This window comes from Paracoccus wurundjeri, from assembly GCF_030678915.1.
GTDB lineage: Bacteria > Pseudomonadota > Alphaproteobacteria > Rhodobacterales > Rhodobacteraceae > Paracoccus > Paracoccus onubensis_A.
Window position 1 is genome coordinate 1 of sequence record NZ_JAUUTZ010000013.1, and the last position, 54,551, is coordinate 54,551.

The 54,551-nt window shown below is 63.6% G+C and carries 60 protein-coding genes; 14 read left to right on the forward strand and 46 right to left on the reverse strand.

All coding sequences use genetic code 11. The features are described 5' to 3' along the window. The 19 genes from Q0601_RS13695 to Q0601_RS13785 all read right to left on the reverse strand — a co-directional run. Positions 1 to 705 (reverse strand): Hint domain-containing protein (locus Q0601_RS13695; RefSeq protein ID WP_305290411.1); only part of this gene is annotated, 705 nt, incomplete at its 3' end. 264 nt (positions 706 to 969) lie between these two features. Beyond that, on the reverse strand, positions 970 to 1,692 hold the full coding sequence (locus tag Q0601_RS13700; RefSeq protein WP_305290412.1) for a DUF2793 domain-containing protein: 723 nt from the start codon (positions 1,690 to 1,692) through the stop codon (positions 970 to 972). Next, positions 1,679 to 5,563, reverse strand: a complete 3,885-nt coding sequence (locus tag Q0601_RS13705; protein WP_305290413.1) for a baseplate multidomain protein megatron — start codon at positions 5,561 to 5,563, stop codon at positions 1,679 to 1,681. Before Q0601_RS13705 ends, Q0601_RS13700 begins: the two co-directional genes overlap by 14 nt. A 100-nt stretch (positions 5,564 to 5,663) precedes the next feature. Beyond that, a complete protein-coding gene (locus Q0601_RS13710; protein WP_305290414.1) occupies positions 5,664 to 6,083 on the reverse strand; it encodes an NlpC/P60 family protein in 420 nt (139 codons plus the stop codon). Next, positions 6,076 to 6,909: a DUF2163 domain-containing protein gene (locus Q0601_RS13715; protein ID WP_370656138.1), complete on the reverse strand. Its 834-nt coding sequence runs from the start codon at positions 6,907 to 6,909 to the stop codon at positions 6,076 to 6,078. Before Q0601_RS13715 ends, Q0601_RS13710 begins: the two co-directional genes overlap by 8 nt. Then, positions 6,906 to 7,538, reverse strand: coding sequence for a DUF2460 domain-containing protein (locus tag Q0601_RS13720; RefSeq protein WP_305290415.1), 633 nt, complete (start codon positions 7,536 to 7,538; stop codon positions 6,906 to 6,908). Before Q0601_RS13720 ends, Q0601_RS13715 begins: the two co-directional genes overlap by 4 nt. 13 nt (positions 7,539 to 7,551) lie before the next feature. Then, the gene (locus Q0601_RS13725) at positions 7,552 to 8,184 is read right to left on the reverse strand and encodes a phage tail tape measure protein (protein WP_305290416.1); all 633 of its coding nucleotides are present in this window, start codon (positions 8,182 to 8,184) and stop codon (positions 7,552 to 7,554) included. A 45-nt stretch (positions 8,185 to 8,229) separates the two neighbouring features. After that, positions 8,230 to 8,439 (reverse strand): phage tail assembly chaperone, encoded by a 210-nt coding sequence (locus tag Q0601_RS13730; protein ID WP_305290417.1) that lies wholly within the window; start codon positions 8,437 to 8,439, stop codon positions 8,230 to 8,232. Then, on the reverse strand, positions 8,436 to 8,762 hold the full coding sequence (locus Q0601_RS13735) for a gene transfer agent family protein (RefSeq protein WP_305290418.1): 327 nt from the start codon (positions 8,760 to 8,762) through the stop codon (positions 8,436 to 8,438). Before Q0601_RS13735 ends, Q0601_RS13730 begins: the two co-directional genes overlap by 4 nt. After that, on the reverse strand, positions 8,762 to 9,175 hold the full coding sequence (locus tag Q0601_RS13740) for a phage major tail protein, TP901-1 family (protein WP_305290419.1): 414 nt from the start codon (positions 9,173 to 9,175) through the stop codon (positions 8,762 to 8,764). Before Q0601_RS13740 ends, Q0601_RS13735 begins: the two co-directional genes overlap by 1 nt. 12 nt (positions 9,176 to 9,187) lie before the next feature. Further along, positions 9,188 to 9,607 carry a DUF3168 domain-containing protein gene (locus Q0601_RS13745; protein WP_305290420.1) on the reverse strand — a complete coding sequence of 140 codons (420 nt, stop codon included), beginning with the start codon at positions 9,605 to 9,607 and terminating at the stop codon, positions 9,188 to 9,190. Then, entirely contained in the window at positions 9,604 to 9,942 is a 339-nt protein-coding gene (locus Q0601_RS13750; protein ID WP_305290421.1) for a head-tail adaptor protein, read from the reverse strand. The genes Q0601_RS13745 and Q0601_RS13750 overlap by 4 nt, the downstream gene beginning before the upstream one ends. Further along, positions 9,939 to 10,550 (reverse strand): head-tail connector protein, encoded by a 612-nt coding sequence (locus tag Q0601_RS13755; protein WP_305290422.1) that lies wholly within the window; start codon positions 10,548 to 10,550, stop codon positions 9,939 to 9,941. The genes Q0601_RS13750 and Q0601_RS13755 overlap by 4 nt, the downstream gene beginning before the upstream one ends. Before the next feature lie 188 nt (positions 10,551 to 10,738). After that, on the reverse strand, positions 10,739 to 11,902 hold the full coding sequence (locus Q0601_RS13760) for a phage major capsid protein (RefSeq protein WP_305290423.1): 1,164 nt from the start codon (positions 11,900 to 11,902) through the stop codon (positions 10,739 to 10,741). A gap of 120 nt (positions 11,903 to 12,022) precedes the next feature. Next, positions 12,023 to 12,580 carry an HK97 family phage prohead protease gene (locus Q0601_RS13765; RefSeq protein WP_305290425.1) on the reverse strand — a complete coding sequence of 186 codons (558 nt, stop codon included), beginning with the start codon at positions 12,578 to 12,580 and terminating at the stop codon, positions 12,023 to 12,025. 3 nt (positions 12,581 to 12,583) lie between these two features. Further along, a complete protein-coding gene (locus tag Q0601_RS13770) occupies positions 12,584 to 12,817 on the reverse strand; it encodes a GTA head formation protein, RCAP_rcc01685 family (RefSeq protein ID WP_305290426.1) in 234 nt (77 codons plus the stop codon). A 4-nt stretch (positions 12,818 to 12,821) separates the two neighbouring features. Beyond that, the gene (locus tag Q0601_RS13775; RefSeq protein ID WP_305290427.1) at positions 12,822 to 13,997 is read right to left on the reverse strand and encodes a phage portal protein; all 1,176 of its coding nucleotides are present in this window, start codon (positions 13,995 to 13,997) and stop codon (positions 12,822 to 12,824) included. Positions 13,998 to 14,300: 303 nt separating this feature from the next. Continuing rightward, positions 14,301 to 15,635, reverse strand: a complete 1,335-nt coding sequence (locus tag Q0601_RS13780; RefSeq protein ID WP_305290428.1) for a DNA-packaging protein — start codon at positions 15,633 to 15,635, stop codon at positions 14,301 to 14,303. After that, on the reverse strand, positions 15,586 to 15,990 hold the full coding sequence (locus Q0601_RS13785; protein ID WP_305290429.1) for a permease: 405 nt from the start codon (positions 15,988 to 15,990) through the stop codon (positions 15,586 to 15,588). Before Q0601_RS13785 ends, Q0601_RS13780 begins: the two co-directional genes overlap by 50 nt. A gap of 369 nt (positions 15,991 to 16,359) precedes the next feature. Between Q0601_RS13785 and Q0601_RS13790 the strand changes: the two genes are divergently transcribed. Next, on the forward strand, positions 16,360 to 16,836 hold the full coding sequence (locus tag Q0601_RS13790) for a hypothetical protein (RefSeq protein WP_305290430.1): 477 nt from the start codon (positions 16,360 to 16,362) through the stop codon (positions 16,834 to 16,836). Between the two features lie 44 nt (positions 16,837 to 16,880). On the opposite strand, the gene doeB is transcribed toward Q0601_RS13790, so the two are convergent. The 10 genes from doeB to ehuR form a co-directional block, all read right to left on the reverse strand. Next, complete coding sequence (doeB, locus tag Q0601_RS13795; RefSeq protein WP_305290431.1) at positions 16,881 to 17,882, reverse strand: N(2)-acetyl-L-2,4-diaminobutanoate deacetylase DoeB; 1,002 nt, start codon at positions 17,880 to 17,882, stop codon at positions 16,881 to 16,883. Further along, positions 17,879 to 19,075: an ectoine hydrolase DoeA gene (gene doeA, locus Q0601_RS13800; RefSeq protein WP_119752148.1), complete on the reverse strand. Its 1,197-nt coding sequence runs from the start codon at positions 19,073 to 19,075 to the stop codon at positions 17,879 to 17,881. Before doeA ends, doeB begins: the two co-directional genes overlap by 4 nt. 130 nt (positions 19,076 to 19,205) lie before the next feature. Further along, complete coding sequence (locus tag Q0601_RS13805; RefSeq protein ID WP_305290432.1) at positions 19,206 to 20,168, reverse strand: cyclodeaminase; 963 nt, start codon at positions 20,166 to 20,168, stop codon at positions 19,206 to 19,208. Further along, on the reverse strand, positions 20,165 to 21,121 hold the full coding sequence (eutB, locus tag Q0601_RS13810) for a hydroxyectoine utilization dehydratase EutB (protein WP_305290433.1): 957 nt from the start codon (positions 21,119 to 21,121) through the stop codon (positions 20,165 to 20,167). The genes Q0601_RS13805 and eutB overlap by 4 nt, the downstream gene beginning before the upstream one ends. Continuing rightward, positions 21,115 to 21,819, reverse strand: a complete 705-nt coding sequence (locus tag Q0601_RS13815) for a maleate cis-trans isomerase family protein (protein WP_305290434.1) — start codon at positions 21,817 to 21,819, stop codon at positions 21,115 to 21,117. Before Q0601_RS13815 ends, eutB begins: the two co-directional genes overlap by 7 nt. Positions 21,820 to 21,837: 18 nt before the next feature. Continuing rightward, positions 21,838 to 22,281 (reverse strand): universal stress protein, encoded by a 444-nt coding sequence (locus Q0601_RS13820; protein ID WP_305290436.1) that lies wholly within the window; start codon positions 22,279 to 22,281, stop codon positions 21,838 to 21,840. A gap of 12 nt (positions 22,282 to 22,293) precedes the next feature. After that, positions 22,294 to 23,580, reverse strand: coding sequence for a TRAP transporter large permease (locus Q0601_RS13825; RefSeq protein WP_305290437.1), 1,287 nt, complete (start codon positions 23,578 to 23,580; stop codon positions 22,294 to 22,296). Between the two features lie 3 nt (positions 23,581 to 23,583). Continuing rightward, complete coding sequence (locus Q0601_RS13830) at positions 23,584 to 24,231, reverse strand: TRAP transporter small permease (protein WP_305290438.1); 648 nt, start codon at positions 24,229 to 24,231, stop codon at positions 23,584 to 23,586. A gap of 83 nt (positions 24,232 to 24,314) precedes the next feature. After that, complete coding sequence (gene dctP, locus Q0601_RS13835) at positions 24,315 to 25,532, reverse strand: TRAP transporter substrate-binding protein DctP (RefSeq protein ID WP_370656139.1); 1,218 nt, start codon at positions 25,530 to 25,532, stop codon at positions 24,315 to 24,317. Positions 25,533 to 25,691: 159 nt separating this feature from the next. Beyond that, the gene (ehuR, locus tag Q0601_RS13840) at positions 25,692 to 27,080 is read right to left on the reverse strand and encodes a MocR-like ectoine utilization transcription factor EhuR (protein WP_305290439.1); all 1,389 of its coding nucleotides are present in this window, start codon (positions 27,078 to 27,080) and stop codon (positions 25,692 to 25,694) included. Between the two features lie 72 nt (positions 27,081 to 27,152). Here ehuR and Q0601_RS13845 point away from each other — a divergent pair, with 72 nt between their 5' ends. Then, positions 27,153 to 27,632, forward strand: a complete 480-nt coding sequence (locus Q0601_RS13845; protein WP_305290440.1) for an Lrp/AsnC family transcriptional regulator — start codon at positions 27,153 to 27,155, stop codon at positions 27,630 to 27,632. A 292-nt stretch (positions 27,633 to 27,924) separates the two neighbouring features. Here Q0601_RS13845 and Q0601_RS13850 read toward each other — a convergent pair whose 3' ends face one another. Both Q0601_RS13850 and Q0601_RS13855 read right to left on the reverse strand, forming a co-directional pair. Continuing rightward, the gene (locus Q0601_RS13850) at positions 27,925 to 28,458 is read right to left on the reverse strand and encodes an adenine phosphoribosyltransferase (protein WP_305290441.1); all 534 of its coding nucleotides are present in this window, start codon (positions 28,456 to 28,458) and stop codon (positions 27,925 to 27,927) included. A gap of 10 nt (positions 28,459 to 28,468) precedes the next feature. Then, positions 28,469 to 29,071, reverse strand: coding sequence for a flavin reductase family protein (locus Q0601_RS13855; RefSeq protein ID WP_305290442.1), 603 nt, complete (start codon positions 29,069 to 29,071; stop codon positions 28,469 to 28,471). A gap of 105 nt (positions 29,072 to 29,176) precedes the next feature. On the opposite strand from Q0601_RS13855, the gene Q0601_RS13860 reads away from it, so the two are divergent. Both Q0601_RS13860 and Q0601_RS13865 read left to right on the forward strand, forming a co-directional pair. After that, on the forward strand, positions 29,177 to 29,677 hold the full coding sequence (locus Q0601_RS13860; RefSeq protein WP_305290443.1) for a GNAT family N-acetyltransferase: 501 nt from the start codon (positions 29,177 to 29,179) through the stop codon (positions 29,675 to 29,677). A 103-nt stretch (positions 29,678 to 29,780) separates the two neighbouring features. Then, positions 29,781 to 30,602: an EcsC family protein gene (locus Q0601_RS13865; protein ID WP_305290444.1), complete on the forward strand. Its 822-nt coding sequence runs from the start codon at positions 29,781 to 29,783 to the stop codon at positions 30,600 to 30,602. A 165-nt stretch (positions 30,603 to 30,767) separates the two neighbouring features. Here Q0601_RS13865 and Q0601_RS13870 read toward each other — a convergent pair whose 3' ends face one another. Further along, positions 30,768 to 32,306, reverse strand: coding sequence for an ATP-dependent DNA helicase (locus Q0601_RS13870; RefSeq protein ID WP_305290445.1), 1,539 nt, complete (start codon positions 32,304 to 32,306; stop codon positions 30,768 to 30,770). A 363-nt stretch (positions 32,307 to 32,669) separates the two neighbouring features. Here Q0601_RS13870 and Q0601_RS13875 point away from each other — a divergent pair, with 363 nt between their 5' ends. Beyond that, the gene (locus tag Q0601_RS13875) at positions 32,670 to 33,548 is read left to right on the forward strand and encodes a PIG-L deacetylase family protein (RefSeq protein WP_305290446.1); all 879 of its coding nucleotides are present in this window, start codon (positions 32,670 to 32,672) and stop codon (positions 33,546 to 33,548) included. A 4-nt stretch (positions 33,549 to 33,552) separates the two neighbouring features. Beyond that, positions 33,553 to 34,332 (forward strand): glucosamine-6-phosphate deaminase, encoded by a 780-nt coding sequence (gene nagB / locus Q0601_RS13880; protein WP_305290447.1) that lies wholly within the window; start codon positions 33,553 to 33,555, stop codon positions 34,330 to 34,332. 202 nt (positions 34,333 to 34,534) lie between these two features. Here the strand turns inward: nagB and Q0601_RS13885 are convergent, their stop codons facing one another. From Q0601_RS13885 to Q0601_RS13895, 3 genes are all read right to left on the reverse strand, one after another. After that, positions 34,535 to 35,344 (reverse strand): uracil-DNA glycosylase, encoded by an 810-nt coding sequence (locus tag Q0601_RS13885; RefSeq protein ID WP_305290448.1) that lies wholly within the window; start codon positions 35,342 to 35,344, stop codon positions 34,535 to 34,537. 89 nt (positions 35,345 to 35,433) lie between these two features. Then, positions 35,434 to 36,138, reverse strand: a complete 705-nt coding sequence (locus Q0601_RS13890; protein ID WP_305290449.1) for a response regulator — start codon at positions 36,136 to 36,138, stop codon at positions 35,434 to 35,436. Continuing rightward, positions 36,101 to 36,667, reverse strand: coding sequence for a MarR family winged helix-turn-helix transcriptional regulator (locus Q0601_RS13895; protein ID WP_305290450.1), 567 nt, complete (start codon positions 36,665 to 36,667; stop codon positions 36,101 to 36,103). Before Q0601_RS13895 ends, Q0601_RS13890 begins: the two co-directional genes overlap by 38 nt. Before the next feature lie 156 nt (positions 36,668 to 36,823). Here Q0601_RS13895 and Q0601_RS13900 point away from each other — a divergent pair, with 156 nt between their 5' ends. Beyond that, positions 36,824 to 37,693 (forward strand): branched-chain amino acid aminotransferase, encoded by an 870-nt coding sequence (locus tag Q0601_RS13900; protein ID WP_305290451.1) that lies wholly within the window; start codon positions 36,824 to 36,826, stop codon positions 37,691 to 37,693. Positions 37,694 to 37,953: 260 nt separating this feature from the next. Here the strand turns inward: Q0601_RS13900 and Q0601_RS13905 are convergent, their stop codons facing one another. The 8 genes from Q0601_RS13905 to Q0601_RS13940 all read right to left on the reverse strand — a co-directional run bounded on the left by Q0601_RS13905 (position 37,954) and on the right by Q0601_RS13940 (position 42,934). Beyond that, positions 37,954 to 38,142, reverse strand: coding sequence for a hypothetical protein (locus Q0601_RS13905; RefSeq protein WP_305290452.1), 189 nt, complete (start codon positions 38,140 to 38,142; stop codon positions 37,954 to 37,956). 57 nt (positions 38,143 to 38,199) lie between these two features. Then, complete coding sequence (locus Q0601_RS13910; protein WP_305290453.1) at positions 38,200 to 38,664, reverse strand: PTS sugar transporter subunit IIA; 465 nt, start codon at positions 38,662 to 38,664, stop codon at positions 38,200 to 38,202. Positions 38,665 to 38,745: 81 nt separating this feature from the next. Then, positions 38,746 to 39,321: a ribosome hibernation-promoting factor, HPF/YfiA family gene (hpf, locus tag Q0601_RS13915; RefSeq protein WP_305290454.1), complete on the reverse strand. Its 576-nt coding sequence runs from the start codon at positions 39,319 to 39,321 to the stop codon at positions 38,746 to 38,748. Positions 39,322 to 39,511: 190 nt separating this feature from the next. Continuing rightward, on the reverse strand, positions 39,512 to 40,243 hold the full coding sequence (gene lptB / locus Q0601_RS13920) for an LPS export ABC transporter ATP-binding protein (protein WP_305290455.1): 732 nt from the start codon (positions 40,241 to 40,243) through the stop codon (positions 39,512 to 39,514). Positions 40,244 to 40,251: 8 nt separating this feature from the next. Continuing rightward, the gene (lptA, locus tag Q0601_RS13925) at positions 40,252 to 40,743 is read right to left on the reverse strand and encodes a lipopolysaccharide transport periplasmic protein LptA (RefSeq protein WP_305290456.1); all 492 of its coding nucleotides are present in this window, start codon (positions 40,741 to 40,743) and stop codon (positions 40,252 to 40,254) included. 21 nt (positions 40,744 to 40,764) lie between these two features. After that, complete coding sequence (locus tag Q0601_RS13930) at positions 40,765 to 41,340, reverse strand: hypothetical protein (RefSeq protein ID WP_305290457.1); 576 nt, start codon at positions 41,338 to 41,340, stop codon at positions 40,765 to 40,767. Positions 41,341 to 41,344: 4 nt separating this feature from the next. Further along, entirely contained in the window at positions 41,345 to 42,289 is a 945-nt protein-coding gene (locus tag Q0601_RS13935) for a KpsF/GutQ family sugar-phosphate isomerase (protein ID WP_305290458.1), read from the reverse strand. Positions 42,290 to 42,319: 30 nt separating this feature from the next. Next, a complete protein-coding gene (locus Q0601_RS13940; protein WP_305290459.1) occupies positions 42,320 to 42,934 on the reverse strand; it encodes a ribonuclease D in 615 nt (204 codons plus the stop codon). A 320-nt stretch (positions 42,935 to 43,254) separates the two neighbouring features. On the opposite strand from Q0601_RS13940, the gene Q0601_RS13945 reads away from it, so the two are divergent. The 7 genes from Q0601_RS13945 to Q0601_RS13975 all read left to right on the forward strand — a co-directional run bounded on the left by Q0601_RS13945 (position 43,255) and on the right by Q0601_RS13975 (position 49,559). After that, entirely contained in the window at positions 43,255 to 44,211 is a 957-nt protein-coding gene (locus tag Q0601_RS13945) for an AAA family ATPase (protein WP_305290460.1), read from the forward strand. Between the two features lie 353 nt (positions 44,212 to 44,564). After that, complete coding sequence (locus tag Q0601_RS13950; RefSeq protein WP_305290461.1) at positions 44,565 to 45,395, forward strand: DUF58 domain-containing protein; 831 nt, start codon at positions 44,565 to 44,567, stop codon at positions 45,393 to 45,395. Beyond that, the gene (locus Q0601_RS13955; protein WP_305290462.1) at positions 45,392 to 45,745 is read left to right on the forward strand and encodes a hypothetical protein; all 354 of its coding nucleotides are present in this window, start codon (positions 45,392 to 45,394) and stop codon (positions 45,743 to 45,745) included. The genes Q0601_RS13950 and Q0601_RS13955 overlap by 4 nt, the downstream gene beginning before the upstream one ends. Further along, positions 45,742 to 46,692 carry a VWA domain-containing protein gene (locus Q0601_RS13960; protein WP_305290464.1) on the forward strand — a complete coding sequence of 317 codons (951 nt, stop codon included), beginning with the start codon at positions 45,742 to 45,744 and terminating at the stop codon, positions 46,690 to 46,692. The genes Q0601_RS13955 and Q0601_RS13960 overlap by 4 nt, the downstream gene beginning before the upstream one ends. Beyond that, positions 46,680 to 47,582, forward strand: coding sequence for a VWA domain-containing protein (locus tag Q0601_RS13965; protein WP_305290465.1), 903 nt, complete (start codon positions 46,680 to 46,682; stop codon positions 47,580 to 47,582). Before Q0601_RS13960 ends, Q0601_RS13965 begins: the two co-directional genes overlap by 13 nt. A gap of 184 nt (positions 47,583 to 47,766) precedes the next feature. Further along, complete coding sequence (locus Q0601_RS13970; protein WP_305290466.1) at positions 47,767 to 48,384, forward strand: hypothetical protein; 618 nt, start codon at positions 47,767 to 47,769, stop codon at positions 48,382 to 48,384. Continuing rightward, positions 48,378 to 49,559, forward strand: a complete 1,182-nt coding sequence (locus Q0601_RS13975; protein WP_305290467.1) for a hypothetical protein — start codon at positions 48,378 to 48,380, stop codon at positions 49,557 to 49,559. Before Q0601_RS13970 ends, Q0601_RS13975 begins: the two co-directional genes overlap by 7 nt. Positions 49,560 to 49,569: 10 nt before the next feature. On the opposite strand, the gene opgC is transcribed toward Q0601_RS13975, so the two are convergent. The 3 genes from opgC to Q0601_RS13990 are packed head-to-tail and all read right to left on the reverse strand — an operon-like array spanning position 49,570 to position 54,463. After that, a complete protein-coding gene (gene opgC / locus Q0601_RS13980; protein WP_305290468.1) occupies positions 49,570 to 50,817 on the reverse strand; it encodes an OpgC domain-containing protein in 1,248 nt (415 codons plus the stop codon). Then, positions 50,814 to 52,907 (reverse strand): glucans biosynthesis glucosyltransferase MdoH, encoded by a 2,094-nt coding sequence (gene mdoH / locus Q0601_RS13985; protein WP_305290469.1) that lies wholly within the window; start codon positions 52,905 to 52,907, stop codon positions 50,814 to 50,816. The genes opgC and mdoH overlap by 4 nt, the downstream gene beginning before the upstream one ends. Then, positions 52,904 to 54,463, reverse strand: coding sequence for an OpgD/OpgG family glucan biosynthesis protein (locus tag Q0601_RS13990; RefSeq protein ID WP_305290470.1), 1,560 nt, complete (start codon positions 54,461 to 54,463; stop codon positions 52,904 to 52,906). The genes mdoH and Q0601_RS13990 overlap by 4 nt, the downstream gene beginning before the upstream one ends. Positions 54,464 to 54,551: the final 88 nt, after the last annotated feature.

Sequence of the window (54,551 nt, forward strand, 5' to 3'; positions counted from 1 at the left end):
CGGTTTCAGCTTCGGGTTCCGGGCCAGATCGATAGCGTCGCGGGTGGTGTGGCCGATCCAGCGGATGGGCTGATAGCCGTCATCCATGGTGGCGATCAGGTCGCCGGGCTGGAGTTCCTCGATGGGTTTGTTGCCTTCGTTTGTTTCGATCAGGGTGCCAAGGGTGAAGCAGGTGATTTTACCGCCCAATATATCTGGGGCATAGTAGTTACCCAATAATTGATCATATTGTTCTCGCCATGGATATTCGGAATTGGCCCAATCGGTAACTTTCAACTCCTTATCCAACAGATCGGAATCGGTGTATGGCGAAAGCCTCGTATGGACCGCAGTTACAAATGTTTCGGAGCCAATCGTGAATTCGATAATTTTCGCGTCATCCAAATCCCCTCCCGGAAGATCGACCGATCTCGCCGCGGTAACATAGACCTGTTCACCGGCAGCATGCCAAGGAATGTCCTGGCCAAGCAACTGATCCGTATCGGGCACGGCGATACTGCCAGAAGGTTGCGGGACCAGAGGCGATAGCGAGACATCGGCTTCGCCCGGATCGATCGACGAATTACCGATAACATCCCCATCGCTGATATAAATTGTTATCCCGTTCGATGAAGGAAGATAAACAGACGATGCCGAACTGAGATTATTCGATCCATAATAAGTTACATCTGATTTTTTAAAAGCGAGAAACTGATAATAAGCCACGTCATACCTATTGAAAACTAAACTATCCGCCGAAAACCGTAAATCGCAATAACTACTTCCAAGAAATTTTTCCTTTTCTTGAAAATGTCATTTCTCGACACAAAAACACATTCCCGAATCATGGTTAACAGTCCGAATCGTGGTTAACGGAGACCTCCGGGCAGATCTCCAGCGGTCCATAAATTTTCCCCTCCAGACCGTTCCGAATCCGGAACAGTTCAGCTTTTATTTTCTCCCGCCCACCAACCGGCCCCCATCACCGCATCACCCTCCCACTCCCGGAAGCCGCAATTCAAGCCAATGCACGGCCAGCCGCACGCGGCCGCCATCGAAGGCGCCGTTCTCGGCCGTCATGATCAGATGCTCGGCCTCATAATAGGCTGTCGGAACCCCCAGAAGTCCCCGCGCCCAGGAACCCCTGCCGGTGCCAAGCCCCTTGCCGAAACGATCCTCGGCCTCGCCGGAACCCAAACGCCAGCCGGTCAGCGATCCGCCCAGTTCTTCGACCACCCGCGCCACTGCTCCGATGACCATCACACCCGCCGGAATGACCACCGGGGTCGTGACGCGCGTTCCCTGCTCCACCGTGAATTCGCCCTCGGCCATTCCGGCGACAAGCCCCGAACCCTGCCCGCCAAGCGTCAATGCTCCGGAAACCCAATCCGAACCGTCATGAACCGCCTCCACGCCGCGATCCAGAACAAAGCCCCGCATCCCCGCCAGCGCGGGCAGAAAAACCCAGCCACCATTCGCCGCGACCGCGATCCTGCCTTCGTGCCCGGTCCATGCGCCCTCGGCGCGGGCGGGAACCCCCCAGCATTGCCCCTCCGTCGCGCTGATGGGCGGCACGGACAGATCAAGGCTTTGAAGAACCAGATTGACCATGCCATCAAGCCGCAAAAGCGCTTCGTTCACCGTCACATGTTTCTGCGCCTGCGCGGGTTGCAACAGCGGCAATCCCAGCCGCGCCGTGTCATTCGTTTCCATCGACATTCCTCCTGACAAATGGGCCGGCGCCGAAACGCGCCGACATCTGGGCAACCTCGACCGTAAAGGCCCCGCCAGCCTTCGCGGCCAGCCATATCCGTTCCGGCACCTCATATTCGGGCGCCGTCACCTCACTTTGATGCAAAAGCTCAGGCCCCCGCCGCAATCGCAGAAGATAAACCTCCTCCGACTCGCCCAGCGGCACGTCCCGTCCGCTCCAGTCATCGCCATCGATCCGGGTCCGCCGTATCCAGCCGATGCGCCGCCCCTCGATCCGCAGATGACAGGGCGCATAGGGCCGCAACCCGATCCCCTGCGCGGTCACCGTCAGGCTGACATGGCTCGTATCGTCGGGCGCCCGTCGCGCCGGACCGATCCGCCAATGCCTTTCCTGCCCCCGCGCCGAGGGCGGCATCGCCACCTGCCGCGCCGCGCCATCCATCAGAACCACCAGCGAGCCTTCCGGCCACTCGCGCGGCATGACCGCATCCGTCCCTGCCTGCCCCCGCAGACGCTCACTGATTGCCCATATATCGCCGCCCAGCGGCTGCGCGCGGGCGAATTGCATCAACTCCCAGCCTTGCGGCGAGCCATCCCCGATCGCCATCAGATTGGCCCCCGACAGCAGCGCCCGCGCCCCGACCGAGCGCAACTGCCCGCCCTTGATCTGCAACCGCAAGGGCGCAGCCCGGTCGATCACCCCCGGACGGGCACGGGCAAGAGGCGCCAGCGTGCGCCCGACCACCGCAGCTTTCCGCAGGATCAGGTTCAGATCGAACCCGCCCTCCTGCTCAACCGACATATAGGCGGCGACCGGTCCCGGCCATGGACGGGCCGCAATCGCCAGATAGGGCGCATAAGGCACCTCATCGCCACGCATCAGCGGCAGGTCCATCATGACCGGCAAGACCGGGACCGGCGCGATATAGGGGCGGATCGCGGGCTCGTCCGCGGGTATCTCTGCGGGCAGATAAACTCCCGCCTCGACCCGCACCGCATCGATCAGAATTGCCCCGGCACGCTCGACCCGGTCGATACGCCAGCATTGGCCCGCCCTGCCTTTTTGCCCAAGGCGCAAAACATCCCCCGGGCCAAGACCGGAACGCGAAGGCGGCAGGGCGAACCGCGCCGTCTCCTTCGATACCTGCGCCTCGGCAAGCCATCGTCCGGCGATTGCCTGCGCCTCGCCCCGCGTCAGAAGTATCGGCATCTCGCTGTCGGAGACATGGCCCTGCCCGGCATCCTGCAGCACCGCCTCGGCAGTTACCGCCGCATAATCCCCGCCGGCCTCGATATGCGTCAGCCTCAGTCGACCAGTCATTTCGGCACCAGCGGCGCGGGTGACCTCGAATCCCCCGATGCCGTCGGCCACCGCCATATCCTCGGGGGCAATCTCCGCCGTCACCCCATCGCCCCGCATGATGAAACGCAACGCGCCGTCACGCTCTACCGCGTCAAAGCCGTAACTCAGCATCAGCGGCTGCAATGCCGCCCGCCCGGTCTCGTTGCCATTCAGCCGATAGCCGCGCACCACGCCCGACAAACCGCGCGTATCGAAAGCCCTCGCCCCGGCCCGGCGGCAGATATCGCCCACCACCGAGGCCAGCGGAACCGCCCCCGCGCGTCCATTCAGCCAGTGCCCCCGCTCCCATGCGGGGCCGTCGCTCCACAGATCGCGGCGGGCGGGAAATGCCGGATATGGCCGCGCATCCCAGCACCAGACATGCGCACGGCTGACATCGACCATCCGCCCTCCGCCCTTCATCGGCGGATTGTTCGCCGGATCTCGCCAGTAATCCATCACCGCCCGGATCGCCGCCGCTTGCAGGCCATCGTCGCGCCGCCCATCCGAATAACGGGGCAATTCGCTTTCCGAACTCGCCGCATCCAGGAACTTGTTCGGCTGGTTCGTCGCCTTGTCCAAAGCCGCGCAACCGAATTCCGCGAACCAGACCGGCTTCGATTCCGGCACCCATGCGGTCGGCTCAACCGCACGCATCCCGCCCGGACGATCGTAATGCCGGTTATACCACCAACTTCGAATATCCTTGTAACGCCAGACCCACGGCTCATCATAGGCCCCGTCCGTGATCGGGCTGCGGATCTGCGCCTCCCGATCCCGATCCGAGGCGTAATACCAGTCGAACCCCTCACCTCCCATGACATTGGCCCGCAGGTATTCCGGATTGTCGATCCGCCCCCAATGCGCGTCCAGATGCGCGTCGCCATCCCGCCAGTCGGACAGCGGCATGTAATTGTCGATCGCCACGAAATCGATATTCTCATCCGCCCATAGCGGGTCGAGATGAAAGAACAGCTCCCCGCCTCCCGGATGATGCCCGAAATATTCGGACCAGTCGGCCCCGTAACTGATCCTGACCTGCGGCCCCAGCACCGCCCGCACATCCGCCGCCAACCGGCGCAGTTCCGCAACGGCGGGATAGCTGTTCCCCGCGCCCCGTATCCGCGTCATCCCGACCATTTCCGAACCGATCAGAAACGCATCCACCCCGCCCGCCTCTGCGCAAAGATGAGCATTATGCAGGATGAACCGGCGATAGGACCACTCCTCCGGCCCGTGATACAGGATCCGGCCACCGTCACGCCGGAAATCCTCCGGCGCAGCACGCCCAAAGAACGCCGCGACCTCCTCGCGCGCCGCTTCCGTCCCGTCGGGCGAGCCATCCCGCCCCTCCGCGACAGATGTCGTGATCCGCCCGCGCCACGGCATGACAGGCTGCTCGCTGCGGCCATAGGGATCAGGCAACCCATTACCCGCTTGCTGCTCCATCAGGATAAAGGGGCAGAACATCGCCTTCCGGCCTGAATCCGAAATCGCCCGCAATGCCTCGATCACCGACTGATCCGCTGGCGTGCCGCCATAAACCGGCCGTCCCTCGCGCTTCGAGACCTCCATCGCCTCCACACGGCCGATCCCGCCCGCCTGCCACGGCATTTCACTGCCTTCGCCATCCTCGCGGTTCTCAACCTTCGGCCTCAGCGAGCAGCGGTTGATCCGCAGATCGTCCCCGAACCACGACACCACCAGCGAGACCGAACCCGCCCGGGGCAATTCCCGTCCCAGCACATCCAGCGAGGCCAGGAAATCCGTGCCCCCCATCGGCGTATTGACATTGACCGAGCGCCGCTCCCCCAGCCCCAGATCCAGCGAGACCGGACTCGTCGCCAGCGCATATTCCCCGCTGCCCGGAATCATCGCCACCGCCTCGACATCGGCGGCCAGTCCGGTGCCGTCCTGCGCCGGCCTCGTCACCTCGAAACTCAGCTGCGGCATCCGGTTGCCCCATCGCGACAGCTCCAGATCCTCAAGCACGACATAGGCCACGCCACGATAGGCAGGGGCGTTCTCACCCTCATGCGCGGCAATCGCCGGATCGGGGATCTGCTCTCCGTCGCCGGGATAAACCCGCATATTCAGCTCGGATCCCGCGATTTCCTCGCCATCCGCCCAAACGCGGCCAACCCCCAGAATCCGCCCTTCGCAAAGCGCCAAAGCGACGGAAAGCCGATAGCTGACTTCCGTCACCCGCGGTTTCGGCGCACCCTTGCCGCCACCCTCGCTCTGCCGGATTTCCTCAAGCTTCGACGCCCAGATGACATGCCCCGGCATCCGCATCTGCCCCCAAAGACAGGGCAATGCCACGCCCTCGCCCGCGGATTGCAGCCGCAGCCGATCCAGCCGCCCGGTTTCAACCGCAGCCGATCCGGCCCCCAGCAGACGCTGATCCAGAACCCGCCCAGCCACTGCTCCGGCCGCCCGCCCGATAACCGCCCCGGACAAGCCAAGCACACTGCCGCCGGCGCTGCCGCCAATGGCCGAACCCAAAGCGGACAATACGATTGTGGCCATCGCGGCCTCCTTCCCTGAATCACATTTCGACCGGCAGGTATCACCCGGCCAATTCCTGCCCCGAACGGCTGCCCCTCGCAGTCCCTAACCCCGCGACGCTTCAGGGAAAGCGGAACCGTGCCACGACCTTCTCGCGCCATGGGGCGCCCAGCGGACTCTCGATCACGCCATGTCCCTGATAGGCATGGATGATTCTTCCCGCGCCACTCAGGATCCCCAGATGCTTTGCAATCGCGCCCCTGCGCATCCGGAACAGCAGCACCTGCCCCGGACGCCACGCCTCCTCCCGGGATACCGGCAGCAAATGCCGCATCGCCGCCATCCACAGGATTTCCTCCCGGCCGATCTCGCCCCAATCGGGCATATAGGCGGGCGGGATTTCCGGCTCCACACCGTAAAGCGCGCGCCAGATGCCCCGGATCAGCCCAAGACAATCCGTCCCGCCCGCTTTCAGGCTTCCCTGATGAAGATAGGGCGTCCCCAGCCATTCCCGCGCAAGCGCCACCACCCGATCACTCATTCCGGCCCCCTGTCTGCGGCGCGATCAGCCAATCCTCCGGCGGCAGATGCGGGAAGCCACGGAAATTCAGGAAATTATCGAATTTCTCCCGGCATGTCCGGGCGCTTTTGTCACAGCCCGCCACAAGCCGGACCCGGTCGCCCGCGCGCGGCCTGACCGCTAACCCGTTCCACAACTCGATCTGCCTCCTGCCGTCCGGCATCGGACGATCGCGCCGGATCGCCCCACGCAGCCCGGCAGCCGCACCGCTCAGCATCTCCAGCGCCCCATATTCGAACCAGCCGTCACCGGCGCCGGAACCCGCGGCAAAGCGGAACAACCGGCTACCCTCCACCTCCCCGATCACAAGCGCGACCGACAGATTTGCATCCGTTAGCCTTACCCCGCATTCCCCGTCACCCAGTTGAGCGGCGCATCGACGGTGAAACACCCGCCCGGACGATGCAGCCAAAGCTTCCGACAGACCCCGTAACTCCGCGCGAAAGACGCCCGCCACGCGCGTCACCTCGCCCAATGTCCCCCGAAACAGCAACTGCCTGCGGGACACATCCGTCCAATCCACCTCCCAAAGCCGGATCCCGGCATCGTCCCAGCGCCCGGCCATCAGATCCGTTTCGGAAATCGCCGCGTCGCTCAATGCCCCTTCGGCCTCGGAATTATCCACCGACAGCCCGGTTGCCTGCACCAACACCCGCGCCGTCATCCCGTGATCGGGACGAAAGCGGATGCCCTCGAACCGCAATTCGCCATCATGATCGGTAAAGCCAAGCACCAGCCCGTCAGCCCGCCGCACAGCCCATGCCCGCGCCTTCGTCGCCGCGATCACAGCCGTATCTCCACCACCGGAATCTCGGGGATTTCGCCCGCCTGAAACGATGCCATCGAAACCGCAAGCCGATCGGTATCGAACCGCACCGGCACATCGAACTCATATCCCGCCGTTACGCTGGCCCCGATACCGGGGGGCGCCGCGAATATGATCTCTCCACGCGCATGATCCAGCTCGAAACCATCCTCGGGAAACAATTCGTCCCCGGCAATACCGGCCCGCACCGATCCCGCGACCGGCTTCATCACCGGCCGCTCATACTGTCCCGGGCCGGACTGATACCGCTTGATCAACTGAAATCGCCGCGTGACCCCATCGCCCACACCGATCTGCTGATCCTCGAAACCGGGCGACCGCGACGGCACGCAACTCTTGTAATCCGCCCAATCCTTCCAGCGGAACCCATGCAGCCGTCCGGCCCGGGCTTCGAAAAATTCCACCACCGCCGCCATATCGTCCAGCGAACGCAGCCCCATCCCGGCATCATAACGCCGCCGCGCATGCGCCCAGGGCGTGTTCCGCTCTTCATGACCGCTTGCCAGGGCGACAATCTCGGTCTTCCGCTCCGGCCCCCCGACTGATCCAAAGGACAAATGCGCCGGAAATCTTACTTCATGAAATGCCATACCTGCCTCCCGATCACAAATTCCGCTCCCCGCGCGTCAACGCCCGGCGCATTTGCGCGGCGATCTGGCCCTGACTGCGCCGGAATCCCTCCGCATCCGGAGTGTTGACATGAAACACGACATTCACCTGCCGCCCCCCACCACTCGCGGCAACGCCCAGCCGCCCGTCGGCACCCCGCGCCAACGGCATGATCGCCTCCGGCCCCGCCTCGCCCGCCAGCCCGGTGCCATCCCGCATCGGAAAGCGCACCGGCCCCGACAATACGCCACCCTTTGCAAAGGGCTGCACCCGCTCCTGCGTGAAACCACCCGACAACGCCGCTCCAACGCCTTGCCCCAACACATCGCCCAGCGCATCGGTCGCGGGCCGCGTCGCCGCCCTGAACAGCGTGTCGGCAATGCTCCGCCCGATCCCGCGCAATACATCCGACAGTTTCGCCCCGTCCTTCACCAGATCGTCCAGCGCATCCCTTAGCCCGGCTCCGATCCCCCGGCTCAGCGCCCCGACCTCGCCCGAGGTCAGCGCCATCGCGCGCCGCAATTCCGCCATCTCCCGCCGGAACGCCTCCGCTTCACGCTCCGCCCGGTATCCACCGCCGTCAGCGGCCAAATCCACATCCGCCATCCGCAACTCCTTGCCCATCATCCGCCCCCTTCTTCTTTGCTGAAAATACCTCAGGGGTGAGGAGCGTCAGCTGCGAGGGGGCAGCGCCCCCTTGCCCTCGCCATACCGCTCCGCCAGTTCTTCCAGCCGCGCCCGCGTCATCTCACCACCCCGCGTCTCGACACCCAGCATCAACGCCAGTTCAAAAGGCGTCAGCATCCAGAACTGATCCGGCCGCAATCCCAGCCCCCGCATCCCGGCCCGCATCATCCCCGCCCAGTCCAGCCTCCTGCTCATTCCGCCCCCCGGAACGCCCGCAGCAGCAGTTCTGCCGCTACACGCGCCGCGCCCGCAGGTCCGCCGCCGATCTCGACCGTCAGCAAATCAGTCACGCCGCCCTGCCAGCCCCCGCCCCGCAATCCAGCCACCAGAACCGCCAGCACATCGCGTTGCGAAAACGCCCCGGTCTCGAACCGCCCGATCAGCGCCATCAGCCCTCCGTCCCCCGGCGCCTCCGCCAGTCCGGCCTCAAGCTCAGCCAGCGCGCCAAGCGTCAGCTTCGCCGTGACCGGCTGGCCGTCCAGCACGATCCCGACCTCTCCCGCCATCGGATTGGCCATCACAGCGCCACGAAGCTCAGCGCGCCCGCCGAGATCAGCGACAACTCGTAATTCGCCTCGCCGTTATAGCTGCCCGCATATTCCAGGCCTGCGATCTGAAACGGCCCCTCGACCACACCGAAATCCGGGATCACCACCTGACAGCGCGGGATCTCGCCATCGAAAAACGCCTGCCTCGCGCGGGCATCGCTCGGGGCATCCCGAAACACGCCCGAGCCGGAAACCGAGGCACTCCTTACCCCGGCCCCGCCCAGCAATTCGCGCCAGCCCCCCTCGCTCTCAAGCGAGGTCACATCCACCGTTTCGGCATTGAAACTCAGCCGCGTGGCCCGCAGGCCCGCCACCGTCTCGAAACCGCCATCTCCCGTGATATCCATTCGGATCAACAGATCACGTCCGTTCTGCACCGCCATCGGTAATACTCCTCAACCCAGATCGATCCGGGCGCGAAAGGTCAGATCGACCCGCCGCGCCCCGCCATTTTCCACCCGCCGCGCCCGAGTGCGCAGCAGCCATATCCCCACCAGATGCCCCCGTTCAGGCACCAGCGCAGCGCCTTCCAGCGCCTCGCTCACCGCGGCGGCGGCCTCCTTGACCGCGGCAAAGCCGCCGCCGGCCTCGACGCCCTCAAGCACCGCGATTTCGAACTCATGCACTGCGCCCCCCGCGCTGGCATCGCTCGCATCGCGCATGATTTCCGGCCCAAGCGCCACATGCACACCGGATGGCGGCTGCGCCGGCATGGCGTCGAAAATCGCATCGCCCACCTTCGCGGCCAGTGCCGCATCCACCCGCAAATGCTGATATATGGCAGCCTGCAGCGCCTGCCCTGCGGCGTAACTCATGCCCCGTTCTCCTCTGTTGCGAAACAATCCAGCCAGCGCCCCGCCCGATCCCGCTCTGCCACCGCCGCGATGCGGAACAGCCGCGCGCCCAGCCGGAACCGCTGCCCGGCCACCGGCCGCCGCGGATCGCCCACAGCCGCGCCGCGCACGGCAATCCGCCAGCGCACCACACTTTCCGGCCCGACCTGCGCACCCCGCTCGCGCCCGGTCCCCGCATCCATCGCGCCCCATAGCCAGCCCAGCCGCCGCCACGTCACCCGATACCCGCCCGCGCCATCATCGACCCGCAAGGCAGCTTCCAGCGCCAGCCGGACCATCGCGCCCGGCCCGCTCATCGCCGCGCCCCGCGCCCCGCCAAGGTCCTGACCGTGCGCCACCGCTCGATCAGCGCGCTCACACCAAAGGGCAGCCCGGCCGCGCGATCCGTCATCCCGCGATCCTCGTAAAACTGCGCCGCCAGCATCAGCACCGCCTGCGCCAGATCGGCGGGCACCTCCTGCCAGGTTGCGCCGAACCCTGCCGTGAACCGGATCACCACCGATCCCAGCCGGGGAACATGCGGCAGCATCACCCCCGCAGGACGGATCACCGGACGGTCATTATCGGGCAGCAACCGCCAGGCTGCCCGCGGAATCTCGACCGCCTGCTCCTGCGGGCCCTCGATCCAGATCCCCTCTACCGAAATCACCGGGGCAAGGGGCAAAGCCTGTCCCATCCGGTCACGCCAGTCATCCAGCCGCATGACAAAGCGCCTCCGAAGCAATACCTTGCCCGTTCGCGCCTCGACCGAGGCGATCGCCGCCCGAAGAAACCCGGCCAGCGCCGTGGCCTCGGCACCGTCATCCACCTCCCCAAAGCCAGAGGCCAGCCGCAGATGCGCACGCAAATTCTCAACCGGCAGCATATCCACCGCTGCCACCACCGCCTCTTCTCTCAGCAGCATTCCCGAACCTCCCGTCTGATACTTGCCCGCTACCTCATGACAAAGGCGGGGCCACACCGGACCCCGCCTTTCTTTTCCGCCAAAAAAAGGCCGCGCCCGCGCACCGGCAATCAATCGCGCGGACAGGTGCTTCAGCCGGGATCCCCGATACCCCGGCGCGGCCCCTCCTTCGCCCGAACCTCAGCGGATCAGGCGAATTTCAACAGTTTGATCGCGCGGAAATCGGTCACGCCGCCGCCCACGCGCTTGGTCGCGTAGAACAGGACATGCGGCTTCGCACTGAACGGATCACGCAGCACGCGCAGATCGGGACGCTCGACAATCGTGTAAGCGGCCCGGATATCGCCAAACGCTATAGGAGTCGCGTCAAGCCCCACATCGGGCATATCCTCGCTGATCAGCACCGGATAACCCAGCAATTGTGCGCTTTGCCCCTGCGCAAGCGCATCGCCCCACAAAAACCGCCCATCGGCATCCTTCATCTTGCGGATCCGCGCAGCGGTTTTCGAATTCATCACGAAACGCGCATTAGCCCGGTATTGCGCATCCAGAGCGTAAATCAGATCAAGCAGACTGTCAGCCGGCGCGGTAGAGCTGAAATCCCCCGTCCCGCCGGCATTGACGGTACCGATCTCGCCATCACCCGCAACCGCGTTCGGCTTCAGCGGATATGACAGGATGCCGCGCGGCTTGGCCACGCCATCGCCATGAATGAACGCCGCCGCTTCGGAACGCGCGAATTTGTCGGCAATGCGCTCGGCCAGCCACCCCTCGACATCGAATGCCGCATCATCCAGCAATCGCTGGCTCGCCTTGGGCATGGCCGACAATTCATGCACCGGAATGGTGATCCGCTCGATCCCGCCCGCCTCGGTCTCGGCGCTTGCCTCTTCGGTCGCCCAGCCCGCGCCGGGCTCGCCCTTGTCCACCAGCACCTCATAGGCCAGCGCTTCCACCGTGACCACATTGGCCAGCTTGCGCAACGAGGCACCCTGATGCAGCACCCCCTGCACCGTCTCGGCAACCCGGGGCGCGGCAAGAAAACCACCGTCGCCCGCCACGGTCAGGCCCTTCTCCTCGACCGCCATTCCGCGCAGCCCGTCATCGTCACCATTGCGCAGATAGGCGTTGAACGCCTTCTGATGCGGCAACTCCCGCTCGGCAGCGCCGGACAAGGGCGCACGGGTGCGGAAATTGTTCTTGCGTTCAAGCATGCTCATCTGTTCTTCCTGTCTTTTTAGTCTGTTGCTGATATCGTTGCGAAATTCGCCAAGTTCCTTCACGAATCCCATGACGGCGCCCTTCACCTCATCGGACATGCTGCCGCCCTCCGTGGCCTGTGCCTCGGTCATCCTCTTCTCCTTTTCCGATTATGGCCGCTGCGGCCTTTCCTGTGCCGCAGCCCCTGCCGCTTCCTCACCCTTGCCGCAACGTTCACCGCGATTGCGGCCGCTGCTGTCGTGGCTTTTTCCTTAAATGGCCACCACAGCAGGCGACGTCCGAACCCCGCGCAACATCTTCGCCGCATCGCCGAACAGCTCGGCCAGCGCCCGCATCTCCCCATTATCCTTCCGCCCGACACGCGCCTCGGGCAACATGGGAAATGTCACCAGCGAAACCTCCCAAAGCTCGACCTCGGCCAGCATCCGCCGCCCTTTCCGGTCGCGCTCCGCACGGATGGCGCGATAGCCGATCGACAATCCCTCGATCGCCCCCGCCCTGATCAGCGCAGCCGCCTCCCGCGCCCGGGCAATGTCGGGCAACAGCCGTCCCCGCACCCATAGCCCGGTCCCATCCTCGCGCAGCTCCTCCCAGACGCCGATGGGCGCCGCCGGATCATGCTGCCACAGCATCCGAACCTTGCCGCCCCTTTCGGCCAGTCGCGTCAGCCCGGCGGCAAACGCCTCCGGCAATACCGTATCGCCGCCCTGATCCATCACCCCGAACCGGCTGGCATAGCCCTCGATCACCTGCCCGTCACCCGACAGGCTCGCATCCTGCGCGAATTTCACCTCTAGCCCCGGAACCATCCGTCACACTCCTTTCGGCGCATATTCCAATATGCCCTGCACCGCCTGCGTCAGGATCACGGCAACCACGCCGTAAACCGTCATCCACAGGCGCTTCTCCAACCCCAGGATCATCGCCTCGATCCGCTCCAGCCGCTTTTCCATCGTGCCGAATTGCAGCGCCATGATCCGCTCCTGCGCTTCCAGCCGCGCGTCATGCCAGACGCCCGGATGCTCGCCGAACCGCGTATGTTCCATTGCCTCACTCCTCATGATCCGCGGCCAGCCCCAGAAGCGCCCGCTTCTCGGCATCGCTCAGGAACGCAGCCTCGCCGATCCGCTTCCACTGCCGGTCCCGCTCATCCGCCAGCGCCGCAACCCCGTCCGGATCGGGCCGCAACACCAGCGCCCCGCCCATATGCTGCGCCAGCCACCAGGCCACCCCGTCCGCGACCTTCGCCGCCAGGGGCAATACCGTCAGCCGATAGAATGCCCGATGCGCCTCGGCATAATTCGCATAGGTCGCATCCCCCGGAATCCCCAGCAACATCGGCGGCACCCCGAAGGCCAGCGCGATCTCGCGCGCCGCCGCCAGCTTGGTCTGATGGAACTCCATGTCCGAGGGGCTGAACCCCATCTGCTTCCAGTCCAGCCCGCCTTCCAGCAACATCGGCCGCCCGGCATTGCGCGCGCCCTGATGGTTCATTTCGATCTCGCCGACCAGCCGGTCATATTGCTCGGGCGCCAGCACCCCCTGCCCATCGACACCCTTGTAGACGATCGCCCCCGAAGGCCGCGCCGCATTGTCCAGCAACGCCTTGGACCAGGCGCTTGCGGCGTTATGCACATCCAGCGCCACCGCCGCCGCCTGCATCGGGCTCAGACCGTAATGATCGTCCAGCGGATGGAAACTCTTGATATGACAGACCGGATCGACCGCCCCGTTCATATCGAACCGATGCTTCCGCCCGCCCAGCGCATATTCATAGGCCACCGGCCAGCCATCCTCCCCCGGCACCACGCTGACCCGGTCGGATCGAAGCACATGCAATTCCTCCGGCAACCCGTCGCCGCGCAGCCCGACCGCCTCCAGATATCCGTTCCCCGACAGCAGAAGCTGCCCATACAGCGCCTCGAACAGCTCGGCCCGCCCCTGCCCCGGATTGGGCCTGCGCAGCAGATCCAGCACCGGATGCAGTTCCTGCCGCGCGCCATCCGCCATGCAGATCAAAGGCACCGCCGCCGCCGCCTCGGATATCAGCCTGACGCATCGGAACCCGACCGGATTCCCGGCAAAGCCGCCCCTCGTCAGGCTGCCGATATCCCGAGCCGACCAGACCGCCCTTCCCGAACCCGCCACCAAGGCCGCGATCCGGCCCGCCGCGCTGGCCTTGCGCTCGGGCGCGGCCTGCTCCTTTCGTCGTGAAAACAATCCCATTCCCACCTCCATCACCTTACCAACAAAAAAGCCGCCCCACCGGGACGGCCCTTCTTCTTTGCCCAAATACCTCGGGGAGTCGCCGGAACGGCGACGGGGCAGAGCCCCGGACTAAACCCAAACCAACCCGCTACATCCCCCGCGCGATACGCGGGCCAGCGGCCCGCAGCGCAACGCCCGTCCGTCTCACCAGATGGGCGTTTTGGTGCCGTTCTCCTGCCAGTTCAGCCTCATAAGGGGTTGCACCATAAACTGCAGACCGCCACCGTTGACGCCCACCCGACGGTCGGGCATTGCGCCGCCTCACAAAACCCGCATCTGCGGTCGCCGCCACTGCGCCGCCGGTCCGATCATCAGCTCATGCAGCGCCCAGACCAGTGCATCGACGCGGTCCGGGCTTCCCTGCCCATCATAGCCGCGCAGCGTCATCCGGCACATCTGATCCTCAAGCGCCCCCAGCCCGCGCAGATGCTTCACCCGCCCCTGCTCGTACAGCGCCGCCACCGGCTCCGCCCTCATTCCCTTCCCTCGCGAGGCTCGCAAGGCCCGGAACGGAACCAAAGGATCAACCTGCCGCACCACATTCTCGATCAGATCGCCGCCCTGATTGACCTCGGCCACCAACCGCTCGGCCCCATGCCGCCGCAAGGCCGCCACCGCCGCCTTCGCCCAATCCAGCGGACTACCCCGTACCGTCGCATCCTCCAGGACACAGGCCCGCCAGCCCGAAGGATCCCCCTCTGCCCGCACACCAGCCACCACGATCCCGCATTCGTCACCGCCGCTGGTCACCGCCGGATCAACCGCCACAACGATCCGGTCCAGATCACCGAAAGCATCCACCCGGCACGCCTCCAGCATCGCCGTCGTCCACAGCGCCCCCTCGGCATCTTCCAGCAACACGCCCTCCAGCTCCTGCCGCCCCATTCTCGTGCCGCCGTAACGCGCCTGCACCTCGGCCAGGAAACTTTCCGCCAGATAGGCGCGGTTCGCCTCGGTCGGCGCATGTGTCACCACAGTCGAGGCCTGCCGGACGATCCGCTTCAGCACGGCCACATTGCGCGGAGTCGTCGTAATCACCTGCTGCGGATGCGCCCCCAGCCGCAAGGCGAATTGCAGCATGTCCCAGCATTCCTCGGCACGCTTCCACTTCGCCAACTCATCCACCCATGCCGCATCGAACTGAGGTCCCCGCAGCGCCTCCGGCTCATGCCCGGAATAACAGGTCGCCACGGCCCCATTTGGCCAGACAAGCCGCCGCCGCCCGGCCTCCCAGACCGGACGGCGGTCGGGCGGGCAGCAGGCCAGTATCCCGCTATCGCCCATCACCATGACCTCGCGCACCTGATCGAAGGTTTCCCCGATCAGCGCCACCCTGCGACAGCGACCCGGCGCGTCCGGCGTAGCACCCTCGACCTGCGCGCGCACCCATTCCGCTCCGGCACGGGTTTTGCCCGCACCGCGCCCGCCCATGACGACCCAGCTTTTCCAGTCGCCATCCGGGGCAAGCTGATGCGGCATTGCCCAGAACTCGAACAACCATGGCAGCGCCAGCAAAGCATGTTCGCTCAGCCCGGCAAGGAATTCCTCAACCTCCTCCGGCGCGGCGCAGGCAAGCCAGACGGCGCCCGATCTCATCCCGCGCGGCGTCAAGATCGAACCCGGGTCCTCCGTCCCGGGGATTATTCTTGCGGTATTTTTCAAGCTTCTGCCTCTCTTCCATCAGCAAATGGATCGCTTGCCGAACCGTTTTCGCGGTCTCCGTGACCCGCTTCAGCTCTGCCCCGTCCAGCGAATCCCAGTCGCTGGCGGAAATCGCCTCGCGCTTGACGCGCAAATCCTTCACATAGTCCCAGAACAGCCATGTCGCCGTCTCGATCGCCTCTTCAGGATCGGTGTCCGGCCGGCCACACTCCTGCTTGTCACCCTCTTTCACGGAAAACACCTCCGGATCGCGCTTGCACCCGGATTTGTCCTGTCTCTTGTCATTCATGAAAATCGCCTCGCGCCCTGTTTCTGTCCGCACGAGCCGAAAAATGAAAAAGCGGCCAAGGGGATCACCCCGGCCGCATACCCACTTTTCCCAGCATGTGGTTTTTCTACCCTAAGGCGTTCTGTAAGTCAATTACTTAACCTATGAGTGAATATATTTTCCGCAATAATTACATATAAACAATGACTTATCCGTTGCGTCATCAAATGCGCACGCCGCATTGCCCTGTGGAAAACTCGCCATGTCAGCCTCCTCCGGGCCGGGCAGATCAGAGAATCGCCGTAACACTTGGCCATCCATCCACGTATCTGCATGCACATTCAACATAACGGCCCGCCGCTCAGGCAATATTCAAAGCGAGACGACAGAATGATCGAACAGAAAACGGAATCTCATATTTATACCATGCTCGCTGCCGGGGCTCTGGCGACGCTCGCCTTTGATAGCTATGGGCAAGCAATCAGCCCGCTTATTGGCGGCTCGCGACTGGCTCCGGTGCCTCTGGCGACCCAGACGATACAGGTCCTGACCGGTTTCCGCTCGCCAGAGCTGGCTTATCTGCTGCATGTGATCACTGGCCTCCTGTTCTATCCCCTTGGCTGGTACCTGATCGCGCGTCCGATTCAGCAAAGGGTCATGCCCGATTTACCGTGGCTGGTAACCGCACTCGTCTATGGTGTAGTCCTGTGGATCTTCGCGCTTTACATCATGGCGCATCTGATCGCCGGAAATCCGCCCTTTCTTGGCTTCACCGGCATCACCTGGGTCGCGTTGACCGGCCATGTCATCTTCGCGATCATCGCCGCATGGATCATGGAAACCCGCGGCGCGATCTTCGGCGGCTGACCAGTTCCCGCAGGGCCGGACCCACGACCCTGCGGGCAAGCCCTCTATCCGTTCAGGGTCACATCCGCGATCACGGCCAGACAATCCCCGCTTTGCACAAGCCCAGGGAAATGGCGGGCGGCAAGGATCCCGCCGCGATTGGCAACCACTTCCTCGGGGGCGGCCCCGGTCCGGTCGGGGGGCCAGATCCGCGCGATGGGCTGACCTGCCGCGACCTCGTCACCCAGATCGGCCAGCAATTGCAACAGCCCGTCGCGACTGGCGAAATGGAAACATCCGCCATCCGGCATGTCCAGCATCTGCGAATTTTCGGGCGACTCTATCTCACCCGCCAGAATGCCGGTATGCTTCAGCAGATTCAGCGCCCCCCGGATCGCAATCCCGGCCGAGTATGCTGTAGCCGTCCCGCCGCCGCCCAGTTCGGTCGTGACGAACAGCTTGCCCTGTGATTCCACCGCAGTATCGAACATGCCCACGCTGTCGATCTCCAGCATCATCATGCTATAAGGCGCGCCGAAAGCCTTGACCGCCTCGACACATGCTTCCTGCTGCCGCTTGTCATCCAGATAATGCGCCGCCGCATAGGGCAGGAAATCCAGCGTCTTCCCGCCGGAATGGTAATCCAGCACCACATCCGCCATCGGCACCAGCACATCGTTGAAATAATTGGCGATCTTCTGGCTGACCGTGCCGTCGGCCCGCCCCGGAAAGGCGCGGTTAAGGTTAACCTGATCAATGGGACTGACCCGCGCCCCCGCCCGGAAGGCCGGGTAGTTCATATAGGGCACGATGATGATTCGTCCCGTCACATCCTGGGGCTCGATCTCCCATGCAAGCTGTTGCAGCGCAATCGGTCCCTCATATTCGTCGCCATGATTGCCGCCGGTCAAAAGCGCGGTCGGTCCTTGCCCGTTCGCGATCACGGTAACCGGGATCATCACGCTGCCCCATGCGCTGTCATTGCGCGAATAGGGCAGGCGCAGGAACCCATGCTGCTTGCCCTGCCCGTCCAGCGGAATCGTCGGCTGAATCGGATTCGCGCTCATGATTTCACCAGCATCCGGCGCGGGATATTACACAAGAGTTCCGGCTCGCGTTCGGTGATGACAATGGATTCCGTGGTCTCGTAACCCCAATCCTCCATCCACAGCCCGGTCATGAAATGAAAGGTCATGCCCGGTTTCAGCTCGGTCCGGTCGCCCCGGCGCAGCGACATGGTGCGCTCGCCCCAGTCGGGCGGATAGGACAGCCCGATGGGATAGCCGGTACGGTTGTCCTTCTCGATCCCGTAACGGTCCAGAACGGTAAAGAAGGCAGCCGCGATATCCTCGCATGTATTGCCCGCGCGGGCAGCGGAAAGCCCCGCCTCCATGCCTTCCAAAACCGCTTTCTCGGCTTCAAGGATCTCTTGCGGCGGCTTGCCCAGAAAGATCGTCCGCGACAGCGGCGCATGGTAACGCTGATAACAGCCGGCGATCTCGAAAAAGGTGCCTTCGTTATTCTTCATCGGCTGATCGTCCCAGGTCAGATGCGGCGCGGCGGCATCCGGCCCGGACGGCAACAACGGCACAATGGCCGGGTAATCGCCGCCATGACTGGACCATTCGTCATAGCGCAGACCGGCGTCATAGATCTCGGCCACCAGATCGCATTTGCGCATCCCCACTTCGACCTTGTCGGCGATACGGCGATGCATGCGTTCGACGATACGCGCAGCCTTGCGCATATATTGCAGCTCTTTCGGCGTCTTGACCGCCCGCTGCCAGTTCACAAGGCCGGTGGCGTCAAGGATCTGCGCCTCGGGCAGGCCGTAAACCAGCCGCTCATGCGCCTTGGCGGAATACCAGTAATTGTCCATCTCGACGCCAATGAAACCGCGATGCCAGTTGCGGTCGGCAAGCTGCGCCCACAGGTAATCCATCGGATGTCGCTCGACCGACTGCACATAGTAATCGGGATAGCCGATGATATTCTCTTCGCTCATCCAGACGGTGCGCAACGCGCCATTGGCGTCCTGCCCGCGCCCGAACCAGATCGGCGGGCCATCCGGGCCGACGATCACGCATTGATGCACATAAAAGGACCAGCCGTCATAGCCGGTCAGCCAGGCCATATTGGACGGATCGCTGACGATCAGCAGATCAAGCCCCAGTTTCGCCATGGAGCAGCGTGTCTTTTTCAGGCGCTCTTCATATTCCTCGGTCGAGAATCGCTCGGGTGTTCGTTGCAATTCGGGCATTCGTGGTCCTTATCGATGAAATGGTTTAATCAAGAAAAGTCAAACTGGCAGAGCCGGGCGACGCTTTGTTGGCTGCTGCTTCCCCAAGGAAACAGCGCGGCACAACCCCCAACGCGCCCTACGCACGGCCTTACTCGGAAAATGCCGCCAGCACATGCATGGCGATGGCCGTATCCTGCACGCCGGTTCCGGTCAGATCGGCAATGGTGATCTGATCGGGGCCGGTCCGGCCCGGATGGCGACCGGTAACGATCCCGCCAAGTTCGGGAATGCCACTGCGGTCGGGAAAAAAGCCTGCGCCGATCGCCGCCCGCAATTCGCCCATCAGCTCGGTCTGGCTGACCCGGTCGGCGACATACAGATCCGCTCGGTCCAGACAAAGCGGATCTAGCTCGTTCTTGCCCGCCTGATCGCTGCCCATCGCGGTGACATGCTGACCGGGGCGCAGCCATTCGGCCTTCAGGATCGGGCGGCTGGCAGGGGTTGTGGTCACGATCACATCGGCGAACCCCGCCGCCTCTTCCGCATCGGCCACGGCGCGGCAATGCAGGCCCTCGCCATCCATCTCGCGGGCCAGAGCCTCGGCCTTGACGGGATCCCGCGCCCAGATCACCGCCTTCTCGATGGGCCGCACCATCGCCAAAGCCTGCAATTGCAGCCTTGCCTGAAGCCCCGCCCCGAAAATCGCGGCATGGCGCGAATCCTCGCGCGACAGATGCCGGGCCGCGACACCGCCCGCCGCAGCGGTGCGCAGATCGGTCAGATAACCATTATCCAACAGCACTGCCCGCACCCGGCCCGTCTCGGCCGACAGCACCACCATCAGCCCCGAGGTCGAAGGCAAACCCTTGGACGGATTGTCGAAAAACCCCGGAGACAGTTTCACCGCGAAACCCGGAAGCCCCGGCACATAAGCGGTTTTCACATCCAGCTCGCCATTCACGTCGGGCATATGCATCGACATGACCGGAGGCATCACCACGCCGCCGTCGGCAAGCGTGGCGAAAGCCTTTTCGATCACATCGATCATGGCCGGGTTCAGATGGATGCGTTCGCGCAACTGCTCTTCCGAGAGAACGAGAATATCGCTCATTTGGCACCTCTGACGATTTCGGCGTGACGTTCGGGATCGATATTCCCTCCCGACAGTATCAACACCAGCGGCCCGCCCGCCGCTTGCAGTTTTCCGGCAATTATTGCACCGGAACCGACAGCGGCGGCCCCTTCGACCACCTCGTTATCCTCCAGCGCCAGATGGCGGATACCGGTGGCGATCTCGTCCTCGGACAGCAGGATCAGCTCGTCCATCAGCTCCCGCACCATCGGAAAGGTGAACCGGTTCTTCAAACCGATCCCGCCGCCAAGCGAATCCGCCAGCGTCTCCAGTTCCTCGACCTCGACCGGGTGATCCGCCTTCAGGCTGGCGGCCATCGCCGCGCCGCGCTCCATGCTGATGCCGACGATCCGGATATCGGGCCTCAGCGATTTCGCGGCCAGTGCCACCCCCGCCAGCAATCCGCCGCCCGACAGCGGGATCGCCAGTGTCGCCGCATCCGGGATTTGCCGGATGATCTCCATGCCTAGCGTGCCTTGGCCGGCGATCACATCCTCATGATCGAAAGGCGGGATCAGGGCGAAACCTTCGTCATGTTTCAGCCTGTAAGCCTCATTGAACGCCTCATCCTGACTGGCACCGATCACCCGCGCCTCGGCCCCCAGCGCCTCGATCGCGGCCAGTTTGTTCTGCGGGACAAGCCGCGACACGCAGATCACCGCCGGCATGCCAAGCTGACGCGCCGCATGCGCCAGCGCGCGGCCGTGATTGCCGGTCGAAGCCGTGGTCACGCCCGCCACATCGCCCAGCCGCGCCACCGCGTTCGAGGCGCCCCGCAGCTTGAACGCCCCGGTCTCCTGCCGGTGCTCGCATTTCAGCCAGACCGGCCCACCGGCAAGCGCCGACAGACTGGCCGAGGCTTTCACCGGCGTTTCTCGCACCATATCGCGGATCCGCTCGCCCGCGGCCTGAACATCTTCCATTGTCACCATGTACGCACCCTGAACAATTGCCCCACCCCTTTAGCGGGGACTTTCGCAATATCCAACATCGCCCAGAACAGGGCCTGATTGGAACTGATGACCGGCTTGCCCAGTTTCGCCTCGATCTCTTCGATCACGGCGACGGCGGGCAATGCGGTGCAGGACATGAACAGCGCCTCGGCATCCGGATGATCCGATTCCAATGCGAAACGGATCACCTCATCGCCGGGCAACAGCGCCATGTCGCGATCATCGGCATGGCCCATCGCCCGACGCGAGACGACATCCACCCCATGCGCGGCGAAATGATCCCCCACCAGATCCGAGGCCTCCTGCATATATGGCGTCATCAGGGCAACCCGCCTGACGCCCAGCGCCTCGAATCCCCGCAGCGCCGCCCCTGCGGGCGTCGTGACCGGGGCACGGCCGCCGATCTCTTCCTGAACCTTCGGCCCCAGAACCGCCGCAGCCGAGGTGCAGGCAAAGCCGATTCCCTGCAATTCCACGCCGGGAACCAGCAACTCGGACGCTGCCCGCAGGCGGGGACCGGTCTTCAGCAGATTTTCGGCAGTGGTGGGATTGTCAAAGGCAATCCGCGTCACATGAAGGCGGCAGCTGTCAGGCAGCAGCCGCAGGGAATCGCCTTCGATCGTCATATCGGTCGCAAGGGCGATCAGCCCGAACCGGCACAGATTGTCGCGCCACATATGGGATGCTGCCCTCCTTCACACGACCAGAACCGGGCAATCGGCGATGCCCGTAACCTTGTGACTGACCGAGCCAAGCAGATAGCTTTCGGTCGCACCCATCCCGCGGGAGCCGACAACGATCAGGTCGCAATTCTTCTCATGCGCGAAGCCGACGATGGTCCGCGCGGGCTGCCCTGCCTTGATGAAGGCACTGACCTGCCCGACCCCGTGATCCTTCGCATGGCTTTTCGCGTAATTCGCCGCCTCGCGGGCGGCGCCGCGCATGGATTCGTCCAGGTTGCTGCCCGGTTCCATGCTGCCCCGCACCATCGACAACGAGGCTTCCAGCATCGAATGATGCCGGTAAACCGTCAACGCAATCAGCTGCGCTCCGCATAGCTTGGCCAATTCGGTCGCCTTGACCAGCGCCCTCTCGGCCCCGTGAGAGCCGTCATAGGCGATCAGGATACGTTCAAACATCCATACGCCTCCCTATTTGTTAAAGGCAAGATCGCGCAGGAACAATGCGATCTGCGGGAAGAAGATCAACAGCACCGCAACCGTCAACAGCATCAGGATAAAGGGCGGAGTCCCCTTAATGACCTCGATATAGGGCCGCTTGAAGACGGCGATGGCGGTGAAGATGTCACAGCCGAATGGCGGTGTTGCGCTGCCGATGGCGACCTGCAGGGTGATGATCGTCCCGACCAGCACCGGGTCAAGACCAACCGCCTTCACCACCGGCGCAAAGATCGGCACGAAGATCAGGATCACCACGATCGGATCAACGAACATGCAGCCGATGAAAAACGCGACCGAGATCGTGAACAGCACACCATATTGCCCCATCTGGTCGATACCGATAGCGCCAAGCAAATGCTGCGGAATCTGCGCGAAACTGATGACATAGGAAAAGGCCGCGCCCGCGCCGACCAGAATGAAAACGACCGCCGTGATCAACCCGGTCGATTTCGCAGTGGCGTAAAGCGTCTTGAGGCTCATTTCCCGGAACACGCCCATTTCAAGAATAAGCGCATACAGCACACAGGCCGCCGCCGCCTCGGTCGGTGAGAAGTAACCGCCATAGATCCCGCCGATGACGATCGCCGGAAAACCAAGCGGCCACAGCGCCCGTCTCAGCGCGGTTCCACGTTCGGCCCATGTCGCCTTGGGTTCGGTGGGCACATTGTTCCTGACGGCGTAGATATAAGAGTAGATCGAGAAGAACGCGAGGATCAGCAGCCCCGGCCCGATCCCGGCGATGAACAGCTCGGCGATCGAGGTACCCGAGACGACGCCATAGATGATCATGCCGATCGAGGGCGGGATCAGGAAGGCGATATCGGACGCGTTGACGATCAGCGCCAGAACGAAATTGTCATTATAGCCCGCCTTCAGCATCCTTGGACGCAGCGGCCCGCCAACCGCGACTACCGTCGCCTGGGTCGAGCCGGATACCGCGCCGAACATGGTACAGGCTCCGGCGGTCGAAATGGCCAGCCCGCCCTTGATATGTCCGACGAATGTCATCACCAGATCGATCAGCCTGTTCGCGGATTGCCCGCGCGTCATGATATCTGCGGCAAAGATGAACATCGGCACCGCGATCAGGCTGGCGGGGCGAATCCCGGCCATGATCTGCTGCACCATTGTTTCGATCTGCCCGAAACCGCCGAAAAGCCCGATGAACCCGATCAGCGCCCCGGCGATCAGCGGAACCATCATCGGAAACCCCAGCAGCAAAAGGACGATCATCGTGCCGAAAATAGCCCAGGTCATGGCTCAGATCTCCTCTTCCTTGCTGTCTTCGTAGCCTTCGAGCGTGCTGGTCGAGAGCCAGATATTCTCGTCGGTGATATTCTTGATCGCGGTCAGCGCATATTGCAGCCCGGTCAGGAAAAAGCCCAAGGGCGCCCATATGATGATCCACCATTGGGGAATCTGCATCGCGGGCAGTATCCGTCCGCGCCCGGCCTGATCGATGACATAGCCTACCGAATACCATGTCAGAAGGAACATCGCCGCCGCCGTGACCACTGAAATAAAGATCATCAGCGGCTTGCGCAAAGGCGGGCTCAGCGCATCGAAAAAGGCCGACATGCGGATATGCCGCCCATGCCGCGCGGCATAGGAGATACCCGCAAATGTGATCAGGATGATCAGTGCCTGATTAAGTTCCTCGGTAAAATACAATGTGTTACCGATAATCCTGCCCACCACGTTGACCATGGTGTTCACCGCCATCAACAGTACGCCGATCGCCAGAAGAAGCGCCTCGATCCGGGCAATTCCAACGTCAATCACCCCAAGAAACCCCGGCAGGCCGGACACATATCGGGAATCGTCGATATCGTCCTCGTCAACAGCGGGAGTCGTGGCCCCCGCAACCACATCGGGATCAGGCTCAGGAGCGTGCTTGTCGTCAGGCATTGGGACCAGGGCCTCTCATCAAAAATAACCACCGGATGAACTGGCCGGGAATCGGCCAGTTCACGGATCACAGGCCAGCCGGATCAGTTTCCGGCTTCACCCTCTGCGGCTTCGCCCTCTGCCGGAGCCTCATCTTCTGCCGGAACTTCGCCCTCGGCAGCCTCCGCTTCCGGTGCAGCTTCCGGCTCTGCGGCCTCGCCTTCGGCAGCCGCTTCGCCCTCTTCTTCGGCGGCATCCATCGCGGCCTCGTCGGCCGCGGCCTCGCCCTCGGCGGTCGACGACGCTTCGCCGCCGTCGTCGCCCACGGCAGCAAGGTCAGCCTTCATCTGGTCAAGGATTTCCTGCGCCTGCGCGCCGCCGATTTCCAGGAATTTCTCCTCGACCGACTCGGCCGTCGCCTTGAATGGCGCGCGCTCTTCCTCGGTCAGGGTGGTGATGACCACATCGGATTTGGCTTCCTGGATCTTGGCCAGCGACTCTTCGGTCAGCCCCTCCTGATACTCGACAATATAGTCGAAGGCCGCGGCAATCGCGTCATCGATGACCTTCTTGTCCTCATCCGGAAGCTCGTCATAGAAATCCTTGTTCGCCATGACGGCGGTCGTGAAGTTGTTATGCCCAAGGCGCGTGATGTGATTCGCCACCTCGTACATCTTGGTCGATTCCACGAAGAAGGCCGGGTTCTCCTGACCCTGGATGATACCGGTCTGCAACGCGCCATAAACCTCGCCCCAGGGCAGCGGCGTAGGCGTCGCGCCAAAGGCTTCGTAACTGTCCACCAGCAGCGGATTGGTCATCACCCGGAACTTGACCTCGTTCAGATCCTCGGGTGACTTGACCTCTTTCTGGGTGGTCATCACCACCTCGCCCTCGGGGAACATGGTCAGCAGTTCCAGTCCCTGATTGGCGTAAAGCGGCGGGAACAGTTCGTGGATGGTTTTCGATGTGCGGAAGAACTCGACCAGCTGGCCCTGATCCTCGGGCAGAAGATAGGGCACGAAGAAAACCTGCGCTTCGGGGATCGACGCGCCGGTGAAACCGGGCGACTGATCGACGAATTGCAGAATGCCGGATTGCGCCTGCTCCATGATATCCGCCGATTCACCCAATGTGCCAAAGGGGAAAAGCTGGATTTCATGGTCGGAATTCGCCTCGACCTCTTCCTTGAACTTCTGGGCGAACTTGCCCTGCACCTCTTCCAGCGCCTCTTCGAACGCATAGCGCCATGTTTCTGCCGTCGCACCGCTCGCGCCAAGCAGCAAAGCGGCGACGCTCGCAGCGGTAATGGTTTTATAAGTCATCTTACCTCCTGTTTTTGGGCCTTGTTACACAATTCACCCGTGACCTCCGATTTGCAGGATTCGGGTCAAAATATCCGCTCTGGCCAAGACCGAGAGTTCCGCGCAACAAAATCTCAAGTCAATTCCTATATTAAATCATGACAATTTGAGATCAGACTGTCAAACAACAGGATCGCAAACCCCGCTTTGATCAGGCAGGAGCGCCGAAATCGCGGTTAACCCATTCTCCAGATCCCGTTCATTCGCCCCTCCAAGGCAAATTCGCAGCGCCGGAGCGCGGTCGATCACCGCGAATCCCGAGCCGGGGGCAATCGCGACATCGCGCTTTAGCGCCGCGCGAATCAACTCTTGCTCATCGGTGCCAAAGGGCAGCGGCAGCCAGCGGTGCAACCCGTGCGGAAACCCCTTGCTGCGCCCGCCAAGCAGCCGCTGCGCCAGCCGGTTACGCTGCGCCAGTTCCCGGCGCTGCGCGGTCAGCAAGCCGTCCGCAATGCCGCGTTCCATCCAGTCCCGCGCGATCTCGGCCATGATCGGCGTCGCCATCCATGAAAGGGACAGATGCCGGTTCAATACGCGCTCTGCCAGCTTTTCGGGCATTGCCAGAAAGCCCAGCCGCAGCCCCGGTGACAGGCATTTCGTCAGGCCGGTGAAATAAAGGCTGCATTCCGGCGCAAAGGCGGAAACCGGCGGCGGCCTGCGCGGCGCAACCGGACCCAGCGCGTCGTCCTCGATTATGATCAGCCCGTTTTCCGCCGCCGTACGGGCCAGTTCCTCGCGTCGCTCGCGATCCACGATCCGCGCGAACGGCCCCGCGCCCGAAGGCAGAAGAAAGACCGCCCGCAGCTTGTTGCCCGGAGCCCGCGCCGCGGCGGCAAGCGCCTCGGGCAGCATGCCGCGCTCATCCCCTTCGATCCCACGCATCCGAAGATGCAGATGCCGCAGCGCGGGCTTGAGCGTGTGGCAGGTAGAGCTTTCGGTAGCAATCTGGTCGCCGGGATTCGCCACGCTCATCAGCGCGATCATCAGGGCGGGCGTGCAGCCATTGGTGATCAGGATCCGCTGGGCAGGCAGCACCATGCCGCAACGCGCAAGCCACGCCGCCGCCATCCCGCCATAAAGCGCCATGGTCTGGCGCGGCCGGAAGGAATAGATCACCGGATCGGGCATCCGGTCCGCAATCCGGTGCATGGAGTCCCGCCACGCCTCGGCAATCGCCGGCAGGCAGACCGGGGTCATCATCGAAAGATCGACCGGCGGGCGGTCGGATCCCGCACGGTACCACGGCACCTCGACCGTTTCCCGCGGGCCGGATTTGACAAAGCTTCCCCGCCCCACCTCGCCCGAGATCAGATCGGCGCGGATCAGTTCCTCATAGGCGCGGCTGACCGTCTGCACCGACAGCCCCAGCCGCCATGCAAGATCACGATGTGGCGGCAGCCGGTCGCCGGGCCGCAAGCTGCCCGAGTCGATGGCAGAAGCAATGCCCTGAGCCAGACTGCGATAGGCAGGGCGGTGGATATCCTCTCGGGTCAGGGGCCAATGCGACATTTCCCCAGAATCACCAAGGCGGGGCAATTTGTCCAGATTGACATTCTCGGGCGCCCCGGAAAGAAGTGCGTCATGAATTCGATACGCCTCGATGACCGCGACATTGCCATCCTCGCGACCCTCTCGCGTGAGGGACGGATCGCCAAGACGGATCTGGCGGCGCGCGTGAACCTGTCGCCGACCCCCTGCTGGGAGCGGATGAAGCGGCTTGAGAAAGCCGGACTGATCCGCGGCTATCGCGCCGAGATCGATCTGAACGCGCTTGCCGCGCATGTACAGGTCTTCGTGACCGTCGAACTGGAAAACCACCGGGCCGAGAATTTCCAGATATTCGAGCGGATCATCGCGCGGATGGACGAGGTGACCGGCTGCTGGGCAATCGGCGGCGGGTACGATTACCTGATGCAGGTGATCACCGGCGATATCGCTGCGTTCCAGTCGCTGATGGACGGGCTTCTGGAAAGCCGCGCGGGCGTGCGGCGCTATTACAGCTATATCGTCACCAAACCCGTCAAGGAAACCGCGCCGGCACTGGCACTGCTGAAGGGATAAGGCCGGGCCAGTCAAAGCCGGGCAGTGCCCGGCCGCGGGTGGGCGCTTTACCGGTTACGCATCACGATTTATGGCGCAACCCCGGGGCAAAGCTGAAATGATGAGATCACTTCGCCAAAGCGCCCGCCCATAGGGGCGGTCGGGCGCGGCCCGGCGTGCCTGCGGCACTTGATTCCGGGCGGGCGGGCCGCGGCAAGTGACTGTAACAAATTCAAGATAATTCAGCCATCATAGCTGCCCCATGCCGAAATCTCGCGAGGCAGGGTTGATTGCCCCATCACGCCCCACCCCCTCACGCCCCGTCGAACTCGCACAGCGCATGAACCGGCATATCCATCGCCTCCAGCCGCTTGCGCCCGCCCAGTTCCGGCAGATCGATAACGAAAGCGCAGCCGATCACCTCGGCCCCAAGACGGCGGCACAGCTTGATCCCGGCCTCGGCGGTGCCTCCGGTCGCCAGCAGATCATCCACGATCAAAACCCGCTCGCCCTCGCGGAAGGCGTCGTCATGGACCTCCATCACCGCTTCGCCATATTCAAGCTGATAGGATTCCGAGATCACTGTGCCGGGCAGTTTGCCCTTCTTGCGGATCGGCACGAAGCCGGTGGACAGCTGATGCGCAACCGCGCCGCCAAGGATGAACCCCCGCGCCTCCAGCCCCGCGACCCGATCGATCCGCAACCCCGCATAGGGATTCAGAAGCTGGTCGATCGCCATGCGGAACCCGCGCGCATCCGCAAACAGTGTCGTCACATCGCGGAACATGATCCCTTCATGCGGGAAATCCTTGATACTGCGGATATAATCCTTGACCGATCTGTTCATGCCGATTGTCTCATCCGGGGCGTTCCATCTCGAAAAGCTCTGTCACCGCAGTGTAATCCTTATATCCAAGCCGGGCGAGCCAGCCGCCCGCGGCACGTGGATCGAACCTGCCCCCGACGATGCAGTCATCGCGGATATGCACGCCGGTCACGACGCCAAGCACCATCATATTCGCCTTGCCCGCCAGCGGCAGCACCTGCGTCATCCGGCATTCCAGCGCGGCGGCGGCATCTGCCACGCGCGGGCAATCGATGCTTTCGCATTCCACCGCCTGAATCCCGGCAGCCTGAAACTCACTGCTTCCGGCGGGAAGCGGCGCCGAACTCGCATTCATCGCATCCCGCATGTCGCCGGTGGCGATATTCACGCAGAACACCCCCGATTCGATGATCTGCGCCACGCTGTCCTTGGTGCCCTTGCGGTCGGGCTTGGCACTGGTCGAGGCGAACATCACCTGCGGCGGCACATAGGCGACGGCGTTGAAAAAGGAATAGGGCGCAAGATTGTCGCCCTGCCCGCCACGGGTCGAGATCCAGCCGATGGGCCGGGGTGCGACAAGCGCGTTAAAGGGATTATGCGGCAGACCGTGACCGGCCTCGGGTCGGTAAAACATGGTTTTCCTTTGCAGAGCTTGCGGTCAACCTGCCACCGGATTTCATCCTGCGCAATATTCCGCATGCCGCCACGTCATGCTAAAGGCGCGAAAAACGGAGGCGCCATGTTCCAGATCAGCCCCGAGACGGCCGCGGATGAATACGAGGTCGAGATGCTTTTCGACCTGTGTTTCGCGCCAGGGCGGACAGCGCTGTCTTCCTATCGCCTGCGCGACGGCGTCAGGCCGGTGGCGGAACTTTGCCTGCTGTTGCGCGACGAAGGCAGCCTGCGCGCCGCGATCCGCTATTGGCCGGTCCGCGTGGCCGGGCAGCGCTGCCTGCTGCTCGGGCCCATCGCGGTACACCCGACGGCGCAGGGCGAGGGGCTGGGGGCGCTTCTGATGCATGACAGCCTTGGCCGCGCCCGGGATCTGGGCTGGTCGCGCGTCATGCTGGTCGGCGATGCGCCCTATTATTCACGCTTCGGCTTCGCCCGGCTTGAACATGTGGAAATGCCGCCACCCACCAATCCCGAGCGGGTTCTGGGACTGGAATTGCAGAATGGCGCCTGGGCAGGCGTGGAAGGCCCGGTCACGCAGGACATCGCCCCGGGGGGCGTGATCTGACCCGCCGACGGTCGCGCCATCTCCTCGCCCGGGCCGGGTGGACTGGCGAAACCCGCCCGGGCTCCCCATATTCTTGCGGATAACCGAGAAACAAGGCAGGTGAGTGACCGGCAAGATGATGACCAAAGCGCAGCAGGTGCTGCCTCCAATCAAGGATCCGGGTGTTCATGACCAGATCGACCGGCTTGCGCGGCGCCATGCCGGCGCCGGCGGGCTGGGGATAGAACTTCTCAGCAAGGTCGGCAACAGCGCCGACGGGCTGATTCAAAGGCTGCCCGCATTCGTGCGGGTCCGGCTTGACGGAATCACCCGCTTTGCCCTGAACCGGGCCTTTTCGGCGGCCTCGGGATCGCGGCGCTATTTTCGCGATCGCGGCGACTGGTTCAACCGCATGGCCACCTCGGTCAGCGGCGCAGCGGGCGGCGCCGGAGGCTTCGCCGGCGCGATGGTCGAACTGCCGGTGACGGTAACGCTGCTGCTTCGGGCAATGCTGGGGATCGCCGCCGAACACGGGCTTGATCCCGACAGCGACGAGGTGCGGCTAGAATGCCTGCGCATCTTCGCCGCCGCCGGTCCTATGGCCGATGATGACGATGCCGATTTCGGCCTGCTGGCGGCGCGCCTGTCGATCACCGGGCAAACCGTGCAGGGGCTGATCAGCAAGGTGGCGCCGAAACTCTCGATTTCGCTGGGCCAGAAGCTTGCGGTGCAGGCGGCCCCGGTGCTTGGCGCTTTCGTCGGCGCCTCGATCAATTTCACATTCGTGCGTTATTATCAGGAAATGGCGCGGGTGCATTTCGGCATCATGCGTCTGGCGAAGGAAACCGGCATCCCGCAAGAAGCTTTGGTCGAAGCCCTGCGCCTGTCGATCGAACGGATCGAAAAGCGCGAAACGCTGAAACGCGCCGGGGCCTCCGCGTCATGATCGCCCGTGTCGCTACGGCGATAACTTCTGCCTCTTCTTCTTTGTCCAAATACCTCGGGGGCGCGGGGGGCTGGCCCCCCCCCATAGCGGGCCGCGAAATGAACACAACGCCACTATCTACCTGCCCGGAATCAAGGACCGCAGGCCGGCCGGGCAGCGCCCGGTTCACCCCTCACCGCTTTCAAGCGCCAGCGGAGCGGCGGGCGCGGCCAGATCCTCGGTCGACAGCGCGGCCGAGGGGCGGGCCAGCCTTGCCCGGGTGATCCAGTAAAGCCGCTCCTGCGCGCGGGTGATCGCCACATAGGCCAGCCGCTTCCATAGCGGGATCCCGGCTTCCGAACGCCCCGACCATGCGGCGGCACTGATATCGGGGCCAAAGACCTGCACATCCGGCCACTGTGAGCCCTGCGCCTTGTGGATCGTAACCGCCGCGCCATGCAGGAAAGCCGCGCCCATATTGGCGGCAAAGGGGATGAAAGGTTCCTCGGCATCCGGCATCTCGATCTTGACGATGCTGGCGGCGGACAGGCGGGGATCCTCGGCTCCGATCACATGCAGCCGCGAAAAGCCCGGCTTGCGGCCCGGCCCCAGATAGACCACCTGCGCCCCCTTGATCAGCCCCCGCGCCTCAAGGTCGATGCGCTTCTTGCGATGTTTCAACGGCAGTTCCAGCCCGTCGCAGATCAGCGGCTCACCGGGCAGAAGCGCATCGCCGGGCGCGCCGAAAGCGGTGCGGAACGCATGGATCAGCCGGATCCGGGTGGCATTGCGCCAGACCAGAACCGGACTGCGGGCCATCAGATCGCTTTCCACCCTTTCAGCCCAGATCACGCGGGGATCGCGGGAGGCGGCGTCGCGGATCATCTGTTCGAATTCGCGGAACTCAAGGCCCTCATCGGCCAGCGCATGGGCCAGATCGAGGATCGGGCTGTCATCGGCCTGACGGTGGATCCGGCTTAGCATCAGCCGTTGGGATTCGGTCAGCCGGTCGAAGACCATCTCGCCCGACTGACCCACCGGGGCAAGCTGCGCCGGATCTCCGAACAGGACCAGCATCGGGAAAATCTCGCGCAGATCCTCGAATTGCTTCTCGTCCAGCATCGAGGCTTCGTCGATCAGCCCGATATCCAGCCCGTCCTCGCGCCGTTTCCAGCCCTTGATGAAATCCGAGCCGCGCAGCCCCGCCGCAGCCAAAGCGCCGGGTATGCTGGCATTCTGGTCGTAGAACGCCTTTGCGCGGTCAAGCGCGGCATCGGTCAGACCCTCGATCGTGGGGCGGGTGGCGTCGCCCGCCAGCCATTCGGCGATGCGTTCATATTCCGGGTCATAGACCGGCGTATAAAGAATGCGGTGGATCGTCGTGGCCGGAACGCCCCTGTTGCGCAGGACCGAGGCGGCCTTGTTCGTGGGGGCAAGGATCGCGACCGTGCGGCGGTCCTTGCGGGCGCGGCCCTCGTAATCGGCACTGACCAGTTCGACGCCCGCTTCGCGCAGGGCGCGGGTGATTTCAGACAGAAGCAAGGTCTTGCCCGACCCGGCCTTGCCGATCACCGCCATGACCCGGCCCTTTCCGGGAAGCGGCGGCAGCAATTCCTCGCTCGTCAGGTCGATCCCTGCCGAAAGGAAGCATTCCGCCAGACTGTCCCACGCATCGGCCTGATCCGGGGACAGCGACGGCAATGAGGTGAGGCTTTGGCCAGTCATGCGCATGCTCTTATCGCGGCAGGCCCCGAAAGCGAAGAGTGGAAGCGCCGTGAAATGCCCAAGCGGGGGATTTTGCATCCCCCGCGCCCCCTGCAAGGTATTTGAGCAAAGAAGAAATGCGCGGGAAGGAGGATCGTTTCAGGGTGATCCGACGGTAAAACGCGACCGCCTCACCGGGTGCTGCGCGGCGGGCCTGCGGCCCTTGATTCCGCGCGGGGACATAGCCGGATCGTGCTGGTTCGGGATATATCCTATCCCGCTGCCACGCCCCACATATCCCCGATCCCGAACACGGCGCTTGCACAAGCCTTGCCCCCCCGTCATTTATGCACAAAGGCAGGAACAGGGCGAGGACCGGACGGAATGGCGGAGAAAAACCCATACAGGCAATATGTGTCGGATTTCGCGCGGCTGCTTGCGCAGGGCCGGGATTTGCCGCTTGGCGGTTTCCCTGCCATGACCGGGCAGGCGCAGGCGGAAGACGCGCCAACCGCATTGATCTTTGCCCCGCATCCCGATGACGAATGCATCATCGGCGGCCTGCCGCTGCGACTGTTGCGCGAACTTGGTTACCGTATCGTCAATGTCGCCGTCACGCAGGGCAGCCGCGAGGACAGGCGTACCGAACGCTGGCAGGAACTGGCGCAGGGTTGCGCCGCTTTGGGCTTCGGCCTGATCGCGACCGGCGATGGCGGGCTGACCCGGATCCGGCCGGAAACCCGCGAACAGGAGGCGCCGCATTGGCGCAGCGCCGTGGATGTCATTTCGGGGATCATCACGGCGCATCGCCCGCAGGTCGTGTTCTTCCCGCATGACGATGACTGGAACCAGACCCATATCGGCACGCATCTGCTGCTGACCGATGCTTTGCGCGATCAGCCCCGGGATTTTGCCTGCCATGTCGTCGAAACCGAGTTCTGGGGCGCGATGGACAACCCCAACCTGATGGTCGAATCCGGCGAGCATGATGTCGCGGATCTGATCGCCGCCCTGTCCTGTCATGTGGGCGAGGTGCGGCGGAATCCCTATCACCTGCGCCTGCCCGGCTGGATGATCGACAATGTGCGCAGGGGCGGAGAGCTTGTCATGGGCCAGGGTCAGGCCGCGCCGGATTTCACCTTTGCAACGCTTTACCGTCTGCGCCGCTGGCAGGATGGCACGCTGCATGACGTGCTGGATCAGGGCCGCGCGGTCGCGGCGTCGCAGGATCTGGCCGATCTGTTTCCGGCAACGGGAGAATAAGCGAATGGAAGTCATAACCCGCAACAGCGCCGAACAGGCCGTCAGGCTGGTCGCAAGGCTGCTTGAGGCGCGGATACGCGCGAAACCCGACGCGGTTCTGGGCCTTGCCACCGGCCGGACGATGGAGCGGGTCTATGCCGAACTGGTCGCCAGCGGCGTGTCGCTGGCCCGCTGCACCAGCTTCAACCTTGACGAATATATCGGCCTGTCGCCCGAGGATCCGAATTCCTATCGCAGCTATATGAACGAACATCTGTTCTCGAAGGTCGATATCGATCTGGCCAATACGCATGTCCCCGATGGCGCGGCAGCCGATCTGAAGGCGGCGGCGCAGGATTACGAAAACCGGATTTCACAGGCCGGGGGCATCGATCTTCAGCTTCTGGGGATCGGCGAGGCGGGGCATATCGGCTTCAACGAACCGCTATCCTCGCTGATGTCGCGAACCCGCGACAAGGCGCTCACCCCGGTGACGCGGGCGCAGAATGCCGGGATGTTCGGCGGCGACCCGGACCGGGTGCCGAAACGCGCCCTGACGATGGGCGTCGGCACGATTCTGGACGCGCGGGAACTGATCCTGCTAGCGACCGGTCCGGCCAAGGCCGCCATCGTCGCCCGCGCCGTCGAGGGGCCGGTGACCTCGATGATCAGCGCCTCGGCGCTTCAGCTTCACCCGAATTGCAAGATCATCGTCGACGAGGCGGCGGCAAGCCGGCTTGAAGGCCGCGAATATTACGATTTCGTCTTCGCGAATGAACCCGAATGGGCCGAATTCAGGGACTGACGAAGAGTAATGACCGGACAAATGTCATCCGACCCTGCCTGCCCCGGCTTCCACTCTTCTTCTTTGCTCAAATACCTTGCAGGGGGTCCGGGGGATGCAAAATCCCCCGGCCATCGCGGGACGCAAAAAAACCCGCAGCCATGTTCAGTTTAAAACCGTCACACTCGACAAAGCCGGCCGACCTGCGCCCCAGCTGTGCCGCCTAGCCCTCCAGCCGCGCGACGATCGACAGCAGATCCGCCCACGCCTCGCGTTTGGCGGGCGGGTTGCGCAGCAGATAGGCGGGATGGGTCATCGGTATTGCGGGCAGCCCGAATGCCTCGGTCCAGGTGCCGCGCAGGCGCAGGATACCGCGGCGGCCAAGGGCGGCCTGACAGGGAATATTGCCCATCAGCACGATCAGATCGGGCGCGGCCAGTTCGATATGGCGGCGGACGAATGGCAGGCTAAGCGCGATTTCCTCGGGGCTGGGATCGCGGTTTCCGGGGGGGCGCCATGTCAGGACATTGATGATATACAGCGCCTTTTCGGCATCCACCGCATCCCGCGACAGCCCGATCGCGCCGAACATCTGATCCAGCAACTGCCCGGCACGCCCGACAAAGGGCCTGCCCTCGCGATCCTCCTGATCGCCCGGAGCCTCGCCCAGAATCAGAACCCGCGCCTTGGGATTGCCGTCCGAGAAACAGAAATTCCGCGCGCCCTTCTTCAGTTCGATCCCGTCGAACCGTTCCTGCAGGGTCGCCAGGGTTTCCAGACTGTCGGCAGAGGCCGCCAGCGCTTCGGCCTCGGCTACCGGCGGCTCCGGCTCGCCCGCAGGTTTCGCCGCCACGGGCCGAACCGTCGGCGCAGGCGCAGGCGCGGCGGCGCGGGGCCGGTCCTGCAAGGCGAATCGGTCAAGCGGCACATCGGCGACAGGTTCGTCCGCGCCCATCTCGGCCTGCCATTCAAGCAGCGCCAGCGCCGTGTCCGCGTCGAGTTCGATGCCCTGATATGTCGGATTCCCGCCCATGCTGCCAGATTAGCGCATTTCAGGGCGAAATGGACAGCGATTCCCGGGCCGGAAATGCAAGGGAGCATCCACCGCCGCGCCCATGGGCATCAATCGGTCACCAGCATATATCCCGCCCCGCGCACCGTTTGCAGGAAACGCGGCTCTTTCGGGTCGGGTTCGATCTTGCGGCGCAGCCGGGTGATCTGCACATCGATGGCGCGCTCGGAATTCTCGGATTCCTCGCCGGTGCCGCGCCCCAGATCCTCGATCAGCTCGGACCGGCTGACCGCCTGACCGCGACTCGCCGCCAGCCGCCGCAACAGTGCCTGTTCGGTACCCGTCAGCCGCAGATGGGAATCGCCCTGCCAAAGTTCCGCCTTCTCGGTATCGTAGCGCAGCATCCCCAAGGTCAGGAATTTGGGCTGCACGGTCTCGGTCGCGGGGACGCGGCGCAGGATGGCGGCGATCCGCAACAGCAATTCCCGCGGCTCGAAGGGCTTGGCCAGGTAATCGTCGGCGCCGCTTTCAAGCCCGGTGATCCGGTCGCCGGTCTCGCCCCTGGCCGTCAGCATCAGGATCGGCATATCCGACCGCTCGCGCAGGTGGCGGGACAGGGAATAGCCATCCTCGCCCGGCATCATCACATCCAGCACGACCAGATCGAAATCCAGCCCGGCCAGCAGCCGCCGCGCCTGCGACGCATCCCGGGCGCAGGTGACCAGAAAACCGTTCTTGCGCAGGAAGCGGCCCAGAAGGCTGCGGATGCGCTCGTCGTCATCGACGATCAGAATATGAGTATCTTGGCTGCTCATTGGCGGAGTCTTTCTGATCTTCGGGAAAATCCTTCACTGACTGATACAGCCCCCGCGTCTCAGCGTCCATCATTGCCTCAAGCACCTGCCGGAAACCCGCCACCGCCTGAGGCCCGGCAGTGCGATAGGCGGTCCGCATCCGGGCACGCTGCGCCTCGGACAGCCGCCGTTCCAGCTCGGTTCCCTTTTCGGTCAGGAAAAGCTGACGCTCGCGGCGGTCCCGGCGTCCGATCTTGCTTTCGACCAGCCCGTCCTCGATCAGGGTGCGGAGGACCCGGTTCAGGGATTGCTTGGTCACGCCCAGAACCGCAAGAAGCGAGGTCACGGTCAGCCCCGGCCCCCGGTTGATGAAATGCAGCGCGCGGTGATGGGCCCGGCCGTAATCCATTTCGGCCAGAATCATATCCGGATCGGCCGTAAAGGCGCGATAGGCGAAGAACATCGCCTCGATCCCGCGCCGCAGCTGGTCATCGGTCAGAAACAGCAGATCTTCGCCAATCATCCCCGGCATCCTGATATTCTGCTGCATGTTCGTTTCCTTCCATCCATTTACCGGCTTGATAGGGCAGCCTTGTTGACTTTCCAAGATTCGATTGCTAGCCGTCAAGCATCTTACGCAAGAAATTGGCCAATTCCGGGGTTATTTGCGCAAGATCCGAAAATTCCGGAATTGATGGAGAGTAAAATGACGGCGGCATATGACGATCGTGACGGTAAAATCTGGATGGATGGCGAGTTGGTCGAATGGCGCGACGCGAAAGTGCATGTCCTGACCCATGCGCTGCATTACGCCAGCTCGGTTTTTGAAGGTGAGCGCTGCTATAACGGCAAGATTTTCAAAGGACATGAACATTCGCTACGGCTGATCGAATCGGGCCGCCTGCTGGACATGCCGATCCCCTACTCCGCCGAAGAGATCGACATTGCCAAGGATGCCGTGCTGAAGGCGAATGGTTTCACCGACGCCTATGTGCGCGCGGTCGCGTGGCGCGGCTCGGGGCCGGATATGGGCGTGTCGGCCCGCCAGAACCCGGTTCGGATGGCCGTTTGCGCATGGGAATGGGGCAGCTATTACGGTGATGCCAAATGGCAGGGCGCCAAGCTGGACGTCGCCAAATGGAAGCGTCCCAGCCCGGAAACCATCCCCACCGCCGCCAAGGCCGCCGGTCTCTATATGATCTGCACCATGTCCAAACACGCCGCCGAGGCCAAGGGCTGTTCCGACGCGCTGTTCATGGACTGGGAGGGTTACGTGGCCGAGGCGACCGGCGCGAATATCTTCTTTGTCAAGAATGGCGAGGTGCATACACCGCTGGCCGACCGTTTCCTGAACGGCATCACCCGCCAGACCGTCATCCAGATGATCAAGGACAAGGGCGTGGCCGTGCATGAGCGCCGCATCAAGCCGGAAGAACTGGAAGATTTCCAGGAATGCTTCCTGACCGGCACCGCCGCCGAGGTGACCCCGGTCGGCCAGATCGGCGACTGGCATTTCCAGGTCGGCCAGACCACGCGCGGCATTGCCGAGGATTACGAGAAACTCGTTCGGGCGTAAGATATCGAGGCACTGCTTCGCCTCGCGCGGGATCGATATCCGCGCGAGGGTGATTTTGGACGGTAGCTGAACGGGAATAATCCGCTGTCACGATATCCCCGCCGGGCATCAATAGCCGCAGGCCCGCCGGGCATTACACGCATTCGCATGATGGGCAGCGCCCAACCGCTCCAATGGGGGGGCGGCTCTGCAAGGTTTTGATTCGATTAAAGCCTTGCAGGTTTTACCGTCAGCCAGCCCCACGCCCGGATCTTGCGGCGTCAGACTGTCCGGCCACGCGCGATTCGCAGATATTCGGCGGTCTTGCGATTCACCGAACCACGCATCAAGGGGCGGCTATGCAGCGCCCAGATGGCCGGATGCATGCCCGATTCGCGTTCCTGACGTGTATATTCGCGCAGCCGGTTGTGATCGGGGCTGCGGGGCTGATCCTCGACATGCTTGCTCATCGGTTCCTCCAAGGTGGCAGGAAGCCAGTATAGCGCCGAATCGCCCCTGTGCCAAATTCAGGCCGCCTGAATACCCTGCGCCGCCGCCAGAACCGCATGCAGCGCGGTCGGGCTGTCATTGGCGCGAAGCTTGCTGCGCAGATCGGGATCGCGCAACGTCCGCGACACCAGCGCAAGCGCCTTGAGGTGATCCACGCCGCCGGATTCCGGTGCAAGCAGGGCGAAGATCAGGTCAACCGGTTTGCGGTCCACCGCATCGAAATCTAACGGCTTGTCCAACCGCAGGAAAAGCCCGACGACCTGGTCAAGCTTGTGCAGGCGCGCATGGGGCAGGGCCACGCCCTCGCCGACGCCGGTCGGACCAAGGCTTTCGCGTTCCTGCAATGCGTCCAGCACCTCGGACGCATTCAGCCCGTATTGGGAATTTGCCAGATCGGCCAGTTCCTGAAACAGCCTTTTCTTTGATGTTACCTGCCCGAGGGTGCGAACGGCCCCCGGCCCGAGAATCTCACTAAGTTGCATTCAGTCCTGTCTTTCCTACGCTTGCCGCCCCGACAAGCCTGTTGCCGGGGCGGTTCTGTCCGGAACGCGGAGCGCGACCGGCTATCCGTTTCCACGCGGGTCAATCCAGCCTACATTGCCATCCTCACGGCGATGCACGACATTGACACCACCATGTTTCTCATTCCGGAACACCAATAGCGGAGCCCCGGCCAATTCCATCTGCATCACCGCGTCACCCACCGACAAGGTCGGGACACGGCTTTCCATCTCTGCGATGATGATGGGTTCAAGTCCGCTTTCCTGCGATTCCCACACATCCTCGTCAGCGGAGAGCACATACAGGCCGGCCTCACCGAATTCAACCGGTTCCGTACGGTCCTTGTGATGATCTTTCAACCGGCGCTTGTAGCGCCGCAATTGTTTGTCCATCTTTTCGCGACAGGCTTCGAACGAAGCATATACCTCATTCGCGGCGCCCCGCGCCTGCACGATCAGCCCGGTGGACAAATGAACAACAGCGTCACACAGAAACTGATGCGCATCGCGGGAAAAGGTGATTGTCGCATCGGTGGGGCGCTGGGAGTATTTCACAACCGTTTCGCCCAGCTCTGTCTCGACATGCGTGCTGAGGGCGTCACCGACATCAATTTGTTTTCCGCTGATGGTAAAGCGCATCTTACATCCTTTCCGGTTGCCCGTTTCTGCCTGCGCCGATCCGTTCATAGGTCCCGCGCATGGCGGAAAACGGGAATAGCGGGGTACGACAAGCCGCACCCACATGAGTCAATTTGGTGACAGCAAAACGTTTCTGTCAACGGCAAGCATAAGATCTGAAGGAAATTCCTGCGGGGTTCAGCCAATACCGTCAGCCGATATGGAAGCTGTCGCCAAGATAAACCTCGCGCACGCGCTGATCCGCCACGATCTCATCCGTGGTGCCGGACATCAGCACATGACCGTCATGCAGGATATAGGCGCGGTCCACGATCGCCAGGGTTTCGCGCACATTATGATCGGTGATCAGAACGCCGATTCCGCGGGTCTTGAGATCATGCACCAGTTCACGAATTTCCCCCACGGCGATCGGATCGACCCCGGCGAAAGGCTCGTCCAGCAACAGGAATTTGGGCGAAGAGGCCAAACAGCGGGCGATCTCGACCCGCCGGCGCTCGCCCCCCGACAAGGCCAGCGCGGGCGCGTTCCGCAAATGGCTGATCGAGAAATCCGCCAGAAGCTCTTCAAGCCGGTCCCGGCGGTGGCGTGGATCGTCAAAGGCGACCTCAAGCACGGCCATGATATTCTGCTCGACCGTAAGGCCCCGGAAAATCGACATTTCCTGCGGCAGATAACCGATTCCCATGCGCGCGCGCCGGAACATCGGCAGGCGCGTCGCATCCTGCCCGTCGATCATGACCTGCCCCGCATCCGGCGCGACCAGCCCCGCGATGCAGTAGAAACAGGTCGTCTTCCCCGAGCCGTTCGGCCCAAGCAACGCCACGACCTCGCCCCGTTTCAGCGTGACCGAGACTTCACGGATCACCAGCCGGTTGCGATAGGATTTGCGCAAATCCCTGACCATCAGTCCGTCATTCGACATCTGCTGCATCAGTTCGTGCCCGGCTGAAGGACCGAACGCACCCGGCCGTCGACCTTTGCCGTGCCGGCCGTCAGATCGACCTGCATCCGGTCGCCGGTCAGGACATTCTGGCCCTGCGTCATCACCACGTCACCGGTCAGGACCACCTCGCCCGCCTCGACATTGTAACTGGCCTCGGCAGCCTCGGCGGCATCCTCGCCGCTGACAAGCGTCACATTGCCCTTGGCGTGAAGCGATTTGATCCGGCTTTGCCCGGCATCGGCATATTCCACCGTGACCTGATCGGCGGCAAGGCGCATTTCCCCCTGCCCGATCACCACGTTACCGCTGAAAACCGCATGGCCATCTTCCTGCCGGACCGAAAGCTGATCCGCCGACACCTCGACCGGGGCCGAGGCATCCGCTTTCAGGCCCCCGAATCCGACCTGCTGCGCCATTGCCGGCACCGCCACAAAGATCGGGGCCACAAGGGTCAGTGCAATCATCATCGAGCGCAGCATCTGCATCTTCCTTCACTGAAATCAGGGTTGGTATATCAAACGCACGCCATCGGTGAAATTCAATACCGCCGAATCCTTCTGCTCCGGCCCCGCCTGCAACTCCATCGCCCCCGCCGTAAGCTTGCCGAAAGGCGCGGTCGCCCCGATTCCCTCGGTGGCCACCATACGCGAACGGTCGGTTGCTGTGTCGATCTTTTCGGCGGTTATATACCATCCCGAAGAGGTCGCCATGGTCACGCCCCCCTGCAAGGTAATCAATTCGTCATCCATCGCGCCGGCCGGCGCGGTCAGTTGCGCCGCCAGCCCATCGGGACGGCGCAGATCCAGCCGCAAGCCGTCGGCAGAGCCGCCCGCATCCTGCGCAGGGCTGATCTGCGAGGCACGCAAGGACAATTCCGCGCCATCCTCTGTCACGCCGGAATATTCCGGGGCGATCATGCGCGGTTCGCGCGCCATGCTTTCGGCATCGGTCTCGGCATAGGGGATCTCGGGTTCGGTATCCGAGCCGCCCGAGAACAGGAACATCGTCGACAGGATGACAAGCGCCAGCATGGGCAGCAGGACGCGCAACCAACGAACGATCCGGGTGCGCGTCATCGGCTCAGACCATCCCGGCCCGCAGGCAGTCATGGATATGCAGGATCCCGACGGGCTTGCCGTCGGTCACGGCGAAAAGACAGGTGATCTTGCGCGACTGCATCTCGGCCAGCGCAGCCGCAGCCAATGCGTCAGGTTCGATGACGCTGGGATTGCGGGTCATGACTTCGGCCGCGCTGCGATCCAGAAGCCCGTCCATATGCCGCCGCAAGTCTCCATCGGTGATGATTCCCGTCAACTGACCGCCGCCATCCAGCACCCCGGTCACGCCGTAGCCCTTCTGGCTGATGATCAGTAACGCCTCGGTCATCGGGTCGTTTTCCTGCACCAGAGGCATTTCGTCATGCATCAGATCGCCCACTTTCGCCAGCAGCGCGCCCAGCTTGCCGCCGGGGTGGAAGGTGCGGAAATGCTCGGCGGTGAATTCGCGATGCTCCATCAACGCCACGGCCAACGCGTCGCCCAGCGCCAGCGTCATGGTGGTCGAGGTGGTGGGCACGATCCCCCGCCCGCAAGCCTCGGGGGCGTCGGGCAGCACAAGCGCCACATCCGATTGCCGCAGCAAGGTCGAGCCGGGTTTCGACGCCACCCCGATCAGCGGGATCCGGAAGCGGCGGGTATGGGCGATCAGGTCGGCAAGCTCGGGCGTCTCGCCGCTGTTGGACAGCACAAGCGCCACATCGGATTGCGTGACCATGCCCAGATCGCCGTGGCTCGCCTCGGCCGGGTGGACGAATTGCGCGGGCGTGCCGGTCGAAGCCAGCGTCGCCGCGATCTTGCGGGCAATATGGCCGGATTTGCCCATGCCGGACACGATCACCCGGCCCGACGCGCCAAGGATCAGGTCGATGGCCTGTTGAAATTCCGGGCCAAGACCGTCCGCCAGAAGGTCAAGCGCCCTTGCTTCGGTGCGGATTACGCGGGTGGCGGTGTCGAGAAACGAATTCATGCTGCCCATCTATTAATGGAAGATATTCATCTAGTGGTGGAAGATATCCTTTTCATCCCCCCAACCCAGCAAATCCAGATGGGCACGCGCCGGAAGGAAATCGAAACAGGCCTGCGCAAGACCCAAACGATTCTCGCGCCGCAAACGTTCCTCGAGCGCGTCTTTCAGCTTGTGCAGATACAGCACATCCGATGCCGCATATTCCAGTTGCGCATCCGACAGATCCTCGGCGCCCCAGTCGCTGGTCTGCTGCTGCTTGCTGACATCCACATTCACAAGCTCGGACAGAAGGTTTTTCAGCCCGTGCCGATCGGTGAATGTCCGCACCAGTTTCGACGCGATCTTGGTGCACCAGACCGGAGAGGTCACGATCCCGAAGGCGTTTTCCAGCGCAGCGATGTCAAAACGCCCGAAATGAAACAATTTCAGCACTTTGGGATCGGCGAGCATGCGCGAGAGATTGGGTGCCTCGGTCTGGCCCCTTTCGATCTGGACCAGATGCGCCTGACCATCGCCCGAGGACATCTGCACCAGACAAAGCCGGTCCCGGCGCGGGTCAAGCCCCATGGTTTCGGTATCGATGGCCACGACCGGACCAAGATTCAGATCGTCGGGAAGATCATTCTGGTAAAGATGTATGCTCATCGGCTTTGCTGTTTCATCTCTGAGTCAATCATTTTGCCCCAATGACCAGAAACTGCGGGGGCATTCCAGTCAAATGCAACAGATTTTTCGTTTTCCGGGCACAGGCCACGCCGAAAACGGGTAAGACCAGCCCGGCAAGCGCGCCCGGCCTTTTTCTGCCACGGCTGCGGGCATGATTTGGGGTATGGGAATAATCTGCAAGCATGATTTCCTTAAAATCACCCGGTCATAATGTACAATCACCTATGTCAGACTTTCGGCGGGCTGGATACCGGGCACGAGTCCCTGCACAATGTGCATGTTCGCTCTGGAGGGCAGCGATGAACGAGCTTTCGCATAAAACGCATCCTGTCGCGCGGCTGGGGGCAGAGGTCGGCGCGGCGCTGATCGGGCATGAAATCCTGGTCGAGCGGCTGCTGATCGCGCTGCTGGCTGGCGGACATGTCCTGATCGAAGGGCCGCCCGGCATCGCCAAAACCCGCGCCGTCAAGCAGCTTGCCGCGCATCTGCCGGGCAGCCACGCGCGTATTCAATGCACGCCGGACCTGCTGCCGTCGGATCTGACCGGCACGCAGGTGTTCCGGCCCGAAACCGGCGGATTCGATTTCATGCCGGGTCCGGTCTTTCACAGTCTGATTCTGGTGGACGAGATCAACCGCGCACCGCCCAAGGTGCAATCCGCGCTGCTGGAAGCAATGGCGGAACGGCAGGTGACAAGCGGCGGCGTCACCCGGCCGCTGCCCGACCCCTTCATGGTGGTCGCGACCCAGAACCCGATCGAGCATGAGGGCACCTTTCCGCTGCCCGAGGCGCAGCTTGACCGTTTTCTGCTGCATCTGCGTCTGGATCTGCCGGATGCCGAGGCGGAACGCGCGATCCTCGATCTGGTCGAGGCCGAGGGGCAAACCCCGCCCAAGGCCGGGACGATCGTGGCGCCCGGGGATCTGGCGCAGGCACAGGCCGAGGTGGCACAGGTCCATCTGGCCCCGGCACTAAAGGATTTCATCGTGCGTCTGGTCATGGCCACGCGGCCCGGCGGCGCGGTGGCGGAATGGATCGAGCATCCGGTTTCGCCGCGCGGTTCGTTGGCGCTGGCGGCCGGGGTCCGGGCGCGGGCCTGGCTGAATGGCCGCGATCACGGCTTGCCCGAGGATGCCGAGGCGCTGGCGGCGGACGCATTGGCGCATCGCATGGTTCCCGCATGGCAGGCCGTCAGCGAGGGCCGCAGCGCCCGGCAACTGGTCGCCGAGATATTGGCCGAGGTCCGGCCTTGGTGAAGCACAGGACGGCAGATCGGGATTTGCGGTGTGCCGCGAATGCGGTCTTACCGTCCGGCAGGGGTGAATGGTATCCATCCCTGCATGCCAGCCGATGCATGACAGAGCCGCGCGGGCGCCCGACCGCGGGTGGGCGCTTTGACGGTTGTGCAGGGCAGTTTATGGCCAAGCCCCGAACGGGCTCACCCCCGTGGCGCCAAGGTCACAAAAGCGCCCGCCCTTGGGGGCGGTCGGGCGCCCGCGGGGCGGGGGGGGGGGGGCCCCCCCCCCCCCCCCCCGGGCCGTTGGCCCTTGATTCCGCGCGGGATTATAGCCACCGCCGCCGCGAAAAGCTTTCTCGCCGGAATCCCGCAATGACCGGCCTGCGCCTATCCGAAGCCCTTCCGGGGATCCGGCTGACGGAGGCGGAACTGCTGGCGCTGCGCGATGAGGGCGTGGCGCCCAACCGGCACCGTCCGGCAACGCGCAAGCCGGGGGCGGTACCCGCGCGGATGGAAGGCGCAGGCATGGATCTGCGCGAGATCCGGGCCTATGTCGCGGGCGACGATCCAAGGCGGATCGACCCGGCGGCAACCGCGCGGACCGGACAGCCCCATATTAGAAGCCTGCATGAAGACCGCGACGACACCACCCTGCTGATCGCCGATTTCCGCGCCCCGATGCTGTGGGGTACCGGAACGGCGCTGCGGTCGGTCAGGGGGGCATATCATCTGGCCCGCGCGGGCTGGCAGGCGGTGCTGCACGGTGGATCGGTCGCCGCGCTGACCGTCACCGGCGGCGGTCTGGCCGAGTTGCCCGGCGCGGCGGGCGACCGGCATATGGCCGGCATCGCGAAACTGCTGGCGCTGCAACACGACCGGGCGCTAAGCGATCCCGGCAGGCCGCCCCTGACCGAGGCCCTTGCCCGTGCCGCGCGGCTTGCCCCTGCGGGCGGGCGGGTATTGCTGGCGACTGCGCCGGGCGAGTGGCGCGATGCCGAAGCGGCATTGTCGCGGCTTGCCCGCCGCCGCATCGTCACCATCGCCCTGATGCTGGACGAGATCGAATGCAAACCGCCGCGCGGCGTGCTTGCCGTCAGCGACGGCCGCGCAAGCCGCCTTGCCCGTCTAGCCCTGCCCGATCTTGCCGGGGAATGCGCCCGGTTGCGCGCCATCGGCACCAGACCCGCCGAGGTGCAGCCGTGACGCATGAAGACATGCTTGCCATGCTTGCCCCGCCCCGCCTGCCCGCCGATATGGCCGCGCTGGGCTGGCGCGAGCTTTGCGGGCTGGCCGGGCTGGGCCTGCTGGCGGCACTGATCCTGTTCGCATTGCTGCTGCCCTGGCTGACCCGCCGCCCTTCGCGCCGCGTCCGCATCCGCGCCACGCGCGGACAGCCCGGAGCCGAGCGGATCCTGTCCATCGCCCGTATTCTTGGCCATCTGCCGGAAACATTGCGCCCGGCTGCCTATGGCGCCGCCCCGCCGCCTTCGGATGAGCAGATCGAGCGGATCGCGCTGGCGGGCGCAAACCCGCGCGGCAAGAGGCGAAGATGAGTTTTGCCCTGCCCTGGCTGCTGATCCTTCTGCCGCTGCCGCTATTGCTGCGACGGCTGACGCCTTCTATCGCCATCGGCCGGCCGGCACTGATCCTGCCACAGCATCTGTTGCAGGCCACCCGCGACGAAACCGGGGCCGAGATCCGGCGCGGGCCCTGGCTGACCGCGCTGACATGGATCCTGCTGGTGCTTGCGCTGGCAGGGCCAAGAACCGAGGCGGTCAGCGATATCATCCCCGCCTCGGGGCGCGATATCGTGCTGGCCATCGATCTGTCGGGCAGCATGATGAAAGAGGATTTCCGGCTGGACGATCAGCCCGTTTCGCGGCTGGACGCCGTCAAGCGCACCGCCTCGGCCTTTGTCGCGGCACGGCGTGGGGACCGGATCGGGCTGGTGATCTTCGGCGAGGAAGCCTATTTCGCCGCTCCGCTGACCTTCGACGTGGATGCCGTCGCCCGCGCCATAGACGAGGCGCAGATCGGCATATCCGGGCGCGGCACGGCGATTTCCGACGGGCTGGGGCTTGCCACCAAGCGGCTGTCACGCAGCGATGCGCCGACACGGGTGATCGTGCTTCTGTCGGACGGGGTGGATACCTCGGGCAATGTGCCTGCGGTCGAGGCGGCGAAGCTGGCCGCCTCGCACGGGATCAGGGTCCATTCCATCGCCCTTGGCCCCGAAGACCTGGAGAACCAGCCCAAATCGCGCGATGCGGTGGATGTAAAGACCCTGCGCGATATCGCGGCGGCGGCGGAAGGCGAAAGCTTCCGGGTCCGCACGACCGCGGATTTGCAGCGCATGGCGGCCACGCTGGACCGGCTTGAACCGAACCCCTCATCGCGCCCGCCGATGCGCTATTGGCAATCGCTGTGGCAATGGCCGGCGATGCTGGCGCTTGGATGCCTTATCCTTCTGACCGTCAGGAGGCATGGATGGGCGGGTTGATCCTGATGCGCCCGTGGTGGCTTCTGGCACTGCTGCCTCTGGCGGCACTGACGCTGTGGACTTTACGGCATAATGGCGATGCGGGCGGCTGGCAGCGGGTCATGCCGCCCCGGATGCTGCGCGCGATGATCGCACTTGGCGCATTGGGCGGGCGGCAGCCGCTGTGGCAGCGCATTCTGACGCCTGCCGCGATGCTGGCCCTGATCCTTGGCCTGACCGGCCCCGCCCTGCCGCGCCGCGACGCGCCGGTGCTGACCCAGACCGATGCCGTGGTGATCGCCATAGACCTGTCGCCTTCGGTCGCAGCTGGGCCGGGCATGAAACAGGCGCAATTCGCGGCGGCGGGACTGTTGCAGGGGCTGGCCGGGCGACCGGTCGGGATGATCCTTTACGGGGGCGAGGCTTATACGGTGGCCGCGCCGACCCTGGATCTATCCACGCTTGAAACGCAGATCGCGGTTCTGGACGCCGACACGATGCCCAATCCGGGCAGTCGCGTGGCGGATGCGCTTGGGCAGGCGGGCAAGATGCTGGAACAGCCGCGCCGCGCCGATCTGGTGATCATCTCGGACGGCGGCGGCGTCGACCGTCAGGCCGAGGCCGAGGCGAACCGGCTGGCCGATGCGGGCGTGCGGATCTCGGCCCTGCGGATCCCGGATGTCGCGCCGGACGCGCCGGTACCGCCTTCAGATGCGCTTGAACGGCTGGTGCGGGGCGAGGGCAAGGTTTTGCCCGCCGATCAGATGGCGCGGATGGCCGGATCGCTGGACCGGACGGGCGCCGCGATGCGCGATCCGGTGCTGCGGGCGCTGCAATATCGCGACCTTGGCCCGATTCTGGCAGCATTCGCGCTGTTTCCGCTGCTGATCATGTTGCGGAAGCAGAAATGACGGCGCGGTTCCACATCGGGATAGCCGCGCAGCGCCCGTCCGCCGGATGGGCGGCAAAAGGATGTGTTTCTTGCTTTTTGGTGCAACCCCGAAGGAAGCTGATACCGCAGGATAACGTTACAAAAGCGCCCGCCCGGCCGGGCGGATGGGGCAAGCCAGCCGCACTGATCATCGGGGGGATGCGATGAAACTGCCCCTGCTTATTCTGATCGCCGCTCTTGCCGCCATCGCCCTTGCCGGACCCGAGGCGATGGGGCGGCTGGCATTGCGGGCTGGCTGGGACGGGGCGGCGGCAAAACTGCTGACCGATCGCGCGGCGCAGGGCGTGGCGCTGTACCGGATGGGGGATTACGCCGCCGCCGACAAGGCATTCGCCGATGCCGGTCGGTCGCAGACCTATAATCGCGGTCTCAGCCTTGCCGCGACCGGGGATTACCCGCTGTCTGTCGCCTATTTCGATGCCATGCTTTTCGCCAATCCCGCCGATGCGCAGGCCCGGTCCAATCGCGAACTGGTCGCCTCGATGTTCCCGCCTCCGCGCGGGGAAAGCGTCGCGCCGGGACGGTTGGCCGGGACCGGAGGCATGGAATCGGAAGACGCTCTGGACGCCAATCTGCTTGCCAATGCCTCGGGTCCGAAATGGGACCGCCAGCTTGACCGCAAGGGCATCGCCGCAACGGATGAATGGCTCGAGATCATCTCGGACGATCCGGGCGAGTTCCTGCGCCTGCGCATCCGTGCCGAATATGAACGCCGCGCCAATCTTGGCCTGATTCGCCCGAAAGAGGCCGACCCATGGTGATCCGACCGATCCTGTCGCTGCTTCTATGGCTGTCCATTTTATGGGGGGCCGCCACGCTTCCCGCCGCCGCGCAGGGCGATACGAAGCTGCGGATCCTGTATGATCACGGCAATCCGGTCGTGTCCGAGATGGTCCGGCTGACGATTCGCGGCGAATATGACCTGACCGTCTCGCTGGAAGAGATGGTCATCCCGAATTCGCCCGATTACGACTGGATCCAGATCGCCCGCGACGATTGGCACAAAGAGCGGGTGAATGGCCGCCTTCTGCAGATATTCGAACGGAAGATCGCCGTCTTTCCCAGCCATGACGGAGAAATCTCTATCGGCCCGATCACGCATCACCTGACCTATGTTCAGGGCAATGGGCAACGCGCGGAAACCGATGTCACCGCGCCGGCGGCAGTGCTGAACGTCAAGCCCTTTCCCGGCGATCACCGCCCCCTTTCGGCGAAGAAACTGACCCTGACCGACGAATTGTCGGCGGAACCGGGGCAGTTGAAACAGAACGAAGTCCTGACCCGCCGCGTCACCATCGAGGCACAGGACACGCTGGCCCATTACCTGCCCCCGCGCCCCGATCTCAGCCAGCCCTGGATGATCAGTTTCACCGCGCCCGAGGAGCGCGAGACGGTCATGACCGATAACGGCCCGGTGGCGCGGGTGGTCTGGGAATGGCAATTGCGCCCGCATACCGGCGAACCCGCCATCCTGCCCGGCGCGGGGTTTGCGTGGTTCGACAGCGCGAACCGGCGGGTCGAGATCGCGCCGCTAGACCCGATTCCCTTCGGCTTCAGCGGATTTGGCGCGAATTTCGGCGATAGCGGCGATGGCAGCGCCTTGCCCAACCGCATGATTTCGATTGCCGTGCTGCTGGCTGCCTTTACCGGCGGATTGGTGGCGCTGCTATGGCAGCGCAGCCCGATGCGGGGCGATGCCCTGCAAAGACGCCTGCGCCGGTTGCTGCCTTCGCCCCATATGTGGGTGATGCGGAAGGCGGCCAGCCGCAACGATCTGCCCGCCCTTCGCCACGCCGCCGAACGGCATCTTGACTGGCGCGGGCTTCAGCCGCAGGGCCTGACCGAGCTTGATCGCCAGCTTTATGCGGCATCCCCCCTGCCGGGTTTCGATGCGCGGAACTGGCTGAAATCTTTCCTGAAATCGGCACGCGGATAAACCGCCGCCGCTATGTCCGTACCTGAACGGGCGGGCACCGCCCGGCTTTGGAGGGTTCCGAAGCGCATGTTTCTGCCGGAACCTGAAGGGTTTTGGCGGTCTTGGCCGCTTTGGCAGCCCTGGCCTGAAGAGCTTTCGCCGCTTTGGCCGCTTTCCGGGCCTTTTGCCGCGGCGCCCCATATTCCAGCCAGACGATGGCAAGCCCCCACAGCGCCATAACGACCCACAGATCGACAGCCAGTCTTTGCAATACCGGTTGATCGGCAGGATTGATCTGCAACGCATCCCCCAGAATCGACAGCAGGACGCAGGCGATGAAGGACCATAATCCGCCGCGCCCGATCTGCTGCATCGCCTCTCCGGGGCGGCTTGCAGCGATCCGCTCGATGATCCGCGCCAATGGCACCGCAACCAGCCAGCTTGCGGCGACGATCGCCAGATAACGGGTGCCGTCCAGCGACCATTTGTCGACCGTGCCGTAAAGCGGCCTGAGCGCATTGCGCAGCGGCAGCCCCGCCTGGCCAAATTGAACCGCGGTGCCGAGAACGGCACCGAAAAGGAACATGCCCCAGGCAATCAGCGTGACCGCAAGCCGATACCGCAGCAATACCGGCATGAACTGCTTGCGGAACAGCGACATCGCCACGCCGGTGAAGAACAGCATCTGCCAGCCGAACGGATTGAACAGGAAGCCCGATCCGCGTTGATTGGGGATCATGGCGTTCAATGTCGGCGCGAACCACCAAAGCGTCACCGAACAGATGGCGAAAACCAGCGGCCAGCGAAGCATGACCGGAACAAGCAACGGAGTTGAGGCGATCAGCAGGACATAGACCGCCAGCACATCCAGAAGATTCGGCTGCATCCACATGGTCATCAATGTGCCCACGTAACCCAGCGGATTCTCGATGACCCAGATCGCATACTGGTTCCAGACGGCAGTATGCCTCATCTCGAATGCCAGCAATATTGCGGACAGAAGCGCAAGCAGCACACCGCCGATCACAAGGGCGCGCCAGACCTCGAAGGCGCGGCGGACAAACCGGCGCCGGGCAACGCCGCGACCCTGCTTTTCCTCGACATTCAGCCAGACTATCCCGATCAGGAATCCCGACAGCAACACAAAGAGTTCCGCCGCATCGAAGACCACGAAATTCGCCAGCGTCACCTCGCGCAGGATCGAGGCCGGCATATGATCAAGCATGATGCAGACAAGCGCGTAGCCGCGCAGCGCATCCAGAGATATCATGCGCTTCATATGGGAAGCTGGCTCCACTCTCGCAGCAGTTCCCTGCTTGACACAAGCGCGTTTGCCTCGGCCGGGTTCAGAAACCCAAGCGCTTCCGTCTGGCTTCCCGCATTGGCGATCTTGGCGCCTGCGGTGATCTGATCCATCCGCTCCGCGGCGGGCCTTTCGTCCGGCACCGGGACAAGTGCCATATGCCGGGCCAGCAGTTCGGGTTCCTTTCCAAGGCGAAGAATCGATTCGTTACCCAATTGCCGCCGGGGAAGCTTGCGCATCACGGCCTGCGCCTCGGAAAGCACCCGGGGCGGATCGCGCTCTTCCGGGGTGACCAGCAGCCCGCGCATTCTGGTCCAGCGGCCAAAGACCGGGCTGGCCGAGAAACGCGAGGTCAGCGGCGACAGGATCAGCCCGATCAGGATCGGCGACAGCCAGATCAGCTGCCGCGGCGAAAATTCAGCCAGCACGATCAACGTACCCACGCCCAGCGCAACATGCGCCCAGTGACGGCTGATCACGACATGCCATGGTGGAACCGTTCCGGCACGGACCTGTGCTTTCCATCCGCTGTCCCGGCCGCGCAGGATTTCGTATATCTGCCGGGTCTGGGTCAGCATCTGCACCGGGGCGATCAGTGCCGAAAGCACGATCTCGAACAGCGCGCTTGCAAGGATATGCACCGGACCGCCGGAATTCCGCGCCAATGGCCGGAGCCACGCCCGGAAAAGCGCGAAAAACCTGGGCAGCAGCAGCAGCGCCATAGCGGTGATGAACAGCCACAGCATCCGCAGGGAATCGAAAACCGGCCATTCGGGGAAAAGCTGATAGGCATTCGGGAAATATTCCGGCGTGGACAGAAGCACCGTCGCCGACAGCACAAGCCCGACCAGAATCAGCGCCAGCCAGATCGGGCTCATCAGGAATGCCAGCACGCCGATGGCGAAATGCGCGCCGCTTATGGCGCGGGTTCCCTTCATCCCGATCAGGCCAAGATGCTGAAGGTTCCCCTGCGCCCATCTGCGTTCCCGCGCCGCCATGTCCAGAAGTGTGGGCGGGCAGCCTTCGTAACTGCCGCGCAGATCGTAATCCAGCCGGACTTTCCAGCCGGCCCGGCACAGCGCCGCCGCCTCGACGAAATCATGGCTGAGGATCGAGCCGCCGAAAGGCGGTTTGCCGGGCAGTTTGGGCAATCCGCAGCATTGGGCAAAGGCAGAGATGCGGATAATCGCGTTATGGCCCCAGAAATTTCCGGTATTCCCGGACCATGCGGCAACCCCGCGCGCGATCATCGGGCCATAGACGCGCCCGGCGAACTGGGTCAGGCGGGCGAAAATCGTTTCACCGCCGACCAGAACCGGCATGGTCTGGATCAGGGCCAGATCCTGTGCCCCCTCCATCCGCGCCGAAAGCGCCCTGATGGTTTCGCCGCTCATGATGCTGTCGGCATCCAGAACGACCATATGATCGTAATTCCCGCCCCAGCGGCGCAGGAATTCCGCGATATTGCCGGATTTGCGGTCCTCGTTGGTTTCGCGGCGGCGATACCAGATCGGCAGCGGCGACATTTCCCGCGCCGCCGAGACCGCAAGGGTTTCGTTGACGGCGATATCGGGGTCGCGCGTATCCGAAAGCACGAATATCTCGGTACGCTCGCCCATCCCCTCACGCATGAGATCCTCGGCAAGGGCGGTCAGCAGGCCGATGCTTGTCGTGGCATCCTCGTGATAGATCGGCATGACGACGGCGATGCGGGCGGTGCCGGGAATATCCGGGGTCTTCGGCACGCGTGCCAGAAAACCGACAATCGTGGCGCAGAAACTGAACCCGACCCAGGCAAAGGTCGGCACGAACAAGGCCAGAAGCATAAGCTGCATCGGCGTCGGCTTATCGCCGAAGGCGGTCAGCATTTGCAGAAAGCCGATAACCGCCAGCGCCGCCGTCCCGCCAAAGGCGATCAGCCGGGCCAGCCAGACCCGCCAGTTCTCGAAACCGGCTTTCGGGCCTTTCGGGGGCGGTCTGCGGAAATCCTGCACCGGCATTTCCAGCGGTGCTTCCGGGGGCATCGGCGGCAAATCCGCGCCGTTACTGTCAAGCGCGATATTCATGCCGACCAGCGAGTCATCCAGGTTTCGCTAAGCGCGATTCCGTCCTTGCCGGTCAATACGGCCTGAATATCTGCGAATTGCGCGTTTTCGGGCTGAAACTCGAAAGCGAGTCGCAAAACCTGCTGCTCGGGCAATTGCTTCAGATAGGCGTGAACGATCTTGCCCTTCGAGGTCGTCACCTTGGATTCCGGCAGTTCCGAAGAGAACAGGGACAGATCGAAATCGACGATGTAACTTCTTTGCGTTTCCTCGTTGATCGAGCGGCCCGACCGGACCTGCCGGATCTTTGCCAGTGGCAATTCGCTTGGCGGCAAGGCTGAGAAGCTCATCCGATACTGGAATTCGCGCCGCTTGCCCTTGGTGATCGGTTCCTTGGGCACCCAATAGCTGACGATATTGTCGTTGAACTCGTTCTCGACCGGAATTTCGACCAGTCTGATTTCGCCGTCGCCCCAATCGCCTTCGGGTTCGATCCATGCCGAGGGGCGCAGGTGATAGGATGCCTCGGCATCCTGATAATCCTCGAATTCCCGCTTGCGCTGAATCAGGCCAAAGCCGCGCGGATCGCTGTCGACGAATGAGGCGATCTGAAGATTCTTTGGCGATGACAGGCTGCGCCACAGGGCCTGACCCGCGCCGGTATGCATCTGCAGCCCGTCGCTGTCATGAACGGCGGGCCGGTAATCGTCGACCGTGCGGCGGCTTGCGGGGCTGAACCAGAACATCGAGGTCAGCGGCGCAATCCCGGTTTCGCGCAGATCGATGCGCGGGAACAATGCGACACGCGTGCGGACCATGGTCACGGCACCCGGGCTGACATCGAATTCATAAGCGCCGGTCACCGATTTGCTGTCCAGAATCGCGTGAATGCGGATCGTCCCGGCAGAATTCGGATCGGCTTCGTGAATCCAGAAATCGGTAAAGAGAGGAAATTCCTCGCCATCGGGACTGCCGGTCTTGATCGCCAATCCGCGGGCAGACAGACCGTACAGGGTTCCGCGCGCCACGGCCCGGAAATAGGTCGCGCCCTGAAAGACCAGGAATTCATCCATGACGCCGGGCTTGTTCAGCGTGGTCCGCATGCGGAAACCCGACCAGCCCATCTCGCCCTTGGTGTCCAGATCGGCGCCGTCCGGAAATTGCGAGGGATCGAATTCAAGCATATGCGGATCGAAGCCAAGCTTCTGCGGAACGCCGTCCCGGACAATGCTGATATTCACCGGCTCGTAGAAGATCACGCCCGGCGGCAACAGATCAAGCGCAAAGCCCCCGCGCCCCTCAAGCGGATCCAGGTCGCGGCGGAAACGAATCCCACGATATTGATCGTAATTCAGATCGGCGAAACTGCCGACCTGTTCGGCCACGGGCTGCGTGTAAACGCGGGTCGCGCGGTCTTCCGCAATCGCGGCAACGTCTTCGAACCCGAAATCATGATGTGCGGTCGGCACATCCCCGCCAGTTTCATCGTCAGCTTCCTGAGCCTGCGCCCTGGCTGCCACAATCTGACCACCGACTGCCAGCACACTGGCGGCATTAAGAAATTGTCTGCGCTTCATACGTGGATTTCGATGCCCAAAAACCTGATTATCATACGGACCCTGCCGCATTGCAGCAAGCTGTATAGGCGGTAACGTGCTGCTCTGC

What these genes read in the sequence shown, in the direction of transcription:
- Q0601_RS13860 (WP_305290443.1), top strand. Translation starts at nt 29,177, where the DNA reads ATGTTCCAGATCAGCCCCGAGACGGCCGCGGATGAATACGAGGTCGAG.
- Q0601_RS13780 (WP_305290428.1), bottom strand. Translation starts at nt 15,635, where the DNA reads ATGAGATCGGGCGCCGTCTGGCTTGCCTGCGCCGCGCCGGAGGAGGTT.
- Q0601_RS13720 (WP_305290415.1), bottom strand. Translation starts at nt 7,538, where the DNA reads ATGGCATTTCATGAAGTAAGATTTCCGGCGCATTTGTCCTTTGGATCA.
- Q0601_RS13950 (WP_305290461.1), top strand. Translation starts at nt 44,565, where the DNA reads ATGACCGGCCTGCGCCTATCCGAAGCCCTTCCGGGGATCCGGCTGACG.
- Q0601_RS13725 (WP_305290416.1), bottom strand. Translation starts at nt 8,184, where the DNA reads ATGATGGGCAAGGAGTTGCGGATGGCGGATGTGGATTTGGCCGCTGAC.
- Q0601_RS13935 (WP_305290458.1), bottom strand. Translation starts at nt 42,289, where the DNA reads ATGAATTCGTTTCTCGACACCGCCACCCGCGTAATCCGCACCGAAGCA.
- mdoH (WP_305290469.1), bottom strand. Translation starts at nt 52,907, where the DNA reads ATGAATATCGCGCTTGACAGTAACGGCGCGGATTTGCCGCCGATGCCC.
- Q0601_RS13700 (WP_305290412.1), bottom strand. Translation starts at nt 1,692, where the DNA reads ATGGAAACGAATGACACGGCGCGGCTGGGATTGCCGCTGTTGCAACCC.
- Q0601_RS13885 (WP_305290448.1), bottom strand. Translation starts at nt 35,344, where the DNA reads ATGGGCGGGAATCCGACATATCAGGGCATCGAACTCGACGCGGACACG.
- lptB (WP_305290455.1), bottom strand. Translation starts at nt 40,243, where the DNA reads ATGTCGAATGACGGACTGATGGTCAGGGATTTGCGCAAATCCTATCGC.
- Q0601_RS13735 (WP_305290418.1), bottom strand. Translation starts at nt 8,762, where the DNA reads ATGGCCAATCCGATGGCGGGAGAGGTCGGGATCGTGCTGGACGGCCAG.
- eutB (WP_305290433.1), bottom strand. Translation starts at nt 21,121, where the DNA reads ATGGTGACAATGGAAGATGTTCAGGCCGCGGGCGAGCGGATCCGCGAT.
- Q0601_RS13965 (WP_305290465.1), top strand. Translation starts at nt 46,680, where the DNA reads ATGGGCGGGTTGATCCTGATGCGCCCGTGGTGGCTTCTGGCACTGCTG.
- Q0601_RS13845 (WP_305290440.1), top strand. Translation starts at nt 27,153, where the DNA reads ATGAATTCGATACGCCTCGATGACCGCGACATTGCCATCCTCGCGACC.
- Q0601_RS13900 (WP_305290451.1), top strand. Translation starts at nt 36,824, where the DNA reads ATGACGGCGGCATATGACGATCGTGACGGTAAAATCTGGATGGATGGC.
- Q0601_RS13825 (WP_305290437.1), bottom strand. Translation starts at nt 23,580, where the DNA reads ATGACCTGGGCTATTTTCGGCACGATGATCGTCCTTTTGCTGCTGGGG.
- Q0601_RS13790 (WP_305290430.1), top strand. Translation starts at nt 16,360, where the DNA reads ATGATCGAACAGAAAACGGAATCTCATATTTATACCATGCTCGCTGCC.
- Q0601_RS13975 (WP_305290467.1), top strand. Translation starts at nt 48,378, where the DNA reads ATGGTGATCCGACCGATCCTGTCGCTGCTTCTATGGCTGTCCATTTTA.
- Q0601_RS13820 (WP_305290436.1), bottom strand. Translation starts at nt 22,281, where the DNA reads ATGTTTGAACGTATCCTGATCGCCTATGACGGCTCTCACGGGGCCGAG.
- Q0601_RS13855 (WP_305290442.1), bottom strand. Translation starts at nt 29,071, where the DNA reads ATGTTTTACCGACCCGAGGCCGGTCACGGTCTGCCGCATAATCCCTTT.
- hpf (WP_305290454.1), bottom strand. Translation starts at nt 39,321, where the DNA reads ATGCGCTTTACCATCAGCGGAAAACAAATTGATGTCGGTGACGCCCTC.
- opgC (WP_305290468.1), bottom strand. Translation starts at nt 50,817, where the DNA reads ATGAAGCGCATGATATCTCTGGATGCGCTGCGCGGCTACGCGCTTGTC.
- Q0601_RS13830 (WP_305290438.1), bottom strand. Translation starts at nt 24,231, where the DNA reads ATGCCTGACGACAAGCACGCTCCTGAGCCTGATCCCGATGTGGTTGCG.
- Q0601_RS13990 (WP_305290470.1), bottom strand. Translation starts at nt 54,463, where the DNA reads ATGAAGCGCAGACAATTTCTTAATGCCGCCAGTGTGCTGGCAGTCGGT.
- Q0601_RS13910 (WP_305290453.1), bottom strand. Translation starts at nt 38,664, where the DNA reads ATGCAACTTAGTGAGATTCTCGGGCCGGGGGCCGTTCGCACCCTCGGG.
- Q0601_RS13750 (WP_305290421.1), bottom strand. Translation starts at nt 9,942, where the DNA reads ATGAGCGGGCCGGGCGCGATGGTCCGGCTGGCGCTGGAAGCTGCCTTG.
- Q0601_RS13870 (WP_305290445.1), bottom strand. Translation starts at nt 32,306, where the DNA reads ATGACTGGCCAAAGCCTCACCTCATTGCCGTCGCTGTCCCCGGATCAG.
- dctP (WP_370656139.1), bottom strand. Translation starts at nt 25,532, where the DNA reads ATGACTTATAAAACCATTACCGCTGCGAGCGTCGCCGCTTTGCTGCTT.
- doeB (WP_305290431.1), bottom strand. Translation starts at nt 17,882, where the DNA reads ATGAGCGCGAATCCGATTCAGCCGACGATTCCGCTGGACGGGCAGGGC.
- Q0601_RS13770 (WP_305290426.1), bottom strand. Translation starts at nt 12,817, where the DNA reads ATGGAACATACGCGGTTCGGCGAGCATCCGGGCGTCTGGCATGACGCG.
- nagB (WP_305290447.1), top strand. Translation starts at nt 33,553, where the DNA reads ATGGAAGTCATAACCCGCAACAGCGCCGAACAGGCCGTCAGGCTGGTC.
- Q0601_RS13775 (WP_305290427.1), bottom strand. Translation starts at nt 13,997, where the DNA reads ATGGGATTGTTTTCACGACGAAAGGAGCAGGCCGCGCCCGAGCGCAAG.
- doeA (WP_119752148.1), bottom strand. Translation starts at nt 19,075, where the DNA reads ATGCCCGAATTGCAACGAACACCCGAGCGATTCTCGACCGAGGAATAT.
- Q0601_RS13930 (WP_305290457.1), bottom strand. Translation starts at nt 41,340, where the DNA reads ATGACGCGCACCCGGATCGTTCGTTGGTTGCGCGTCCTGCTGCCCATG.
- Q0601_RS13730 (WP_305290417.1), bottom strand. Translation starts at nt 8,439, where the DNA reads ATGAGCAGGAGGCTGGACTGGGCGGGGATGATGCGGGCCGGGATGCGG.
- Q0601_RS13905 (WP_305290452.1), bottom strand. Translation starts at nt 38,142, where the DNA reads ATGAGCAAGCATGTCGAGGATCAGCCCCGCAGCCCCGATCACAACCGG.
- Q0601_RS13755 (WP_305290422.1), bottom strand. Translation starts at nt 10,550, where the DNA reads ATGCTGCTGAGAGAAGAGGCGGTGGTGGCAGCGGTGGATATGCTGCCG.
- Q0601_RS13895 (WP_305290450.1), bottom strand. Translation starts at nt 36,667, where the DNA reads ATGCAGCAGAATATCAGGATGCCGGGGATGATTGGCGAAGATCTGCTG.
- lptA (WP_305290456.1), bottom strand. Translation starts at nt 40,743, where the DNA reads ATGCTGCGCTCGATGATGATTGCACTGACCCTTGTGGCCCCGATCTTT.
- Q0601_RS13765 (WP_305290425.1), bottom strand. Translation starts at nt 12,580, where the DNA reads ATGGTTCCGGGGCTAGAGGTGAAATTCGCGCAGGATGCGAGCCTGTCG.
- Q0601_RS13890 (WP_305290449.1), bottom strand. Translation starts at nt 36,138, where the DNA reads ATGAGCAGCCAAGATACTCATATTCTGATCGTCGATGACGACGAGCGC.
- Q0601_RS13740 (WP_305290419.1), bottom strand. Translation starts at nt 9,175, where the DNA reads ATGGCGGTGCAGAACGGACGTGATCTGTTGATCCGAATGGATATCACG.
- Q0601_RS13745 (WP_305290420.1), bottom strand. Translation starts at nt 9,607, where the DNA reads ATGAGTTACGCCGCAGGGCAGGCGCTGCAGGCTGCCATATATCAGCAT.
- Q0601_RS13710 (WP_305290414.1), bottom strand. Translation starts at nt 6,083, where the DNA reads ATGAGTGATCGGGTGGTGGCGCTTGCGCGGGAATGGCTGGGGACGCCC.
- ehuR (WP_305290439.1), bottom strand. Translation starts at nt 27,080, where the DNA reads ATGTCGCATTGGCCCCTGACCCGAGAGGATATCCACCGCCCTGCCTAT.
- Q0601_RS13970 (WP_305290466.1), top strand. Translation starts at nt 47,767, where the DNA reads ATGAAACTGCCCCTGCTTATTCTGATCGCCGCTCTTGCCGCCATCGCC.
- Q0601_RS13960 (WP_305290464.1), top strand. Translation starts at nt 45,742, where the DNA reads ATGAGTTTTGCCCTGCCCTGGCTGCTGATCCTTCTGCCGCTGCCGCTA.
- Q0601_RS13760 (WP_305290423.1), bottom strand. Translation starts at nt 11,902, where the DNA reads ATGACCGAGGCACAGGCCACGGAGGGCGGCAGCATGTCCGATGAGGTG.
- Q0601_RS13805 (WP_305290432.1), bottom strand. Translation starts at nt 20,168, where the DNA reads ATGAGCGATATTCTCGTTCTCTCGGAAGAGCAGTTGCGCGAACGCATC.
- Q0601_RS13705 (WP_305290413.1), bottom strand. Translation starts at nt 5,563, where the DNA reads ATGGCCACAATCGTATTGTCCGCTTTGGGTTCGGCCATTGGCGGCAGC.
- Q0601_RS13850 (WP_305290441.1), bottom strand. Translation starts at nt 28,458, where the DNA reads ATGAACAGATCGGTCAAGGATTATATCCGCAGTATCAAGGATTTCCCG.
- Q0601_RS13815 (WP_305290434.1), bottom strand. Translation starts at nt 21,819, where the DNA reads ATGTGGCGCGACAATCTGTGCCGGTTCGGGCTGATCGCCCTTGCGACC.
- Q0601_RS13945 (WP_305290460.1), top strand. Translation starts at nt 43,255, where the DNA reads ATGAACGAGCTTTCGCATAAAACGCATCCTGTCGCGCGGCTGGGGGCA.
- Q0601_RS13785 (WP_305290429.1), bottom strand. Translation starts at nt 15,990, where the DNA reads ATGAATGACAAGAGACAGGACAAATCCGGGTGCAAGCGCGATCCGGAG.
- Q0601_RS13875 (WP_305290446.1), top strand. Translation starts at nt 32,670, where the DNA reads ATGGCGGAGAAAAACCCATACAGGCAATATGTGTCGGATTTCGCGCGG.
- Q0601_RS13940 (WP_305290459.1), bottom strand. Translation starts at nt 42,934, where the DNA reads ATGAGCATACATCTTTACCAGAATGATCTTCCCGACGATCTGAATCTT.